This is a genomic window from Rhodococcus sp. 14-2483-1-1 (assembly GCF_002259335.1).
Taxonomy (GTDB): Bacteria; Actinomycetota; Actinomycetes; order Mycobacteriales; family Mycobacteriaceae; genus Rhodococcoides.
Genome location: NZ_NPFX01000020.1, coordinates 173,015 through 215,316, shown reverse-complemented (window position 1 = coordinate 215,316; position 42,302 = coordinate 173,015). Strand labels below are relative to the sequence as shown.

35 protein-coding genes (1 of these 35 cut by a window edge) are annotated in these 42,302 nt (G+C 63.5%); 20 read left to right on the top strand and 15 right to left on the bottom strand.

Annotated features, from left to right (window positions below):
* Positions 1-351: 351 nt before the first annotated feature.
* Genes CH294_RS18545 through CH294_RS18535 form a run of 3 tightly spaced genes read right to left on the bottom strand, consistent with a single transcriptional unit; the run spans position 352 to position 2,566 of the window.
* Positions 352-753 (bottom strand): RidA family protein, encoded by a 402-nt coding sequence (locus tag CH294_RS18545; protein WP_032379662.1) that lies wholly within the window; start codon positions 751-753, stop codon positions 352-354.
* Entirely contained in the window at positions 750-1,547 is a 798-nt protein-coding gene (locus tag CH294_RS18540; RefSeq protein WP_094738776.1) for an IclR family transcriptional regulator, read from the bottom strand. Before CH294_RS18540 ends, CH294_RS18545 begins: the two co-directional genes overlap by 4 nt.
* Positions 1,544-2,566 carry a sugar kinase gene (locus tag CH294_RS18535; RefSeq protein ID WP_249305378.1) on the bottom strand — a complete coding sequence of 341 codons (1,023 nt, stop codon included), beginning with the start codon at positions 2,564-2,566 and terminating at the stop codon, positions 1,544-1,546. The genes CH294_RS18540 and CH294_RS18535 overlap by 4 nt, the downstream gene beginning before the upstream one ends.
* Positions 2,567-2,651: 85 nt before the next feature.
* Between CH294_RS18535 and CH294_RS18530 the strand changes: the two genes are divergently transcribed.
* Genes CH294_RS18530 through CH294_RS18515 form a run of 4 tightly spaced genes read left to right on the top strand, consistent with a single transcriptional unit; the run spans position 2,652 to position 7,673 of the window.
* The gene (locus CH294_RS18530) at positions 2,652-3,974 is read left to right on the top strand and encodes an alanine racemase (RefSeq protein ID WP_094738774.1); all 1,323 of its coding nucleotides are present in this window, start codon (positions 2,652-2,654) and stop codon (positions 3,972-3,974) included.
* Positions 3,975-3,988: 14 nt separating this feature from the next.
* Positions 3,989-5,602: a D-aminoacylase gene (locus tag CH294_RS18525; protein WP_094738773.1), complete on the top strand. Its 1,614-nt coding sequence runs from the start codon at positions 3,989-3,991 to the stop codon at positions 5,600-5,602.
* Positions 5,599-6,237 (top strand): bifunctional 4-hydroxy-2-oxoglutarate aldolase/2-dehydro-3-deoxy-phosphogluconate aldolase, encoded by a 639-nt coding sequence (locus tag CH294_RS18520; protein WP_094738772.1) that lies wholly within the window; start codon positions 5,599-5,601, stop codon positions 6,235-6,237. The genes CH294_RS18525 and CH294_RS18520 overlap by 4 nt, the downstream gene beginning before the upstream one ends.
* Positions 6,234-7,673 (top strand): gluconate:H+ symporter, encoded by a 1,440-nt coding sequence (locus CH294_RS18515; protein WP_032379666.1) that lies wholly within the window; start codon positions 6,234-6,236, stop codon positions 7,671-7,673. The genes CH294_RS18520 and CH294_RS18515 overlap by 4 nt, the downstream gene beginning before the upstream one ends.
* Before the next feature lie 34 nt (positions 7,674-7,707).
* Here CH294_RS18515 and CH294_RS18510 read toward each other — a convergent pair whose 3' ends face one another.
* Positions 7,708-8,817: a hypothetical protein gene (locus CH294_RS18510; RefSeq protein WP_037148313.1), complete on the bottom strand. Its 1,110-nt coding sequence runs from the start codon at positions 8,815-8,817 to the stop codon at positions 7,708-7,710.
* A gap of 61 nt (positions 8,818-8,878) precedes the next feature.
* Positions 8,879-10,060, bottom strand: coding sequence for an FAD-dependent oxidoreductase (locus CH294_RS18505; protein ID WP_094738771.1), 1,182 nt, complete (start codon positions 10,058-10,060; stop codon positions 8,879-8,881).
* 269 nt (positions 10,061-10,329) lie between these two features.
* Between CH294_RS18505 and CH294_RS18500 the strand changes: the two genes are divergently transcribed.
* Positions 10,330-10,599 (top strand): hypothetical protein, encoded by a 270-nt coding sequence (locus tag CH294_RS18500; RefSeq protein WP_032379669.1) that lies wholly within the window; start codon positions 10,330-10,332, stop codon positions 10,597-10,599.
* Between the two features lie 176 nt (positions 10,600-10,775).
* Positions 10,776-11,183: a VOC family protein gene (locus CH294_RS18495; protein WP_094738770.1), complete on the top strand. Its 408-nt coding sequence runs from the start codon at positions 10,776-10,778 to the stop codon at positions 11,181-11,183.
* 11 nt (positions 11,184-11,194) lie between these two features.
* Here CH294_RS18495 and CH294_RS18490 read toward each other — a convergent pair whose 3' ends face one another.
* Entirely contained in the window at positions 11,195-12,169 is a 975-nt protein-coding gene (locus tag CH294_RS18490) for a sigma-70 family RNA polymerase sigma factor (protein ID WP_037148318.1), read from the bottom strand.
* A gap of 91 nt (positions 12,170-12,260) precedes the next feature.
* Between CH294_RS18490 and CH294_RS18485 the strand changes: the two genes are divergently transcribed.
* From CH294_RS18485 to CH294_RS18470, 4 genes are all read left to right on the top strand, one after another.
* A complete protein-coding gene (locus tag CH294_RS18485) occupies positions 12,261-13,241 on the top strand; it encodes a RelA/SpoT domain-containing protein (RefSeq protein WP_094610005.1) in 981 nt (326 codons plus the stop codon).
* Between the two features lie 50 nt (positions 13,242-13,291).
* Positions 13,292-14,755 (top strand): DUF2079 domain-containing protein, encoded by a 1,464-nt coding sequence (locus tag CH294_RS18480; protein ID WP_094738769.1) that lies wholly within the window; start codon positions 13,292-13,294, stop codon positions 14,753-14,755.
* Positions 14,652-15,998: a sulfite reductase subunit alpha gene (locus tag CH294_RS18475; RefSeq protein ID WP_268988301.1), complete on the top strand. Its 1,347-nt coding sequence runs from the start codon at positions 14,652-14,654 to the stop codon at positions 15,996-15,998. The genes CH294_RS18480 and CH294_RS18475 overlap by 104 nt, the downstream gene beginning before the upstream one ends.
* Positions 15,999-16,077: 79 nt before the next feature.
* On the top strand, positions 16,078-16,899 hold the full coding sequence (locus tag CH294_RS18470; protein ID WP_094738768.1) for a hypothetical protein: 822 nt from the start codon (positions 16,078-16,080) through the stop codon (positions 16,897-16,899).
* A 6-nt stretch (positions 16,900-16,905) separates the two neighbouring features.
* Here the strand turns inward: CH294_RS18470 and recD are convergent, their stop codons facing one another.
* Genes recD through recC form a run of 3 tightly spaced genes read right to left on the bottom strand, consistent with a single transcriptional unit; the run spans position 16,906 to position 25,378 of the window.
* Entirely contained in the window at positions 16,906-18,768 is a 1,863-nt protein-coding gene (gene recD / locus CH294_RS18465) for an exodeoxyribonuclease V subunit alpha (protein WP_094738767.1), read from the bottom strand.
* Positions 18,765-22,100, bottom strand: coding sequence for a UvrD-helicase domain-containing protein (locus CH294_RS18460; protein ID WP_094738766.1), 3,336 nt, complete (start codon positions 22,098-22,100; stop codon positions 18,765-18,767). Before CH294_RS18460 ends, recD begins: the two co-directional genes overlap by 4 nt.
* On the bottom strand, positions 22,097-25,378 hold the full coding sequence (gene recC / locus CH294_RS18455) for an exodeoxyribonuclease V subunit gamma (RefSeq protein ID WP_094738765.1): 3,282 nt from the start codon (positions 25,376-25,378) through the stop codon (positions 22,097-22,099). The genes CH294_RS18460 and recC overlap by 4 nt, the downstream gene beginning before the upstream one ends.
* Positions 25,379-25,529: 151 nt before the next feature.
* Between recC and CH294_RS18450 the strand changes: the two genes are divergently transcribed.
* The 9 genes from CH294_RS18450 (at position 25,530) to CH294_RS18410 (ending at position 36,192) form a co-directional block, all read left to right on the top strand.
* Entirely contained in the window at positions 25,530-25,880 is a 351-nt protein-coding gene (locus CH294_RS18450; RefSeq protein ID WP_094738764.1) for a VOC family protein, read from the top strand.
* Positions 25,881-26,048: 168 nt separating this feature from the next.
* On the top strand, positions 26,049-26,741 hold the full coding sequence (locus CH294_RS27285) for an excalibur calcium-binding domain-containing protein (protein ID WP_141216526.1): 693 nt from the start codon (positions 26,049-26,051) through the stop codon (positions 26,739-26,741).
* Positions 26,742-26,828: 87 nt separating this feature from the next.
* Positions 26,829-27,998, top strand: a complete 1,170-nt coding sequence (locus CH294_RS18440; RefSeq protein ID WP_094609995.1) for a hypothetical protein — start codon at positions 26,829-26,831, stop codon at positions 27,996-27,998.
* A gap of 91 nt (positions 27,999-28,089) precedes the next feature.
* A complete protein-coding gene (locus CH294_RS18435) occupies positions 28,090-29,394 on the top strand; it encodes a hypothetical protein (RefSeq protein ID WP_094738763.1) in 1,305 nt (434 codons plus the stop codon).
* A 92-nt stretch (positions 29,395-29,486) separates the two neighbouring features.
* Complete coding sequence (locus CH294_RS18430) at positions 29,487-30,506, top strand: diiron oxygenase (protein ID WP_037148333.1); 1,020 nt, start codon at positions 29,487-29,489, stop codon at positions 30,504-30,506.
* A 37-nt stretch (positions 30,507-30,543) separates the two neighbouring features.
* A complete protein-coding gene (locus CH294_RS18425) occupies positions 30,544-32,142 on the top strand; it encodes an FAD-dependent oxidoreductase (RefSeq protein WP_094738762.1) in 1,599 nt (532 codons plus the stop codon).
* A gap of 211 nt (positions 32,143-32,353) precedes the next feature.
* A complete protein-coding gene (locus CH294_RS18420) occupies positions 32,354-33,163 on the top strand; it encodes a hypothetical protein (protein WP_094738761.1) in 810 nt (269 codons plus the stop codon).
* A gap of 90 nt (positions 33,164-33,253) precedes the next feature.
* Positions 33,254-34,555 carry a DUF2786 domain-containing protein gene (locus CH294_RS18415; protein ID WP_141216525.1) on the top strand — a complete coding sequence of 434 codons (1,302 nt, stop codon included), beginning with the start codon at positions 33,254-33,256 and terminating at the stop codon, positions 34,553-34,555.
* 20 nt (positions 34,556-34,575) lie between these two features.
* A complete protein-coding gene (locus tag CH294_RS18410; protein ID WP_094738759.1) occupies positions 34,576-36,192 on the top strand; it encodes an AMP-binding protein in 1,617 nt (538 codons plus the stop codon).
* Between the two features lie 9 nt (positions 36,193-36,201).
* Here the strand turns inward: CH294_RS18410 and CH294_RS18405 are convergent, their stop codons facing one another.
* The 3 genes from CH294_RS18405 to CH294_RS18395 all read right to left on the bottom strand — a co-directional run bounded on the left by CH294_RS18405 (position 36,202) and on the right by CH294_RS18395 (position 39,262).
* Positions 36,202-37,797: an ABC-F family ATP-binding cassette domain-containing protein gene (locus CH294_RS18405; RefSeq protein ID WP_037171326.1), complete on the bottom strand. Its 1,596-nt coding sequence runs from the start codon at positions 37,795-37,797 to the stop codon at positions 36,202-36,204.
* 89 nt (positions 37,798-37,886) lie between these two features.
* Positions 37,887-38,588 carry an aminoglycoside 3'-phosphotransferase gene (locus tag CH294_RS18400; RefSeq protein WP_094738758.1) on the bottom strand — a complete coding sequence of 234 codons (702 nt, stop codon included), beginning with the start codon at positions 38,586-38,588 and terminating at the stop codon, positions 37,887-37,889.
* Entirely contained in the window at positions 38,585-39,262 is a 678-nt protein-coding gene (locus tag CH294_RS18395; RefSeq protein ID WP_094738793.1) for an ElyC/SanA/YdcF family protein, read from the bottom strand. Before CH294_RS18395 ends, CH294_RS18400 begins: the two co-directional genes overlap by 4 nt.
* 316 nt (positions 39,263-39,578) lie before the next feature.
* Here CH294_RS18395 and CH294_RS18390 point away from each other — a divergent pair, with 316 nt between their 5' ends.
* A complete protein-coding gene (locus tag CH294_RS18390; protein WP_032402673.1) occupies positions 39,579-40,952 on the top strand; it encodes a dicarboxylate/amino acid:cation symporter in 1,374 nt (457 codons plus the stop codon).
* A 60-nt stretch (positions 40,953-41,012) separates the two neighbouring features.
* On the opposite strand, the gene CH294_RS27280 is transcribed toward CH294_RS18390, so the two are convergent.
* From CH294_RS27280 to CH294_RS18375, 3 genes are all read right to left on the bottom strand, one after another.
* The gene (locus CH294_RS27280; RefSeq protein ID WP_141216524.1) at positions 41,013-41,408 is read right to left on the bottom strand and encodes a hypothetical protein; all 396 of its coding nucleotides are present in this window, start codon (positions 41,406-41,408) and stop codon (positions 41,013-41,015) included.
* A 15-nt stretch (positions 41,409-41,423) separates the two neighbouring features.
* Entirely contained in the window at positions 41,424-41,993 is a 570-nt protein-coding gene (locus CH294_RS18380) for a DUF3558 domain-containing protein (protein WP_094738756.1), read from the bottom strand.
* Positions 41,994-42,057: 64 nt separating this feature from the next.
* A protein-coding gene (locus CH294_RS18375) for a DUF998 domain-containing protein (protein ID WP_249305376.1) crosses the window boundary here: on the bottom strand, positions 42,058-42,302 show its 3' portion. Its footprint extends 478 nt past the window's final position; only the last 245 of its 723 coding nucleotides appear in the window; the start codon falls outside the window, past its right edge; it ends in the stop codon at positions 42,058-42,060.

The following is a 42,302-nucleotide window of genomic DNA, read 5'->3' as shown; positions in this document are numbered from 1 at the left end:
GCGGATGGCTGATACATCGAATGCTTTCACCAAACAAAAATTCGGCACTGACATTCATCGACACACTGTTGAGTTCTCAAAGAACACGCACACACCATTGCAACCGTTCACACGGTAACGCCGGGGCTTACACGCTCGAACCCCAGACATGGCTCATTACTTTCGAGCCTTGCCTGGGTTGTTCAGTGCATACTCCGTACAACCTCGTTGTCCCTGTCCGTGAAGACCGGGTCGGTGTCCGTGTCGCTCTGACTCGACAAAAGTTACGCGAAGACCAACACATACGCAAATCGCCTGGTCAGATGTAATTTCTGCGTGAACATCTGACCAGGCGACCCGGTACGAGGTCCGTCAGACGATCGCAACGGCATCGATCTCGACCAACATCTCTTCCCTCGGCAGTCCCGTGAACACCGTGGTGCGGCTCGGCAGTACGTCGCCGGAGGTGTGTGCGGAGACAAAAGCGCCGTATGCGTCGTTCATGATCGAGAAGTCCTCACGCTTGGTCAGGTACACGCGCAGCATCACGACGTCGTCGAACGTCGCACCGCCGGCCTCGACGATGGCTTTGACGTTTTCGAGAGTGCGAGTGGTCTGCGCAGCGACATCGCCTGGGTACAGGTATTCGCTGGTAGCAGGATCCACCGGGCCCTGTCCGGATACCTGCACGAACGGGCCCTTCCGTACTCCCTGGGAGAACGTGTGGGCGGGTGCCGGGGCACCTGTGGTGCGGATTTCGATCTTCTCGCTCATTTTTTTCCTTCCATCGGGCTCTTGTCGGTTGTCATACAGTCCTGGAGTTCCTGCGGCCGCCAGCCCAGCCCCTCGGAGATCGCAGCCGCGGTCCGTTGCACCTCGGGCAGCGTCTTCAGTACTTGTTCGTGGTCGAGCAGCATGTCGGGTACCGAAATCGAGACTGCGGCCACGACGTCACCGGTTCCGTTGCGCACAGCGGAGCCGACGCAGTTGACGAACGACTCGTGCTCCTCGCGGTCCTCGGCAAATCCTTGCGAGAGGACGAGGTCCAGCTCACGCAGATATTGCTCAGCCGTTGTGATGGTTCGTTCGGTGAACGGCGTGTAGGTGATGCGGTGCGCAATCTGCTCACGCTCTGCCCGTGGGCGCGCAGCGATCAAGATCTTCCCGACGGCTGTGCAGTGCAACGGCGCAGGCTTGCCGACCCGCGAATACATCCGCACGCTCTGTTTGGCGTCGAATTTGTCGATGTAGATCACCTCACCCGCTTCGTACGTCGCCAAGTGGATGGTCTGACCGGTGATCGTGTTGAGTTCCGCCAGGTGTTGCCGGGCGACGCTCCGTATGTCGCGCTGTTCCAATGCGTGGTTGGCCAACTCGAAGAGTCTCGATCCGAGTTGATACCGGTGATCGGCATCGTGCTGAACGAATCGGTCGCTTTCCATGGTGCGAAGCAGCCGCAGCACGGTGGTCTTGTGCACGTCGAGAACCGTCGCCAGCTCGTCCAGCGATTTCGATCCGTCACCGAGCAAGCCGAGGATCGTCAGCGCCCGCGAGAGGCTTTGACTCACTTCGACACCTCCGCACAACGGGCGGCAGTGGCCGCGTAGTCCAGTGTCGCCCATTCGGCGTCGTCGAGTTCGGCCAGCCGGATCAGCACGGCGAGAGGCAGTACAGACGCGATATCGCCATGCCCGGTGAGCGCACCCGCCGCACACAGGTGACCGAACCGAACACGCTCGACAGCACTCCTTCCCAGCAGCAATGCCGTCAAGTAGCCACCCCCGAAAGCATCTCCCGCACCGATCTTTTCGACGACATCCAGATTCAGTGCCGGTACATCGACTCGAGCTGCGCCCTCGAACGCCGTCACTGTGTGCGCGTCGTTCTTGATCACCAAGTGCTGCGGTTGGGGGAACATCCGACGCAACTCGGCCGGATCCGACGTCCCGAACACCAGCGCAGCTTCGTCGGACCCCATCGAGACCACATCGCTTCCGCGGACGTGCTCGCCGAGTACGTCCGCGGCTTTGCCCGATCGCGACTTCCACAGCGCCGGCCGATAGTTCAAGTCGAAGCTCACGGTGGTGGATCGGTCCATCAGTGCTCTGGTCAGTTCGGCCGCACTGTCCGAGATGGCCACTGTAATTCCCGTGAAATGAATCAGGTCGGCTCGGGATACCAGTTCAGAAGCCACCTCGGTGATGTCGCTGGGCGACAGTGCGCTCGCGGCCGATCCGGCCCGAAAATAGGTCATCGCGCTGTCTCCGGACGCGAGGTCGTATCGGTCACCGGAACCCGAGCCGCGCTCTTTGATGTACATACCCGTGGGGCGCTCGTCGTCGATCGCCACGCCCGAAGTATCGACGCCTGCGTCCGCCAATTGCCGGACCAGGTACCGGCCGAAGCCGTCGTCACCCACCCGAGAGACCCACGCAGCATCGACACCCAACTGACCGAACACCCTGGCGACGTTCGCTTCGGCGCCGCCGGACGTGCGATGAAACGTTTTCGAGTTCTCCAGCGGACCCGCTTCGGCAACCAGAACGACGAGGCCTTCACCTACACACACCGCTCGGGGTGTTTTCACGTCGATCTCCTCGAAGTCTTGCGGGAACGCTGCATGTCGTTGCAGACTACAAAGCATAAACATATTGCGCAACCATCGTTGCACAATGCGCAACGCACGGAGATCTTTCAATGGAGGAACGAACGTGATCGACACGGATGCCGTCGAAGAACTGAGTCGACGAACCCTCGGGCCCGAGCACAAATCGCTTCCACCACGGTCGTGGGGGCATACCGTCGAGAGCTTTCTCGCCACGTCTCCCCGGCTTTCCGAATTCACGACCCCGGTGCTCACCCTCGATCGTGCGCGCATGGCGTCGAACATCTCGGTCATGGCCGACTGGACGGCACGCGCGGGGGTGCTGCTCGCGCCCCACGGCAAGACGTCGATGGCCCCTCAGCTGTGGAAACAACAGCTCGATGCCGGAAGCTGGGCGATCACCCTCGCAACCGGGTGGCAAGTTCAGGTGGCACGCGCATTCGGGGTCGGACGCATCGTCCTCGCCAACGCCGAGATCGACCCCGTCGCGTTGCCGTGGGTTGCAGCCGAACTGGATTCGCATCCCACGTTCGAGTTCTACTGCTGGGCAGACAGTGTCGCAACGGTGCACGAGATGGACCGCATTCTGGCGACACAGGGGCAGCGCCCCATTCCGGTGATCGTCGAACTCGGTGGCCCACACGGCCGAACCGGCGCACGCACGATCGAGGAAGCAGTGTCCGTTGCCCGTGCGATCGCGGCGTCGTCACGCCTGACCTTGGCCGGCGTCGGCGGTTACGAGGGAGCACTGAGCCACGACCGCTCCGAGGACGGCCTCGAGGCAGTCCGAAAGTATCTCGACCAGGTCGCCGATCTCCATCGCGCACTCGACGCCGAGGGGCTGTACGGCGAGCACGCGGTGGTGACCGCGGGCGGCAGCGCCTATCAAGATCTCGTTGTCGAGCGACTGCATTCGCTCACCACGGAAGATGGCGTACGCACCGACGTGGTGCTTCGCTCGGGTGCCTACGTGGTGCACGACGACGGCTTCTACTCACAGATTTCTCCGCTCACTCCCGCCCGCACCGACGCGCCCCTGACGTCGGCGATGCACGGATGGGCGCGCGCTGTCTCCCGCCCCGAGCCCGGTCTCGCATTACTCGACGCAGGCAAAAGGGACTTTCCGTTCGATGAGGGAATGCCCGTGCCGCAACACATCAGAGGGAACGAGTTGCTCGACCCGGGAGCCGAGGTAACCGCTCTGAACGACCAACATGCGTTCCTACGACTACCGGCCGAGGACGCGGCGGCGCTGCCGGTGGGATCGGTGGTTCGACTGGGTCTGTCACATCCCTGCACCGCATTCGACAAATGGCGTCTCGTTCCCGTGATCGACGACGCGGACAGCGACGATCCACGAGTGGTCGATCTCGTTCACACATTCTTCTAGAGAGCCGAACTCCTATGCCCAGTACCCTCTTTCGAGGTGCCGACGTCATCGACGGCACCGGATCGCCACGACAGCGGCGCGACGTCCTCGTACGCGACGGTGTCATCACGTCGATCGTCGAGCCCGGAGCTGTGCCCGGGGCCGACAGAATCGTCGACGCCTCGCCCGGCCAGGTCCTCTCCCCCGGGTTCATCGATATGCACGCTCATTCCGACCTTCGACTCCTGACCGACCCCGATCATTTCCCGAAGATCAGTCAGGGCGTCACAACCGAGGTCATCGGGCAGGACGGCATCGCCTACGCGCCGATCGACGACGCCACACTCGACGTGGTGCGACGTCAGATCGCCGGATGGAACGGCAATCCCGTCGACCTCGACTTCTCGTGGCGGTCGGTCTCGGAGTACCTCGCGCGACTGGACCAGGGCATCACCCCGAACGCTGCGTATCTCGTCCCTCAGGGCACATTGCGCTACCTCGCGGTGGGTGCGGACCAGCGACCGGCGACGCCGTCCGAGATCGCCCACATGCAGGAATTGTTGGCGCAGGGCCTGCAGGAGGGCGCTGTCGGGATGTCGAGCGGTTTGACCTACACGCCCGGAATGTATGCGGACACAAGCGAATTACGCGCACTGTGCGAGGTCGTCGCCGAGTTCGGTGGGTTCTACGCGCCCCATACCCGGTCGTACGGTGCCGGCGCGCTCGACGCTTACCAGGAAATGCTCGATCTCTCCCGGGATACGGGATGCGCGCTGCATCTGACGCACGCCACGATGAACTTCGGAGTCAATCGTGGAAGAGCACGTGAGTTCCTCGACCGCGTCGACTCCGCAATCGCCGACGGATGCGACGTCACCCTCGACACGTACCCGTATCTGCCTGGAGCCACCACACTGTCTGCGTTACTGCCGAGCTGGGCGATGTCCGGTGGCCCGGACCGAGCCCTGGAACGGCTCGACGACCCGGACATGCGACAGCGCATCGAGCGGGATGTCGACGTGAACGGGTCCGACGGTTGCCATGGAGTCACGGTCGAGTGGGACACCATCCAACTCAGTGGTGTAGCCAATCCCGAACTCGATCGCTACGTCGGCCGCACGATGTCCGACATCGCGTCCGACGAAGGACGCTCACCGGTGAACGTGTTCTTCGACTTCCTTCGCCGCGATGCGCTGGCCACGACGATTCTGCAGCACGTCGGGCACGAGGAGAACGTGCGCGAGATCATGGCGCATCCGCACCACATGGGTGGCAGCGACGCGATTCTGGTTGGCGAGAAACCGCACCCTCGGGCTTGGGGCACTTTCCCTCGCTACCTCGGGCACTACGTGCGCGACGAGCAGCTTCTTTCATTGGAGGATTGCATCAATCACTTGACCGGACGCCCGGCTGCTCGGCTACGGCTGCACGGACGCGGCACGATTGCCGAAGGCCATGCAGCCGATCTCGTCCTGTTCGACCCGGCGACCGTGCGCGATACAGCCACCTTCGAGAACCCGAAACAACAAGCCGAGGGAATCAGCCACGTCATGGTGAACGGCGCATTCGCCGTCGACGATCGCCGCTCCACCCACGCACTGGCGGGCCACGCCCTGCGCATGGATCCCACCCGAAAGCAGACGTCATGAACGCAATGTCGACAATTCTCGAGGACCGCGCACTGTCGGTGGTCCGTGCCCCGCACATCTCCGATCCCGCGGCGTTGGCAGATGCGCTCGCGCGCGGGGGAATTCGCGCACTCGAGCTGACCTTCACCACTCCCGGAGTTCTCGAACTGATCCGAGCCGCGTCCGATGCTGGTGCCGTCGTGGGGGCCGGTACCGTACTTACCGCCGATCAGGCGCGGTCCGCGGTCGACGCCGGCGCACGGTTCGTCGTCACGCCAGGCTTGCGACCCGAGGTCGCCGCAGTGGTCACCGATGCCGGTATCCCGCTGATGATGGGCGCACTCACCCCGTCCGAGGTGATGACCGCCCTCGATCTCGGGGCGAACGTGGTCAAAGTCTTTCCAGCACGGACTGTCGGGCCGGCGTATTTCAAGGATCTACTCGGTCCGTTTCCTGACGCCAAACTCGTTCCGTCCGGCGGCGTGAACGCAGGCAATGCCGCCCAGTTCCTCGCGGCCGGTGCCGTGGCCGTGACCGCAGGCACCGATGTGGTTCCACCGGCATCGGTCGCCGATGCCCAGTGGGACGACATCACTGCTCGAGCCCAAGCGTTCGTGGCAGCTATCAGCGCAGACATCAAGGAAGGCTCGTCATGAATTCTGTGGTCGACTGGCTCAGAACCTCCACACCAGGTCTACTCGTACTGTGCGGCATCGCAATTGCCGTGCTACTGGTAGTCATCATCAAGGTCAAGCTCGAACCGTTCATCGCGCTCCTCATCGTCGGTCTCGGGCTGGCCCTCGCCGCTGGTCTGCCCGTCAACGAGATAGTCGGCACCGCGATCAAGAGCAACGAGTCCTTGCTCGAAACCGGCTTCGGTGGAATCCTCGGACACATTGCAGTCATCATCGGATTGGGTACCGTGCTCGGCGCGATCCTCGAAAAGTCCGGTGGCGCACAGGCATTGACCGCAAAGCTCCTGGGGGTGTTCGGAGAACGCGGAGCACCCATAGCAATGGGCCTGCTGGGCTTGATCTTCGGCATTCCGGTCTTCTTCGACATCGGCATCTTCGTGCTGGCTCCGCTGGTCTACGTGGCGGCACGCCAGGGCGGAAAGTCGCTGGTCCTCTACGCGCTGCCGATGCTGGCAGGTCTGTCCATGACGCACGCATTCCTACCGCCGCATCCCGGGCCGGTTGCCCTCGGTGGCTTGCTCGAAGTCAACTTGGGATGGCTCATCCTGTTCGGGTTCATCTGCGGCATTCCCGGTTTCATCGCTGCGGGCCTGGTGTGGGGTAATTGGATCGGCAAGCGAATCATCGTCGACGTTCCCGAGGACTTCATCAACGACGGAGACGACACGACCGCAGATGGCGGTGGCGCCGGCACGGTAGCAACGAAGCGTCCGGTGATCACGACGCCGCCGTCGGTGGGAACCATCGGTGCAATTATCGCCGTTCCTCTGGTCTTGATCCTCGGTGCCACATTCGGCAGCATCCTGCTCGATCCCGGCAACCTACTCGAAGTACTGACGTTCTTCGGCACCCCGGCCGTCGCGCTTCTCATCGCAGTCCTGATCGCGTTCTACGTGCTGGGCATTCGACGCGGGTCCACGGTCCAGGAACTCAGCAAGCTGACCGGAGAGTCCCTTCGTCCGGTGGGCATGCTGCTCCTGGTGGTCGGCGCAGGCGCGTTCTTCGGAAAGGTCATCTCCGCCACGGGTATCGGCACGGCCCTGGCCGACACCATGGCGGCCGCAGGTCTTCCCATCATCGTGTTGGCGTACATCATCAGCTGTGCGCTCAGGGTCGCGCAAGGGTCGGCAACCGTGGCCATCGTGACTACCGGCGGCATCGTCGGACCACTGGTGGCAGCCCAGGATTACTCCGCTCCGGCCGTTGCGCTGATCGCCATGTCCATCGCGGCGGGCTCGATCATCGCCAGCCACGTCAACGACGGCGGTTTCTGGATCATCTCGAAATTCTTCAATCTCACCGTCAAGCAGACACTGCAGACGTGGACGGTCCTCGAGACGATCCTGTCCGTGGTCAGCTTCGCCGTCGCGGGAATCCTCTTCGCGATCATCGCCTAGAGCCAGTGGCGCGGTTGTGTGCCTCGGGCGGCACCTAATCGCGCCACTGCGTCCGCACCTGATCACCGACGAAATGTGTGTTCTCGGCAGACATTTCCCGGCTACCCGATCGGCCCACCAGATCGTCGATACGATCGTCCAGACTGTGGGCACGGGTCATCGCGTCGGAAGTTCGAGCCTCGCTTTCGGACGACTCGACCAGATTTGCCAGGCGGACCAACGCGGCTACCCGACCGGTCAGCTGCGTCCACACCACTTCCAATGCGCCACGCCGTGATTCGACCTGAGCGGCGGTCTCCTCGTCGACCATCGTCTCACCGATCCGGTTCAACTCGGTCGCTACCGTGCGCAGGGAGGTGGCGTCGACCGAGATCTCGGTGAGCTCGACGAACAGGTCGAGTTGATTACGCTGAATCTCGAAGTACGTGGACTGCCATGCCGGCGAACGGCGCACTCGGTCGAACGATGTTCCCGCCAGAAAGAGCAGAGTGTCGTATCGATCGACGAACCGATCGTCCTTGCGATCGACGAACTGATCGACCACGCCGGTTGCCCACTCGACCCGGTCACCCACAGGAGTTCGGCGCGCAAGCATGCTCACCCGATCCGTGGCCGCGTCCACCAACGACAGGCCGCGCTCCGCAACCGGACCGAACCGGCGTGGTGCAGGCGTCCTCATCAGTGCGTCGAAGACCGAATCCCGTTGATCGAGATCGAGATGCAGACCTTCCCGACGCTCCTTCCGTGCCGCACGCACCCCGGTGGCGTAGTGCCGATTCGACATCACCACCGTGGTGCGCTGATGGTTGATGCGCTTGGTCAACTCGGCAACCCGCACTCGGTACACCAGCGCCGACCCTGGCTTACTCGTCGTGTCCTTCGCGAGCCACCGATCGCGCTCGTCCACCAGGTTTCGCAGCGTGCCGAATCCCCCGATCGACGGCAGCGAGCGTCCCGCGTGCCATCGGTTGATCAGTACTACACGCGTAGGCTCGTCCACCCGCCCGGCCGCGACAGCGATGGCGGCCGCGTCGGACAGCGGCTCGGAATGTCCGGGCAACCGGCAGTCGGCACAGCGGCTGTGAACTTCGTCGTCGAATCGGGCGCGCTGCTCGGCCGACCCACTGCCATCGAACTCGGACATCGTCTCTCCTAGGTCACGCCCAACCGTCGCTGGTCCGCTCGCTTTCGAGTGTTCCAGAAATTCAGATCAGCCCGCGGAGCGATTGCTCGGTCTGCGGCTTCTTGTCGGCGAGAAGCGTGCGCGCCACATCGAGACCTTCCCAGACGTTCCACATCAGCACACCGCGAACGACGGCCTCGTCGTCGAGGTAGTACACAACGCCTTCCTTGCCGACCGACTTCCAATCCTCGACGGTGCTCAACAACGTGGACAGCGTGCCGATGGCCTGGTACCCGTCGTCGTAGATATCGGAGTAGAAGTACGGGGTGTAGGAGTAGGGCTCGGCTGCGCCGGCCATGTTGCGTCCGGCGGCCTTGCCCATCTCCGTGGCGTTGTCCACGTGCTCGACGCGTCGACGGCCGAGAATGGCGTCGGGATATTTCGCCACATCACCGGCCGCGTAGACATGGTTGTCCTCGGTCCTCAAGAATTCGTCGACCACGATGCCGTCGTCCACCGACAGTCCGGCAGCGTCGGCCAGTTCGGTGCTGGGCCGCACACCGAGACCGAACACGACCCCGTCTGCCTCGAGTGCGGAACCGTCGTCGAGTTGCAGTAGGACGCGGGCCGACGCCTCGGCACCGGAGGTCACTTTCGTTCCTCGGCGCACGGTGACTCCGTGATCGGCGAATCCCTTGTCGAAAACGGCAGCCAGGCTCGGCGGGAACATGTGCGCGCCGACTACGGCGTCGGATGTCACGAGAGTGACCTTCACGCCCTGGAGAGAAAGGGCAGAAGCGATCTCGGTGCCGATGTATCCGCCACCGACCACGGCGATGTGATCGGCGGTCTTCGTCAATTCACGCAGGGCCCGGTAGTCGGCGAAGGTGCGGAAGTACACCACCCGCGGACTGGGCGCGAGCTCGATTCGCGTCGGTTCGGCTCCCGTTGCCACGAGCAGAGTCCCGTACTCGTAACGTTCTCCCTGGTCCGTCGTCACCGAGGAATTCGACCGGTCGATCGACGCCACCCGCGTTCCGGTGTGCACCTGTGCGTCGGTGTCGGAAGCAGTGTCGAGCGGAACCTGATCGCGACCGAAGTCCGAGTCGGTCCACAGCTTCTTCGAAAGCGCGGGCCGGGTGTACGGCTCGTCGGAATCGGCCCCGAGAATGCCGATGGAGCCGGTGGTGTCGCGCTCGCGGATCCCGCGAGCTGCACTGTCGGCAACCATTCCCCCGCCGATGATCAGGTAGTCGTACTGCATCGTTCACTCCTCGATGTCGACGTGATTCGTCAACGGGGCTACCCGGAACGGCGTCGTCACAATCCCGCTGACGAACCCGCAGGAATACCTGCAGGTCGGGGGAACCGACCGGACTGTATCGAGCATCACACCCTCGAGAGGTTGGCCCAGGCCGGTCGAGTGGGCATCTTGGACTGGGCGACGAAACATCGTTTTAACTCGAGTCGGGCTGTAACGGTTCCGTTCGGCAGAACGACTCACACCTCAGGACGCGAACAAAAGGAGACGATGTGACTGTTCAGATCGATTCGCTGGCAATTGGCACCGACACCGCCGACATTGCGACAACCGACGTCGACCAGCTCTTCGACGAAGTGTCAACGCTCGACGCCACCATCCTCGACGCCATCGAGCGTCGCACGCGCATGGCGCGCACCCTCGCTGCGGCAACTTCCGACACCACCACGTCGGATTCCGTTGCCGATGCTTACCTCGATCTCGGCAACGACGGCCACGTGTTCTCACGGATGCTGTCCCGTCTTGCACAGATGACGCGGTAGTTCTTCACACTCCCCCTTTCAGCTTCGCAGTCCGCGACCCCGTCGAGCATCGCTCGGCGGGGTCGCGTCGTGTCTGCAGGTGTGTGCCGGTGACTTTCGACACCGACTGCTGTCAGTAGAAGCAAGACCGTTGTTCGACGGTCGCACGCAGCTGTTCCCACAGAGAAGGTGTACCCATGTCCCGTATGCTGTTCGCCAACATGCCCGTTCGCGACGTCGTCGCCACCCGTTCGTTCTTCGAGGGACTCGGGTTCGCTTTCAACGACGTCTTCAGCGACGAGAACACCGCCTCCATGATCGTCAGCGACCAAGCGACGGTGATGTTTCTGGCCACATCTCGTTTCGGGGACTTCATCTCCGATTCGATCTGCGACACGAGCTCGGCTCGTGAGGTCCTGATGTGCATCTCCGCCGACAGCCGCGACGAAGTGGATTCGCTCACCGACTCAGCGATCGCTGCGGGCGGGTCCAAGTGGATGGAGCCCCAGGATCACGGATTCATGTACGGCCGAGCGTTCCGGGATCTCGACAACCACGTCTGGGAAGTGATGTGGATGGATCCTTCGGCGGTTCCCCAGAGCTGAGCGGCAGGCGTTCAGAGGCGGTCGGGCAGGCCGAATCGATCGAACAGAGTCAGATCGAAGAAGCAGGCCACGTGCCCGACCCCTCTGGCGTCGACGTCGAGAACGTGCAGCTGGAACGGCCGATGGACACCATCCTCACCCAGCATGTACAGCCCGTACGCGGGTTGGCCGTTGGCACGGGTAGGCCTCATCCGCATGTCGCCCGCGCCGTTGGCCGGGCAATTGTTTCGGATGAGCGATCCGATCGTCTCGGCACCCTGGTACCACCCGACGAACGGCGGCATCTCCCACACCGCGTCCGAGGTGAACAGCGTGACCAAGCGGTCGATGTCGTAGTTCTCGAAACACTCCACATACTGCGTCAGCAGTTCCTGCAGCTCGTCGGATCCGATGGGCTCGACATCGTCGAGTTCGGGCGCAATCTCGTCGAGTCGCTCCCTGGCTCGCTGCAGCAAGCTGTTGACCGCGGTCGTCGTCGTGGCGAGAACCTCGGCGACTTCCGACGCCTTCCACTGCAACACTTCGCGCATCAACAAGACCGCTCGCTGCCGGGGAGACAGGTGTTGCAGGGACGCCACCAAGGCGAGGCGCACCGATTCACGCGCCACCACGATGGAGGCGGGATCACTCGAGTCGGCCAGATCCGAATCGGCGATCGGTTCGAGCCATGGAACCTCGTTGTTCTGTACGAGTTCGTCGGTAGGGCCGGAACTCGGTGCCCCCAAGCCGGTGGGGAGCGGACGCTTCGACCGACCGTCGAGAGCAGTGAGACAGGTATTGGTGGCGATTCGATACAGCCAGGTGCGCAGCGACGAGCGCCCTTCGTATTTCTCGTAGCCACGCCACGCCCGAATGTACGTTTCCTGCAACAGATCCTCGGCATCGTGAATCGATCCGGTCATGCGGTAGCAGTGCGCGAGCAGCTCTCGACGGAACGGATCGAACTGCGCGAGGAAGTCGTCCTGCTGCACGGAGGCCACGGTCATGCGGCACAGCCTAGACCGGAGGCAGACGCCTCACAGCTCGAATGCGCGCCACGTAGAGGTTTGCCCACATATCTGGGTTAACCTCGGCATCGTGACATCGGCAACGAGCATCGACGACTTGGTCGAGGAGCTGTACCTGCAGCGCCGCCGGGCGTGGGAAGCCGCTCTCGTCACCGCGCAGAATTTCCTCGAGACCATCGCCGACGAGATACTCGAAGACGTCGATCGAGATCGACTGAACGCACAGACGGCGCGCATCAAGGACCCGGGACGATCCGCAGACAAATTGCGCCGTTACGTCTCCGAGGGCCGGATCACCGAACCGACCGACGCGGACGCCGTTGCCGAAGCCCTACCCGATCTGGTCGGCGTCAAGGTGTTGTGCAAGACCCCGCGCGATCAACTGACGTTCGTCGCAGCGCTCGAGCGTGCATGCAACGACCCGGAATGCTCGGTGCGGTTTGCGCAACCACCCACCGATTACGTTGCCTTTCCCAAGCCCAGTGGCTACCGCGCCTACCACGCAGTGCTGGTCGTTCGAGTTGCCACGCATCAGGGCGACCTCGATGTGAAAGTAGAAGTACAGGTCAAGACACGCCTGCAGGACGCGTGGGGCGAGCTGACTCACGAAGACATGTACAAGCCGGGCGAGGCTCTCAAGCCCACCAAGAAGCACACCGACTACGCCGCGCACATGGCCCACCTGCTCGACCAGGTGGATGCAATGGCCGACGATCTCGCGGCACAGCTCGATTCACTGACCGCCGCATCGAAGGACGGCAACGTCCTCGCGGCCGACCCCATCCCGAAGGATCCGGATTTCATTCGTGCCCGGGTCACCCGCACCGGTCCCCGGTACGCCCTCGCAGTCGGTCCGGACGGACGTCGAGGGCTGGTACCCGCTCGTTCGGTGAAAGCCGTCATCGGCTCGACCGACAGAATTGCCGTCGACGATTATCTGGAGGTGGGCGACTACATCGATGTGGTCGTCGAGGATTCCGAGGACGCTCTCTACTACCACCTCACCTCACAGCCGCCGCGTCGCAAACCCGCGAAGAAGCGTAAGCGCTGACCTGCGGTTCTCAGGAACATCTCACGTCCGTGCTGTAGACATCGGTCCTCGTGACCACTATCGAGAAATCCACGGTTGTCACCGACATCGACACCGCACCCCTCGACTGGCGTACGAGGATCCGTACTGCAGAGACGACGATCGTGCCGGCTCTCGCGTTCGTCGTCCTGGCACCGCTGTACGCGACGATGTCCGTGCTCGGCCATCGGCAACTTCGCACGTCCGGATTCGACCTGGGGATATTCGTCCAACAGGTCGCGTCGTACTCGCAGTTTCGTGCACCGACCTCCGATCTTCTGGGTACCGGCTACAACACGCTCGGTGATCACTTCTCGCCTATCACCGCGCTGCTGGGACCCGTGTACCGGGTGTTTCCACACGCCGAGACGTTGCTGATCGCCCAAGCCGTGTTGTTCGCGTTGGCCGTGATCCCCATCAGCAGGCTGGCAACACAGAAGTTCGGGGCGGTTACCGGTGCCGTGATCGCGGCGGCGTTCGGACTGTCCTGGGGCGTTCAAGCGGCGCTGAATTTCGACTTCCACGAAGTGGCGTTCGCGATGCCTCTGCTGGCGATGTCGATGGTCGCCCTCGTTCGTCAGCGTTGGCTGCCCGCCCTGGCCTGGGCTCTGCCGCTGGTCTTCGTCAAAGAGGACATGGGTCTGACGGTCGTCGTGATCGGCGCACTGGTGGCGCTGTGGGCCGGTGGTCGAACCCGAATCCTCGGGATACTGACTGCCGTATGGGGCCTGACCTGGGTGATTCTCGCCGTCAAGATGATCATCCCGATGCTCAGCTCCGACAACTCGTACGACCAGGGCTCGAAGCTGCCCCCGCTGGGTGAAGGCATCGCGGACACCGCACACGGCCTGGTTGCCGGCGATTCTCGGGCGGCCACAGCCTTTCTGCTGCTCGCGGTCACCGGATTCTTCGCCCTGCGCTCGCCGCTCCTGCTGATCGCCGTCCCGACAGTCGCATGGCGCTTTCTCAGCGACAACACCAACTTCTGGAAGCCGATCTACCACTACAACGCGATCCTGATGGTGATCGTGTTCATCGCTCTGCTCGACGCGTTCGCACGCAGTCACCGACACGGTCAGCTCACCGAACGCGGTCGTCATTACATCGTCGCGTTCGTGGCCGTCTTCGCAGTCGTGGCGTTGCCGTTCCTACCGATGGCGCGCATGGTGCACGCACAGGAATGGACGATCGATCCGCAGGCCGCGACCGCCCGGGAGATCTCGGAGTGGATTCCCGCCGATGACCAGGTTGCAGCGTCGAACAATCTCGTGGCCCAACTCGTCGCCGACCACGACGTCTCGGTCTTTCCCCAACGCGCCACCGATTCGACCGTCCCGGACTGGATCGTCGTCAATCGCGCGCGGCCTGCCGGCTGGCCGACCGACGAGGCCGGTGACCGTCAGGCGATCGACCGGGCGCTGTCCGACGGGTACGAGGTCGCCTACTCGGCCGACGGTATCGAGGTCCTGCACCGCAGTTCGAGCGGTCCCCACTAGGGTTTCAGAAGGTTCGACCCTCCACCCGTCACAGACCGTGACGACGGCAATTGCAAGGCAGGTACAGGACATCGACGCTGCAACCGGCGATCTCGGCACCACCAAGGCCGCACCCAAGCGATCACCGTGGAATCGGAAGAATCCCTATCGCGCACAGATTCTGAGTAATCGACGCCTGTCCGGTCCCACGTCGGCAAAGGAAGTTCGGCACTTCGCGATCGCGCTGGGCGACAGCGGTATCGCATACCAAGCCGGGGATGGTTTCGCCGTCAAACCCGTCAACGACGCAGCACTCGTCTCGGCCGTCGTCGACCGGCTCGGTGTGCCCGCCGACACCGCCGTGCACACCAAGTCCGGAGAAATCACGCTCGCACAGGCGCTGACGACGGAATACGAAATCGGTATCCCGTCGATGGACCTGATCGAGGCCGTGGCCGAACACGCCGGCGACGCAGAACTCGATCACGTCCTGCAGAACGGCGACCGAGCATCGTTCGACGCCTGGACGTGGGGACGCGACGTCGTGGACGTTCTCGATCTCGACCGGTCGCCTGCCTTCGATCCCGCCGAATTCCTCGGCTTGCTGCGTCCACTGCAGCATCGCGTCTACTCGATCTCGTCGTCACCGATCGCCCACGAAGGCACCGTGCATCTGACGGTGTCCACCGTCCGATACCGGTCGGCCGAGCGCGACCGCGGCGGCGTCTGTTCGACGTACCTCGCCGATCGAGTCGGCGACGGGAACGAGGCAGGTGTGTTCCTGTCGGCCAACAAGTCCTTCCGCCTGCCCGATGACGACACCCCGATCATCATGATCGGGCCCGGAACCGGAGTGGCACCGTTTCGAGCATTTCTGCACGAGCGGCGTGCGCGAGGTGCCGCGGGAGACAACTGGCTGTTCTTCGGGGATCAGCATCGGTCGAGTGATTTCCTCTACGAGGACGAGCTCGTCGAGTTCGAGCGCGACGGTCTGCTGAATCGACTCGATGTGGCGTTCTCACGCGATCAGCACGAGAAGATCTACGTGCAGCACCGCATGATCGAAGCAGGCAAGCAGCTGTACGGCTGGCTCGAGGCAGGTGCGCATCTCTACGTGTGCGGCGACGCGGCCCGTATGTCGAAGGGCGTCGACGAAGCACTGCACGAGATCGTCGCCGAGCACGGCGGCCGCTCCCCCGACGCCGCCGAGGACTACGTCAACGAGCTCAAGCAGACCAAGCGCTATCTGCGGGACGTCTACTGACACCCGCGTTCTTGTCGGACCCCCTCGCTACCGTCTGACCCACAGGCATCAGTTCTCGTCCGAGAAGAGGGTTTGCACCGTGAACGCACTGCAGAACGGCCATTTCGACTCCACCACCGCGCTCGCGTGGGCCACGTTCACCGAGAATCTGCACGCGTGCCTTCGGTCCCTGCCCAGACGTGACTACGTCACGGTCACGGCCGCCCAGGCCAGCCCCGGCGAACGTGGATTGCGGCCGTACATCGATGTGGCAGCGACGGACACCGGAGTCCTGGTCACCGTTGCGGCGATTCCTTCGCTGCTCTACCCGGACGCCCCGGAGACGTCGGCCATGGACGTGCAGTTGGTCGAGTTCGGATGGCTGAACCGCGGCAAGCCGATCGCCGACGGATCGGTCATCGATCTCACGCGAACCGACTCCCGAGCCGATGCCGCGCTCGCTGCCGAGATGATCACACTTGCGTTCCGCGAGATCTGGAACGTTCCGCACCCCTCGTTCCTCAGTGTCTGGGGCGTCGCAGCCGATGGCGTGTCATCTGGGCCGAGGGACCTGCAGCGGGGGCTCGTCGCCTCTGCGGCCGAGACCGCCACGTCGGCCGACTCTTCCGAGACGCCCTCCGAGGTTCCTGCCGAGCTGGGCTCGCTGCAGGCGCTGTGTCAGTTGACAGGTCGCCGAGTCGACCCACACACCGTTCGATCCGTCTGCATCGACAGTGACCTCGACGATCTGACGGCTCGTGCCGTGGCCCTCCATCGCTCGGCCGCCAGACAGGCCCGGCGGTCGGCCGGCGCGGGTCGAGACGACTCGGTGGCTGTGTGGTCCAATCTGGCCCGCACCTGGCTTTCGGTCGCACGAAGCATCGACGCCGCGACGAACGAGGCCCGGCACGCGTGCCGCTGACCGAAGCTACAAGATCGTTCGTCGCAGACCGCTCGCCCGTAACACCTGACGCTCGACGCCCGCGCGAATGGCATCCTCGGTACCGATCACCCGCACGTGCGATCGTGCGCGAGTGATCGCGGTGTAGAGCAATTCTCGGGTCAGCAGTGTCGATGCCTCGGCGGGGAGAAGAACCGAGACGGTGTCGTACTGACTGCCCTGACTGCGGTGGATCGTCATCGCGTACACCGTGTGAACCGACGAGAGCACGTTCGGGTGGATCAGCACATGGCCGCGCCCGCGGGCGAACGCTGCCATCGCGGTTCCGTTGTCTCCCAACACCACAACGCCGGTGTCGCCGTTGTATATCCGCGCTTCGTGATCGTTTGCCGTCACCAACAGTGGCTGACCGGGGTACCACAGTGACGGATCGAGAAAAGTTCCGCTGTGCTCCCCCACCCACTCCATCGCCTGCCGATCCCATCGCGCGACACCCCATCGGCCCTCGCGGTGCGCGCACAGCAGGCGATGCTTCTCCAGACCCAGAAGCGCCGCGGAGGCATCTCCGGCTGCTGCGGCGGCGGTGACTTCGGCTGCGGTCTCGATCACGTCGGAACGCAGCGCATCCACGTCGTCGGGGCCATGAAAGGAAATTTCTTCTGCGCCGGACTCGAGCAGCGCCATCACGTCGTCGCCCCGGCCGTCGCGCACGGCCACAGCCAACTGGGCGATTGCCCCGCCGAACCGTCTGCCTCGACTGAGCCGCACGACGCCGCCGCGCAATCGGTCCCGCTCGAACGGGCTCAGGGCTGCCTCGGCCGGATCCTCGGCCGCGGCGAAATCGTCATCGACGAGCTGCGCCAGCACCGGGTTCTCGGTGCCGGTGACCGGCCGGGCCACGAGGTCCGCCAGCACCGCGCCTGCGTCGACGGACGTCAACTGGTCCGGGTCACCGACCAGGATCAAGCGTGATTCGGGGCGGACGGCTTCGAGCAGCCGGCACATCATCGTCAGTGACACCATCGATGTTTCGTCCACGACGATGACGTCGTAGGGCAGGCGGTTCTCCCCGTCGTGGCGAAACCTCGTCTTGCTGCCGGGCTTCCAGCCCAGAAGCCGGTGCAGTGTCATCGCCTTCAGGTCTACCGGCAGTCCGAGGAGCTCCGCTTGTTCGGACACCGACTCCTGCAATCGGGCTGCGGCCTTGCCTGTGGGTGCCGCCAACCCGATGCGCAGATCGCTTCCGTGTTCCCGGACGAGCAACGCCAGAATCCGAGCCACCGTGTGGGTCTTACCGGTTCCCGGCCCGCCTGCGATGACCGTGGTCCATTGGGTCGCTGCCAGGGCTGCCGCTATCCGCTGACGATCGGGAGCAACAGTGGGCGCACCCGATTCGTCGACGAACAGCTCGGTGAGAGCACGGCTGATCTCGGCGGCATCTGACCGCGGGTGAGACTGCGATCGCTGCTCGAGAACATCACGAACTATGCTCTCCTGCAGGTGATACCGATCCAAATACAGGAGTTCACCCTCATCGGTGTGAACGAGTTTCAGCGGCGTCAACGGTCCGTTTGCACTGCCGACGACAAGGGGACTGGCCGACAGTGCGCCGAGGACCTCGACGAGATCGGGCCACGGAAGCGCGCCTGGATCGACGTCGGATTCCTCGTCGACCGTCACATCTCGCAGTCGGCGCAGATCGAGGCACACCGATCCCGATCGCACGGCACGCACCGTCAGTGCAGCGGCCAAGAGCACATGCTCCGACGACTCCCCGGCAAGCGCGCCCAGACGTAATGCCACGTGCACATCGGCGGCGGTGAGTACACCTGCATCGTTGAACGTACGCAGAAGGCCGCTGCCGCGCAGTGCGGTGGTCACGCTCGTCATCTATTCGCCTTCCCGGCAAGCAGATCCGAGAGCTCGACCACCAGCGCCGCGGACGGATTCCAGTCGAACACCCCACACCCGGCAGGAGTGTGCGGCCCCACCATGCCCCGCACGAACAGGTACCGAACTCCGCCGAGGTGTTCCTGGGGGTCGTAGCCCGGTTGACGCCACCGCAGATATCGATGCAGCGCAACGGCATACAGAATTGCCTGCAGCGGATAGTGCGAGCGCATCATCTCTTGAGCCATCTTCTCCCGGGTGAAGTTGCCTGTCGTCAGATCACCTCGGGCGAGCCGGTTGGTCTTGTAGTCCACCACCACGTAGCGCGGCCCGGGCACTCGTAGAACCGAGTCGATACTTCCGGTGAGAAAGCCGCGCAGGGGTGTTTCTTCGATACCGTCGAGCAGATCGGGGTAGGACGCGAGCGGGTCGGCAACATCGAGGTGCCGACGCATCAGCCGCGCAACGGATTTCAGGGTGACCGTCGCTGCCACCGGATCATCACCGCCGGCCAACGGGAGCTCGAAGTCCAGCTCTGCCAAGTGGTCCGAAGGCGCGATGTCGGCAAGCGTCCCGAAGCCCAACGGCGTGTGCATCACCGGCAGAAGGGCTGCGGCCAACGCCACTGGATCGACCTCGGCCATGCGCGACGCGACCGCTGCACTGCAGCGAAGTTCGAGCTCGGCAAGCAAGTCGGGAGCGGAGGTGTCCACGTGTTCGAGCGCCTCGTGCACGAGCGTTCCGAATGCGGCGCCGGCGGGCATGCCGTTCATCGGCGACTCGATTCCCTCCAACCTGGAATCTTCTGTGTAGTCACTGTTCGACTGAGGTTCGGCCGGCTCGTCGGTCTTCTCGGGATGCTCGGCTTCGCTTGTCACCCCCACCTCCAGCTGAACGTGCGCCGCGTCATGGGCATGAGCTGTCAACGCGGAGTACGACGTTCGACGCCACAACATGTCCAGAGTTCGGTCGAACCGCGCGGCGGCAATGTCGAGCAACGGTTCGCCGGGTCTGACCCAATGCCGAGTGGACGGTGCACCCGGCCCCACCGGTTCGATGGAGATGATGTCGGCAGCGGACCCGACCCAGGATTGAAGCCGGTTCGCGGTGGTTGCATCGTCGAGGACCTTGTACGACGGCTCCGGTTGGGGAATCCCAGGGATGCGGCCGAACAGCATGCGATGCAGCGACGACGTGGCGGTATTGCGGCCCGGTGCCCACCACAGCACTATCTGGCTCTCCGCCCGGGTCAGGCCGACGTAGAGCAGCCGCAGTTCCTCGCCTGCTTCCTCCTGGTCGTTGATCATCTTTCTGGCCGCGTAGCCCACTCCCGACGGTCCACCGACGTCTCGAATCCGGTCGCCGTTCTCGTGCAGCAGCAGCGTCGACGGCTTGCTGAAGAACAATGTGTCCCAGGCGTACGGCAGGTAGACGACGGGGAATTCGAGCCCCTTACTGCCGTGTGTCGTCATGATTTGCACTGCGGCAGAATCGCTGTCGAGTCGTCGGCTGCGGTCGCTGGATCCACCGGCTGCCGGTTCCTTGATGCGGTCGGTCAGCCAGCGAGTGAGTGCGGTGATTCCGAACGACTCGGATACTGCTGCGCGATTGAGCAGTTGGGCGATATGCCGCAGATCGGTCATGGTCCGTTCGCCCGCGTCGACTGCGAGCAAACGGGCGTCGAGTCCGGACTGGGCCGACACTCGTTCGAATACTGCAGCGAACCCCGCCTCGTCGAAGAGTATCGAATATTCACGCAGTCGACTGCTGACCTGGGACAGAGCATCCTCGGCTCCGGAGTCGAGCTGAGCGGCAGTCCACCCGAGCAGAGGGGTAAGGGCGGCAAGTCGAACGCGGTCGGTGCGATGCGGTTGCTCGATCGCCTGCAGCAGCCACAACCAGTGTCGGGCACTCTCGGTGCCGAACACGCTGGTGCTGCTCGACACCACCGACGGGACGCCGACTGCATCCAGCGCGTCGCGAATCAGCGCCACCTGCTTGGTAGTTCGGGTCAGCACGGCGACGTCTCGCGGTTCGATCGCCCGGGGTCCGTCCGGTCGGTCGATCGTGGCTCGGCTGGACAGCAGCTCGACGATGTCCGCCGCGACGTCGGCCGCGACCTTGGAGCGGAGTCGATCGACTGCTGGAAACCCCTGCCGCAGGGGACCTGCACCGGTTCTCGGAAGATAGCGCAGCCGCAGCGGGGTGTGTCCGAACATCCGCGACGGTGGGTTTCGGGCTTCGACACGGTGAACCACGATGTCGTCGTGTCCAAGGGCTGCGCCGCCGTACAGATGGTGCAGCGCATCGAGTAGCCCGGAATCGCTGCGCCAGTTGGCAGTGAGCTCATACAGGTGATCTGCCGATTTCACCGCATCGAGGTAGCTAAGTACCTCTGCCCCGCGGAATGCGTAGATCGCCTGCTTCGGATCGCCGACGAGAATCAGCGTCGTCGATCCGTGAAACGCCCGTCGTAGAATGTCCCACTGCATCGGGTCCGTGTCCTGAAACTCGTCGATCAGCACCACTCGAAACCGGTCTCGCACTCGCGCACAGGCGGCCTCACCGTGCACGGGATCGGACAACACCGAATGCAGGAGTCCGAGTAGATCGTTGTAGTCACGCACCCCGAGCAGCCGTTTGCGACGTTCCAGTTCCCGCCGCGCTTCTCGGGCGAACTGCACGCGGAGCGCCGGCTCGCGGTTACCGTCGACCCCGTCGAGATTTTCTGTGTCGGGGTACAGAATCGACTGCTGGTCGCCCACGGCAGCCAAGGCCAATTGGTGCGCATCCCGCCTACTGAATGCCGGTGCTTCGTCGTCGCCACTGAACATTTGCAGGTACAGGTCGTCCACGACCTGCTCGAGTAGATCGGACACGGATTCGACGAACGTCGATTCCGGTTCGCGCTCCCCCGCGATTCCGAGCCCGTCGAGCATGCGCTGACAGAAGCTGTGGGTGGTGACGATGGTCCCGGCATCGAAGTCCGACAGTGCCTTTCGCAGTCTTCTACGACGGCGTTCCACCTCGGCGTCCTCGGCCGATGCCAGGAACGACACCAATGGATCTCGTTCTGCACGAGCAGCTTCCGGATCTGCAAGCTGCTGCGCGATCGAGGCGAATCTGCTGCGAGTGCGATCGCGGAGTTCCTGGGTTGCCGCCCGGCTGAACGTCACCAGAAGCAGATCGGAAATCTCGGCGATACCCTCGGCGACGTAGCGCGCGGCCAGTCCGACGATCGCGTAGGTCTTGCCGGTACCGGCGCTGGCTTCGAGCACGGTGGTTCCGGTAGGCATTGGACCGAGCAGATCGAATCCGTGCGGGGTGGTCATGCGTTCCCCATGTTCTCGGCCGTCAACAACGGGTCCCACAGTGTGCGAGCGAGGACGCCGAAGCGGCTCGTCTCGTTGGACGGGTCGGTTTCATCGGCGAGCGGGGTCGCGGCCAGCAGTGTCTGGAACGACAGGGTCGGACCGTGCACGTACCGCAACGAGCGATCGTTTCCGTCGCCGAAATCTCCCCGCCATGCCCAGCTGGCGGAGTCGTAACCGTCCTCGATGGATCCGCCGCCGAACCGCTTCTCCGCGTACGCCGATGCAGTGCCGGTCGATATCGGCAGCGGCGACGCCAATCCGCGATCACGCAGATCCACCAGTTCGCGCAGGGTGGCAATGGGATCGCGCGGTGCCGTCAGTCGCGATCGACGAGGTGGCCTCATGCCGCTCGCCCGTCCGATGGTGACGGCGCTCCATTCCCCCGGCTCGGATGCGGCCACCGCCAGCAACCGCACCCAGGCGGCCAGTCGATGCTTCGCGGCGAGGCGAGAATAGGACGAACGCGCCAGAACACGGCCATGAATTCCGGTGACGGTTCCGGTCAGGCGTCGTCCGTCTCCGAGATCGACCGAAACATCTGTGGTGTCGGCCGGGCCTTCGTGGAACGGCGCGGCCGCGTCGGCGATGATTCCGACGATCTGTCGGATGTCGGACATCTCGCGTCGGCCCTGATGAAACGGCGGAAGGGTTCCGCGGCGCCATTCGGCGTCGGCGAATTCTCCGATGTCTCCGCCCGCGAGCACCGCGGCAAGCATCCGATCACCGATGTTCCACCGGGACAACGGGTCCAACTCGATGTCGAGACTGTCTGCCAGGTCGTCCTCGAGCTCGGGAACGCGAAAGCCGAGCCGCTGGCGGAGAAACGCCTGCACCGGGTTCTCGACGAAGGCGATCACGTCGGCGAGTTCCACATCGCCTCGATCGGCAGGCGGGAGCGCTGCGGGCAGGAACGGAGGCGCGGGCTGGGGCGCACGTTGCTGCGAGACCGCTCCGGCCAACGCGACGGTGTCGAAACTGAACGGACGTTCGGCCTCGAAGTTGTGAGGATCGAACGGCTGCAGCGGATGCCGATGTTCGACGCTTCGACCCGCGGTCACCTCGAGCACGTCCATGAGCTCGCGCAGCGGAATCGCGGGCGGCTTGACCGAACCGTCGACCGGGTCTGCACCGGTGTAGAACAGCAGGAGCTTCTCCTCGGCCGACATCACCGCGTCGAGCAGCAGTTGCCGATCCTCACTGCGAATGTCTCGTTCACCGAGTGCCGGGTCGCGGGCCAGGATGTCATCTCCGTCGATGCTTCCCACTCGCGGGAACACCTCGTCGTCGAGCCCGAGGAGCACCACCACTCGGTGCGGTACCGATCGCATCGGAACCATGGTGCACACGGTCAGCTCGCCGGTGCGGAAGTTCGCTCTCGTGGGTCGTCCGGCCAGTCTCCTGGCCAGCATGGCGCGCACGTCCGCCAGTCGCAGCTCCACCGACCCGCCGTGTTCGGTGGCGTCGGCGATCTCGCGATGTGCTTGTGCCAGTTGCCATTCGTCGGCAGTAGGCACGTCGGCGAGCAGATCGAGTGCGCGGCCCAGTTGCCGCGTCCACTCGGTCACCGACGCCGGACCGGCAAGCGCTCGCAGTACCGAGGCGAGCCGATCGACCAGCTCGGCGAAACGGCCGGCGAGGGCGATGTCGTTGCTGTCGACGTCGTCGAGAGGCAGCGCAAGGTCGAGATACTCATTGTGGGTCTCGTCGGCCGCCACGCCCAGGAGGATCCGGTCGAGGGCAGATTTGAACGTGTTCTGCCGAAAACCGTTCAGACCGAACGCTTCTCGTTGTCTCACGGTCAAACCCCAGCGCGCACCGGAGGTCGTCATCCATTCGCGGAGTCGCTCGAGATCGTCGTCGGTGAGCGAGAACTTCTCTCGGACCGGACCGCTGGCAGCGAAGTCGAGCAGCTCGCTCGCCGTCACCCGGCCTTCGGCGAAGTCCAGAACAGTCGCGATGACATCGAGCACGGGGTTGGTGCGGCGCAAGCCCCGGTCGGCGAGTCGCACACGCAGGCGGTGTCCTGGATGCACCAGCGCAGCCTGCCCGAAGTTGGCGCGAATCAACGGCGCGTAGGTCTCGACGTCCGGGCACATCACCAGCACGTCCCGCGGTTCGAGTGTGGGGTCGCCGGCGAAGAGATGCAGCAGCGACTCACGCAGAACTTCGACCTGCCGGGCGGGTCCGTGACATGCGTGAATCTGCACCGTGTCATCCGTCGTCGTCACGTGGTCGTCGGATTCCATTGCGGCAGTGGGTGAGACGTCGGCAGCGATGTCCGATTGGATCCGCCCGAGCAGGGTGTTCGCGATCTCGGGGCCCTCGTGGTGGACGGAGTGCGCCGCGACCGATCCGGTGGTGGCCTGCAGTTCCCGGACGTCACGAGACAGACTGGCCAACAGCGGATGCTCGACGGCAAGGGCCGTCGCATCGTCTCGTCGCCGCGTCACCGCAGGAATGTTCTCCAGGGCGTTCCACATGGACGGGCTGGGATGCGGAACCCAGATGTGTACGTCTCGGTGCTCCGAGAGCGCGCCCAGTATGTCGAGCTGATCGGTCGTCAATCGGGTGGGCCCGAAGACCGACAACCGACTCGGTAGGTCCACCGAGTCCGGCTCATCCCGTAGCCGAGCGCACGTCTCGGGCAGCCGCTCGGCGGGGCTGGGACTGCCGATCCGTTCCCGCACCAGTTTCCACACTCGCGGTTGCCACTGCAGGTCGTCGTCGAGATCGCCGCCGAGGCCGTCGGTGAATCGTCCGGCGAACCAATCACGAATCATCTGGGGTCGTTGAGAACCGTACGCACGGAACAGCTCTGCCACATGAGACGCCGTCGACCAGCGACGTCCTACACGGTGGTCCTCGGACCCCGCACCCAGATGCTCGAACAGCACCGCCGCCCACGGTTCGGTGCGGCACTCGTCGATGACGCTCAGAGCAGTCCAGAGCACTCGGCCCATTGCCCACGGATCGTCGTCCGGGTCGATGTCGTCGACCGCGCCGACCGCGCGTGAGACCAGCCTTGCCGGGCTCGGAAAATCGATGTTCGCGGCGATGCCGTCACCGTGCGGACTGCCCAAGGTGCTCGACAGACGTTGAGTGAGCCACCGCTCGACACCCTTGGCCGGAACCGACACGGTCTCGGGGGTGAAGCAGTCGTCCAACGGCACGGACAGGACATCGGCGAGCGCGTCGGCGAGGGTTCCTGCGCGCTCGGCGCGGTGGAGCGTCAGCACCGTTGCGATCCCCTGCCTGCTCGTAGCGGAGAGCCCGATTCCGGACTCGTGACGACCCTACTCGAGCCTGGCGACAGGTTCTGCGCGATGAGTCCGGCCGCCGAACCCGGTCAGTATCCGTGACCTCTTTGCCGACACGAAGGAGAACGACATGTTCGAGCATGTCTTTGCAGTGATCGCGGTACGCGACATCGATTCGGCCGACGCCTGGTATCGCCGGCTGTTCGATCGGCCCGCAGACAACAACCCGATGCCGAGTTTGGTGGAGTGGCAGGCCGCCCCCGCTGCATGGGTGCAGGTGACGGTCGACCCCGAGCGAGCCGGGTCGTCGCAGTTCAACGTTGCCGTCGACGATCTCGAATCGTTCGTCGCTTCGGCGCGCTCCCGTGGGGTCGAGTTCGGCGACATCGTGGACGCGAACAAAGGCGTTCGACTGAGCACCGTTGTCGATCCCGACGGTAATTCCATCACCGCGATCGGTGGCTTTCGCGAACGCTATTGACGACGTGGTTGTCGTTACCTGGCCGGGTGTAACGACAACCACCGTGAATGCGACATGGTGAACGGAAATGCGACCGACCGGTTCGGACTGAATCGAGTGGTTGCTTCCGGTCTCGCGGCACATCGTTTCCGCGGTATCGACACCATTCGCGACCCGAGGACGAACCCCATGACCAGCGCCTACCCGCCACCCTTCCAGCGCCCCGCACCCGAGCCCGAGACTCCACGCCGCCCCCTTTACGGGAAGGTGTTCGCTTGGGTTGCAATCGTTTTCGGCGCTATCTTCTCGATCGGCGCACTCGTGTCGTTCGAGTTCGGCGCGCTGCTCGTGGGCGCACTGATGGTCGGAGCAGGCGTCGCATATCTCTACTTGTCGCCCAGTCGCGGTCGTCGAGGGTGGGCCGTACCGGCCATCGCAGTGCTCCCCGCCCTGATCTTCATGGGACTGACCACCACCACAGAACCCGAGACCCCCGCCGTCGCCCCGGTCGCGGCCGTGCCCGCCCTGCCGACCGTCACGACGACATCCGCGCCGCCGTCGACGACCACCCCGACGACCACCGTGGCCCCGACGACCGAAGCAGTGGCCGCCATCGTCGAGGTGCCGACGACATCGGAGTACATCCCGCTGCCCGATCCTGAGCCGGTGTACATCCCCGAGCCGGTCTACACACCGGAGCCCGTCTACACACCGGAGCCCGTCTATACCGCTCCCGCGCCTTTGGTCGAGGTGCCCGAGAGCGTGTACTACGAGAATTGCAAGGCTGCGAAAGCGGCGGGAGCCACCAATATCCGAATCGGTGAGCCCGGATACCGACCGAAGCTCGACGGCAACGGCGACGGCGTCGCCTGCGAAAGTTGAGCTTCGGTGGCGTGATCGGGCCCTTCCTGCTCGACTGAGAGGCATGGACCGACGAAACCGGACATCCCAGCAGATAAGCTGCCACCCATGGGATCGAAGCGGCCTGCCAACCGCGGACAGAAACGTGCAGAAAAGACCAAGGCCCGGCAACGGCGTCATCAGCAGTCCCGACCGGCTCCGTCCGGTGTCGACAGCGAACGGATCGCCGATCTGATCGACGGGTTCGTGGAGTGGCTGGACGAGAGCGAGATGTCGGAACAGTCGGAGGCGATCTCACGGCTCGTCTCGTCGACGCTGACCCAGCTTTCCGGAGCCCGTCAGGGCTTCTCCCCCAGCGCCTGGATGCCGGCCGATGCGCACCTGCTGGTGGACGCAGCGGAACGCATCCTCCAGGAGGAGTCCGACACGGCCGAGGACACCGCGGTCAATCTTGTGCTCACGTCTCTGCAGTACCTGACCTTCCTCGACGAAACCGATCTCTGGGACGGCACGCCCGAGGACTACGCGCACTGCATGGAAGATCTCTCGGACTTCCTCGAAGGCGACGAGCCCGACATGCTCGACGCCGACGACATCGACCTTCCCGACGTGTCTCTCGCACAGGAACTGGCGGCCATCTCGGCGCTGCCACTGTTGCCGGCATTGGACGACATCGTCGCTCGGGTCGCCGATGGGCTGGCAGTGTCCGACGATGCTCATCTGCAGCGCGCAGTCGGTGCGGCTCCGTTCGATCCCACCGAAGTGGGCGCGGGCGTCGCCACGGTCGATTACTGGTCGACGGCCATCGCGACCGAATTGATTCGCATCGACGGTGACACTGCGAGGCCGGGCGACAATGCGCATTCACTGGCCGTCCGCGGCGCGGAGACTGTGCACGAACTGGTTGCCGAGCATGTGCGGGTGCAGCTGTCGGGAGATGCCGACGACCCCGACGTGTCGCGGTCACTGGCCAACACGTTTGCGGTGCAGACGTTGCTCGCCGCCATGACCGAAGAGCTACCCGTCAACAACGAGGGCGAGGACTACGCCGATCTGGAAGGCGAAGATCTGCGTACGGCCCAGTTGATCGATCACCGTGTTCGATCGCTGATCGAACAGGGCATTCTCGTCAGGATCGAGGAAGTACTGGCCGTTCCGCACGCTCTACGTCCGGCGGTGTTGGACGGCGTGGCCGAGGCACAGCCCTTCGGTGCGCTCGACGACGATTCTCTCGATGACCCGCTGACACGATCGCCCGAGGATTCGGCGTCGTCGTGATCGCCCCCGCGAGCGCCGAGATCGTGTCGGTGGTCGCCGCTAGCGTGATCGAGTCCGCGTTACGTCAGCGCGATCTGGGTAAGGAGCCGACATGAGCGATTCACTCGAGTTCGACTTCGACGTCGATGCCGCCTGGATGCAGTTCCAGCGCACGCTCGGCGACTACGTCAGCGCCATGCGCGACGGCGATGCGTTGGTGATCGAATCGCGATACGACACCACCGACGGCGTCCCCGACACCGCCGCCTGCGTGCAGTTCTATGCCTGGGATCTCGATATGGTCCGCTGCGAGATACCGGCGAACGAACACCTGCACAGCAGCCGAGCCATCACCAGTGACCAGCGAGATGCGTTGATTGCGTTGGGATTTCGCACTTCGCACGATGGCGAGCCGACGGCACCACACGTGGATCGCAATCGTTCGTGGTCCGATGATCTGGCGAAGAAGACCGTCGCGGTGTTCCGTGACATCTGGGGCCTGCCACACCCGTCGTTCCTGAGCGCACGCGCCACCGGGCGCTACGACGTACCGAGCTTCGACATCGCCATCACGGAGCCCGACACCTCCGTGGTTCCGCTGTGCGTTCAGCCCAAGGGGAAAGAGCATCTGCAGCAGCTCGTCGATCGCGCTCTCGAGCCGTGGTTCGGCTTCCCACCGGATCATGACCCCGACGGCGACATTCCGCTGCGGTTCGTAGGCGGCACCGCGTACGTATCGGTCAAACCCACCGAACCGGTGGTCGAGATCAATTCGACGCTCGTCCATGCCGTATCCGGCCGCACTCGCGCGGCGGAATTGTTGGTCGACCTGAACCTGCAACTGCCGGATGTGATGCTGCACCTGGTTCAGGACTGCATCGTCGCTCAGGTACGAGTCAGCGGGTCACCCTTCGTCGCGGATCACCTGTTGTGGGCGGTACGCATGCTCAGTCACGTGTGGGAGCAGGTCGACGACAAGTTCGCCGAGGATTTCGGAGGCGTGCTCGGGGAGCCGACGCCGCCCACGGTCGACGCGGACGACTTTCCCGACGGTTTGCTCGAATTGGTCGATCTGCTCGCCGCGTCCGAAGAGGAACCGCTCGACCCGCATGTGATTCTCGAGTGCTGCTCGTCCGATCGCGATGTCGTCGTCTCGTATCTGCGGATCAGCGCCGGACAAGAAGCGTCGTGGCGTGGGATGGCGGTTGCCGCGGATCTGGGCGACGAGCACTGCGACGTCGACGAGGCAGATCGGGAATCGGCCAACTGGGGCCGTGCCGTCTCTGCCCTCCGTGAGGTGCTGCGCAGCACTCCCGACCAGGTCACGCCCGTGGTCGATCCTTCCGCGATCCAGCTGCAACTATTCGAGACCGACGAAGTAGCCGAGGTGTCCGAAGAGCGTTCGGACGACCAGTAGACGACCGCCGATCAGAGTCTCCCCAACACGCTTCCCTTTTGTGTTAACTCGGGTTACATTAACCCTATGTTCGCACTTCGTTTGGAGAAGCCATGACACTGACGACAAGCAATACGTCCGTTTCGGTCGACGCCGACACTGCGGACGAGCAGCAGTACATCGAGACGCTCACATTGCTGTCCGAGGGCTCGGTGCACAAGCACTTCGACCCCTACGTGGACATCGACTGGGAGTCCGAGAAGTTCGCAGTACCCGCGAACGATCCTCGATGGGTCCTGCCTGCCAAAACCGATCCGATCGGCGGCCACGCCTGGTATCAGGCGCTTCCACTCGACAGGCAGATCGAGATCGGCATGTGGCGTCAGGCCAATGTCGCAAAGGTCGGTCTGCAATTCGAGAACATCCTGATCCGCGGCATGATGCAGTACGTCTTTTCACTGCCCAACGGCTCCGCCGAGGCGCGCTACTGCACCCACGAATCGATCGAAGAGTGCAACCACACCCTGATGTTCCAGGAGATGGTCAACCGCGTCGGTTCCGATGCGCCCGGCATGAGCCGGCCCATGAAAATGCTGTCTCCGTTCGTTCCACTGTTCGCCACGCTGCTGCCAGAACTGTTCTTCGTCGGCGTTCTCGCAGGCGAAGAGCCCATCGACCACATTCAGAAATCGGTCCTGCGGTCCGGTGACGACATTCACCCGATCATGCAGAGCGTCATGGCCATTCACGTTGCCGAGGAAGCGCGACACATCTCGTTCGCGCACCAACTGCTACGTCGCCGAGTCCCCAAGATGTCCAAGGTCGGACGGTTCTTGCTTTCACTGGCCTTCCCGATCACGATGCGCATCCTGTGCGACGTCATCGTCATTCCGCCGAAGAAGTTCTGGACGAAATTCGACATCCCGAAGCAGGTGAAGAAGGACCTGTTCTGGGGTACCCCGGAATCGCAGCACGCGCTGCAGGACTACTTCGGCGACGTCCGCATGCTGGCCACCGATACCGGCATGATGAATCGTGCGGCTCGCCTGATGTGGAAGATGTGCGGAATCGACGGCAAGGCCTCACGTTTCCGTAGCGAGCCCGATCGCAGCTCGAGCCAGTTCGCCGCATAGCCCTCTCGCCTCTTGCCACTGCCGTCAGGAACCCCTCATGCCCCACGTCGTCACCCAATCATGTTGTAGCGACGCGTCATGCGTCTACGCGTGCCCCGTCAACTGCATTCATCCCACCCCCGACGAGCCTGACTTCCTGACGGCAGAGATGCTGCACATCGATCCGCAATCATGTGTGGACTGCGGCGCATGTGTCTCGGCCTGCCCGGTCGATGCAATTGTGCCGCAAGCAAAACTGACCGAGGCTCAACTGCCGTTCCTGACGATCAACGCGGACTTCTACAAGCAGGAACGCCCGCCTCGGCCGATCTTGGCACCGGTCACGCCGGCGGCATCGGTCTCGCGTGATCGTCAACCCCTTCGAGTCGCGATCGTCGGATCCGGACCGTCGGCGATGTACGCGGCGGACGAGCTGCTCACGCAACCGGGTGTGAAAGTCGATGTCTACGAAAGACTCCCGCAACCACACGGCCTCGCTCGCCTCGGCGTCGCGCCCGACCACCAGAAGACGCGTCAGGTGTCGCGCCTGTTCGAAACCATCTCTGCGCAGGAGGGATTCACCTTCCACCTCGGTGTCGAGGTCGGCAAGGACATCACCCACGACGAGTTGATGGACACCCACCACGCCGTGATCTATGCAGTCGGGGCGTCGTCGGACCGGGAACTCCGCATTCCCGGTGCAGAATTGCCGGGCCGCAGTTCGGCAACCGACTTCGTCGCCTGGTACAACGGCCACCCCGATCACGCACACCGCACGTTCGATCTCTCGCACGAGCGCGCCGTGATCATCGGAAACGGCAACGTGGCACTGGACGTCGCCCGCATCCTGACCATGGATCCGGACGCGCTCGCCCAGACCGACGTCGCACCCCACGCCCTGGACGCCCTGCGCCACAGCTCTATTCGTGAGGTGGTCGTCGTCGGCCGCCGAGGCGTCGCCCAGTCTGCATTCACCGTTCCCGAGTTCGCCGGATTGCTCACCGTCCCCGATATCGATCTGGCCATCGACCGCAGCGAACTCGCGCTCGACCCGGTAACGGTCCGCCTCGCCGCTACCGATGACCTACCTCACGCCGTGGCACAGAAACTTCAACTTCTTCGCCACGTCGACGAATCCCCCGAGCACAGCGACGGCCGTAAACGCATCACGCTGCGATACCTGCTCTCCCCCACCCGCATCCTGGGCACCGATCGAGTGACGGGCATCGAGTTCGAGCGGATGGGTCTGACCGCCGACGGTGACGACGTGGTGCGCGGCACTCCCACCGGTGAAGTCGACACCCTCGATGCCGGACTCGTCCTCACATCCATCGGCTACCGCGGAGTTGCGCTGCCCGGGGTTCCCTTCGACGATCGCCGCGGCATCATTCCCAACACCGGCGGCCGTGTATTGCAGGAATCCGGTGGGCAGACTTCGGTCGGCAGCTATGTCACCGGTTGGATCAAGCGCGGCCCCTCGGGATTCATCGGCACCAACAAATCCTGCGCCCAGGAAACCGTCGGACATCTGGTCGACGACTTCAATGCCGGTCGCCTGACGGACCCGATCGAGTTGCCCAACACCTGGCCCGCTGAGTCGAGTCGGGGACCACTGCGACGCTCGAGAGAGATGCTGTCAACGCTGCGCCGGTCCTGACTGCCCGCCCCACTTTTGCCCGGCGGTGTCGCGGCCGCTGACTGGATCAATGCGCCCGCCAGTCAGTCCAACTGCAACAAAGCCGCATTCATCCAGGTGACGAAGGCCGCAGAACCAGGGAAAGCAGCGTGAGGTTGAACCGTCTACCATCGGGGTAACTACAGTCATCGGTCACCGATTCACGGCGGGCCAACACCTCGAGGAGCACGAGATGCCGGCCCTGCGACGCATCTTCATTAGGACTGCTGTCCCAATTGTCGGCATCGCGTTGGCGCTGACCTGCGCTGCGCCTGCACAGGCTTTGCCGACACCCGCTGACTTCGCCGATGTGCCATCCCGCACCTCGATCTCGTACGAACACGTGCCGACGGGCACATACGTGGGCAGCGCGGAGGATAATTCCGCACGTCCCGGACTGTCGACGGTCAAGCTCTATATGGCCGACTACGTCGTTCGCTACGGAGACGGTTCTGCGCGTGATCGTGACCTGGCCGCTCGAATGGTCCAGGTCAGCGACGACGGTGCCGCGTCCGTCCTCGACAACAAATATCCCCAGGCCATCGATGCGACTGCGGCGGAGTTCGGGCTCACCTCGACCTCGCGTGGTGGTTTCTGGGGCAGTTCTTACACCAGCACAGCTGACACCGTGCGATTCCTGGCGGCGAAGAAGCGCACCGATCCGGCCAGCCCGGTACTGGCCTGGATGACCACGGCGGCACCTGTGGCACGCGACGGAATGGTTCAGGACTGGGGCACTGAGCAGTTGCCCGGCGTGATAGGGACCAAGTGGGGATGGGCCGACGACCGATCGAGTGTGGTCGCATCGGCGTCGATCGGCGATGATTTCGTCATTGCATCCAATACATACGGATCGACCCGGTCCAATACCGACGACGTGTTGACAACGCTCGGCGGCGTCGAGTTGACGGCGCCGCCCGCCGCCGCTCCTGTTCCGAACCTTCCCGTGATTCCCGGCCTGCCCTCGGTCGAAGAACTGCTGCAGATGCTGGCTCCTCGCTGAGATGTTCGAATAACTTGTCGGACCCCTCCCCTACTCTGCGGTTCACCGAAAAGTTCGGGAACCACACCGGGGGACGTGGAGGGGACGACGATGAGTCGTATCGATCTGGACAGTTTCTTCAAGTACTCGCGCGCAACCACTGCTCGGGACAGTGCTGACCCGAACGAATTGCTCGACAGCGGAATCGGTTTCGCCCAGTTGGGGGCCTCCGCGAAGGACATGACCCAACTGATCGCGGAACGCCTGTCGGCTGCGGAAGACATCAGCCAAGCACATTCAGTGCACGACCGAGCGGCAGGAATACTGGACCAAGCTCTCGACACGGCTTTCGAGAACGGTTGGCAGCCTGCCGAACTGGTGCACGTCACCCGTCAGAGCGCCGGAGGCGACGGTGCTGTGGTCATGATCGAGGCTATCGGCGCTCACGCGGCGAGAAGTTCCGCCGACAGCATTGCTCCGGAATCCTGGCGAGATCAGTTGTCCGAGCTGAACGTCGAATCTGCAGGCGGCACCTCTGCCGACCGTTTTCGGCGGTGGCGTTCGTACAACCGGCGATCGTCGGCGCAGTCGTGGTACACCCTTCTGCTCGTACTCGGTTGCGCAACATGGTTGTTGCCCCTCGAGACACTACTGCCCCCTCCTACTCGATGGACATCACGCACCACGCCTGCCGGTCCGCGGCAGGCGGCGGACTCGAAGATGCTCGGCAAGATACGGGGATTACTGGCCAAGGCCGAGTCGACGCAATTCCCCGCTGAAGCCGAGGCATTATCGGCCAAGGCCCAGGACCTGATGACGCGCTATGCGATCGACAGCGCGCTTCTCGATGCGGAGAACCCCCGCAGCTTGATCGACGATGTCATCAGTCGTCGCATCATGGTGAGCAATCCGTACTCGAAGGCCAAGTTGCTTCTGCTGCACAGCGTGTGCACGGCCAACGGTGCCAGAACAGTGTGGAAAAAGAAGTACTTGTTGGCCACCATGATCGGTCTGCCCGTCGATCTCGACCTGTGCGAGCTGCTGTACACCTCGTTGCTGGTCCAATCGGCCCGCGCGCTCGACGAGGCCGGCGAATCGGCGACCTCGCGGACTCGCAGCTTCCGTCACGCATTCTTGATCGCCTACGCCCACCGAGTCGGCGAACGATTGCACGACGCACGCACGCGAGCGACTGCAGCGGCGACCCACCAACACGGATCGGCTCTGGTGCCGATCATGGCGGAGCGATCCGATGCCGTCGACCGCGCGTACGCTGCCCGCTACCCGTCGACGAAAACGATCAGGTTCGGCAGCGACAATGCACAGGGGTGGCTTGCTGGCCGGGCCGCCGCCGAACGCGCCGACCTTACCGGTGGGCGCGAACGTATCGACAAAACCGATCTGGCTTCGTAGTGCGCGCTACATTGGCTGACATGACCGGTCTGGATACTCCGCTGACGCCACTTCGCTTCCTCGAACGCGCTGCGGAGGTCCATCCCCACAAGACCGCCGTGGAGGATGGCCCGCGCACCTTCACCTACGAACAGTTCGCCGCCGCCGTCACCCGGCTCGCGCATGCACTGCGCGCGTCGGGGGTCGGCCACGGAGACCGGGTGGCCTACATTGCCTCGAACTCGGCGGAGCTGTTGTTCGCGCACTACGCGGTGCCACTGGCCGGTGCCGTTCTGGTCGCGATCAACACCAGGCTCTCACCGGACGAAGTTCGCTACATCTGCGATCACTCCGGTTCGGTTCTGTTGGTGGGTGATTCGGCACTGCTGGCCGGCCTCGGAACAGATCCCATCGCAGATTCGGTCACCGAGATCGTCGAGACTCCCTCGGTGGACGGCACGTACGAGAAGCTGCCGCACACCACTCGATACGACGCATTCCTCGAACGGGGCACGGACGAACCGATGGAGTGGGAGGTCGACGACGAGACGTCGACCATCACGATCAACTACACCTCGGGCACCACCGGTCGCCCCAAGGGCGTGATGTACACCCACCGCGGGGCGTACCTCAATTCTCTGGGAGAACTGCACCACCAGGGTTTCGGCGTCGACACCCGCTATCTGTGGACTCTGCCGATGTTCCACTGCAACGGGTGGTGCACCACGTGGGCGGTCACGGCCGCGTCCGGCACACACGTATGCCTTCGCGGAGTGCGCGGCGACGCCATCTGGTCGGCCATCGACAACGGTGTCGATCACCTTGCCGGTGCGCCGACCGTGCTGACCACTCTCGCCACTGCCGCAGAGGCCCATTCACTCGATCGACCTCTGACCATCGTTACAGCTGGAGCTCCTCCGAGCCCCACGATCATCGCCAAGATTCGAGCATTGGGAGCAACGCTCGTACACGTCTACGGCCTCACCGAAACCTACGGTCCCTATTCGGTGTGCGAGGCAAAGCAGGAGTGGCTCGAACTGGACGCCGACGAACAGGCTCGTCGTTTGGCCAGACAGGGAGTCGGCATGCTCACTGCAGACCGTCTGCGCGTGGTACGCGACAAGCCCGGTCCCGGTGGAGTGTTGATCGACGTCGAACCCGACGGCGGCGAGATGGGCGAGATCGTCATGCGCGGCAACAACGTCATGAAGGGGTATTACAACGACGCCGCCGGAACGACACAGGCTTTCGCGGGCGGCTGGTTCCATTCCGGTGACCTCGGGGTGATGCATCCCGACGGCTACGTTCAGCTACTCGATCGCGCCAAGGACGTCGTTATTTCCGGCGGCGAGAACATCTCGACCATCGAGGTGGAGCAGGCGCTGGCGAGCCATCCTGCCGTCGCCGATGTTGCGGTCATCGGGGTGCCCGACGACAAGTGGGGAGAGCGACCGAAGGCGTTCGTGGTGTTGGTGCCCGGCGCGGACGCCTCGGAAGCCGAGCTCGTGGCGCACGTGAAATCGGCCATCGCGTCGTACAAGGCCCCGCGCAACGTCGAATTCATCGTCGAGCTGCCGAAGACATCGACCGGCAAGATCAGGAAGAAGGAGCTGCGCGACGCCGAGTGGGGCACGTCCGCGTCGAAGATCAACGGGTAGCCAACAAGGTCACGCCATCTGCACACCGGCGATTTCAGTGACGCCGCCCTTGCCGTCGAACGACAACTGCCGAAATGCCACCTTCTCGACGAAGAACCTGTCGTGGCTCACCAGGATCACCGCGCCGGGAAACGCCATCAGTGCGCGTTCGAGCACCTGCGTGCTCTGCAGGTCGAGGTGGTTGGTGGGCTCGTCGAGCACGATGACGCCTGCGCCGAACAACAGGCACTGCGCCAATGCAACTCGTGCCTTCTGCCCTCCGGACAGCACGCCGATCTTCGACTTGAGATCCATCTCGGAGAACTGCAACAACGTGAGAAAGCGGTGGACTTCCTTCTTCGTCGCCGTCAGAGCGAGACTGCCCGGCATCGCGTTCACCGAATGCGACACCGTGTCGTCGAGATCGAGATCGGCCAGCACCTGGTTGTAGTAGATGAACGACGGCGCTTTGGTCTTCCATTTGATCTTGCCGCTGTCCGGCTGCTCGGCACCGACGAGAATGTCGACGAGAGTGGTCTTTCCACATCCATTGGGTCCGGTGATGGCGATGCGGTCACCGCGGTGCACGGTGAAGGAGATGTTCTCGAAGAGTCGTTGCTCCCCATAGCTTTTGGCGATCCCGTTGATCTCCGCCAGGTTGTCGTGCACATGCAGACCGCCGTAGATAGCGGTGACCACCGTGTCGACCGGCCGTGGGCTCTTGCTCTTCTTGATGTTCGCCAGTCGACGTTTGAGCACCCCGCTGGGGTTCTTCACTGCTTCCTTGCGATCACTGATCGCTTCTTGCTCGTAGGCCAGCAGCTGTTGTTCGTTGCTGAACTCACGTTCGAGGTTCTTGAGTCGAAACTGCTTCTGCTGAACGTATTCCGAGTAGCTACCGTCGTAGGTCTGCAGGTGATGGTTCTCGATTTCGACGATGCTGGTGACGACCTGCTCGAGGAATGCGCGGTCGTGCGAGACAACGAGAAGCGCGCCGCGGAAATCTCGTAGCCAACGTTCGAGCCACGCGATTCCGGCAACATCGAGGAAGTTCGTCGGCTCGTCGAGGAGCAGGACGTCCGGGGCCTCGATGAGGATCTTGGCCAGCGCTGCGCGGTTGCGCCACCCACCGGACAGTCGATCGACAGGAAGCTCACGTCGTTCGGCGTTGAATCCGAGCATCGACAGCACCGTGTCGATCTGCTGGTGGTAGGTCCAACCGCCGCTGTTCTCCATGGCGTCGAGCAGTTCGGCTTGGCGGTCGACGAGCTTGTACATCTGCTTCTCGTCCAGGTCACCGCCCAATGCGGCCTCGACCTCGGCCAATTCGGTCTCGATCGCGTGGACAGCGCCGAACAGCGATTCGAGCTCCGCTTGAATGCTGCGATCGCCGTCCAGTTCGGAGAACTGCGAGAAGTATCCGATTCGTGCGCCCTCGGTGACGTCGACGGTTCCGGAATCGGGTGTCTCACGTCCGAGAAGAAGCTGCAGCAGGGTGGTCTTGCCCGTTCCGTTGCGGCCGATCAGCCCGATGCGATCACCGTCGGCGAGACGAAAGAACACCTCGCGCAGCATCACCTTCTGGTCGTATCCCTTGGCAACGTCGTTCAAGCGGATCCAGCTCAAGCGTTCACTTCTCCTGAAACACGGGTCCGCTGAGTCGTCGAACCGGGCTCGCTCACTCTAGCCGCGCGCAGCGCCGTCCGATTTGCTGCTCATGTGGACTCCCACAACCACAGGTAGTAGTCGAGTCGTTCACGGTCGAGTTCGATGCCGTACGCGTCCAAGAATGCCTTGCAGTAGCTCCGGCCGTAGTTGTACTCGGTGCTCCAGATTGCCGGTGCCAGGTCTGCCCAACGATCGGCGACACCCATGCTGCCCATGTCGACGTGTGCTGCCCAGGATCCGTCGTCGGCGATCAGGGTGTTCGGCATGCAGGCGTCGCCGTGGCACACCACGAGTCGATCGACCGACGGCGATTCCACCGGCAACTCGCGGTCACCGATACGAGTGGCCACCGACCAATCGAACGGGCACTGCGCGACGGGGAGTGCATCGTGAAAGGCACGAAGGCCGGTTGCCGCCGCTCGGACCGCGGTGGCCGGGTCCCCCATCCAGCGATCGGCGACGGCGTTCTCCCACGGCAGGGCCGCCGTGACCATCCAGGAACCTGACGCGTCCGAACCGGTGTCGATTACCTTCGGAACCGGGCTGTACCGAATCGCCCAGTCCAGACGACGCCGCTCGTCTTCCAGGTCGACCGAGCTCTCGACCGGTGTCCACTTGACGTAGCGTGCCTCGCCGATACGAAAAGTCAAGCCGCCCAGTTCATTCGACCACACAGGTTCGGTGTCGTCAGGTCCCGCCAACTCTCGCACCACGGCCGGGACGGCGATATCGCCATCGGGCACGCTCATTTGCCGGTGATGGTCGCAAGCGAATCGACGGGCGGGGACACGACGACGGGATCACGTCCGGACCACAGATCGAGCACCGCTTTGGGTCGCGCCAACAACTCTCGCGCGTAGTTCCGCACCACAGCCAGCGTGTTGCAGTCGATGCAATCGGCAGTCACGCCGTCGACCTCCAGATCCATGTCCTCGCAGAGCGCCACGGCGCGCGAGACGTGAAGGGGCTGACTGATGATGAGTCCACGTTCGACGCCGAACGTCTCTTTCGCTCGAGCGCACGTGTCGTAGGTGTCGATGCCGTGGTCGTCGCCGATGATCACGGCGGGGTCGATGCCGTGCTCGATCAGATAGTCGGTCATGGCCTGTATTTCGTTGCCCGAGTTGCCGTCTGCATCACCGGAGACCAGGATCGCTTCGATCTTTCCGGCTTGCATCAGCGCGATCGCGGCGTCGAGGCGGCCGGCGAGAAATCGCATCGGCTTACCGTCGCGCACCTGCGCGCCGAGAACGATGGCCACGGGCGCGTCCGGTGCATCGTCGACGTCGTAGACCTTGCCAGCCGTCGCATACGCAACCCAACCGGCCGATGCCAGAACAACTGCCACCAGTGCTGCGACGAGGGCAGACACCGCCTGCAGGAGTCGCCGAACCAGTCCTCGGGGTTTTGCTTTCGTACTCATGGTCTCGTTTCGTCGGCGGCAGAGAACCCAACGTAGCCGATGAAAACGGCGCATCATCGACACCGCGGCGCACCCACATCGATTCCACAGTGAACCCTCAGAAGAACCCTGCCCCGCTGCCCCGGATGTCCGACGAGTACCGTCTTACCAGTGAATCCGCTGCTGACCTCTCGACGCTACGTCGACTTGCGTCTGCAAGCCAGCGCTACCTGTTGACGGTCCTCTAGACCTCAACCTCTCCGTCGGGCACGTCGGCCCGATGAGCATTCTGTCGCACACCTCTGTGGACACTTCTTCGTTTTCGAAAGGCATAACCATGTCTGCGCCCAGCGCTACCCGTACGCGCCGTGTCCCCACCTGGGCCACCGCGTTCGGTCCACAAATCGTTGCCGGTCTCGTGCTCGGTGTCGTATTCGGGCTGATCGCCCGATCCATGCCCGACGCGGCCGACGGCAACGAGAACTGGTTGGTCGGCACCCTCTCGACCATCGGTTCGAGCTACGTCAAGCTACTCACCGTCGCGGTCATTCCGCTGGTCTTCACGGCAATCGTCAGCTCCATCGCCAACCTCCGTGAAGTCACGAATGCCGCCCGCCTCGCCATTCAGACACTGTGGTGGTTCGCCATCACTGCCTTCATCGCCGTCATCATCGGCATCGTCATCGGACTGGTCGCGCAGCCGGGGTCCCGCACCAGCGCGGGAGCGGATGCGGCCGAGGCTCCGTCCAGCGTCGGGTCATGGTGGTCGTTCCTGACCGGATTGGTGCCGAACAACTTCTTCGCTCTCGGTGCCAAAACCACGGTCGCCGAGAGCGGTACCGCAACCACATCGTTGAGCTTCAACATCTTGCAGTTGCTGGTGATCGCCGCTGCTATCGGCATCGCGGCACTCAAGGTCGGCAAGAAGGCCGAGCCCTTCCTCGCGTTCAACGCCTCGTTGCTGGCGATCGTGCAGAAGGTGCTGTGGTGGATCATTCGCCTGGCACCGATCGGCACCGCCGCCCTCATCGGCAACGCTGTCGCAACCTATGGCTGGGACGCGATCGGTTCGCTGGGCGTGTTCACCGTGTCGATCTACATCGGCCTGGCTGTGGTGTTCTTCGTCGTGTACCCGTTGATCGTTCGCGCCCATGGCCTTTCGGTGCGCAACTTCTATTCGGGGGTGTGGCCGGCCACGCAGCTGGGCTTCGTGTCGCGCTCGTCGATCGGAACTCTGCCGCTCACCGAGCGTGTGACCGAACGCAACCTCGGCGTGCCCCGTGAGTACGCATCGTTCGCGGTGCCACTCGGGGCGACGACGAAGATGGATGGTTGCGCGGCAATCTATCCCGCAATCGCGGCCCTCTTCGTGGCTCAGTTCTACGGCATCGACCTCACCATCACCGACTACCTGCTGATCATCGTGGTGTCCGTGATCGGTTCTGCTGCAACAGCAGGAACGACAGGCGCGACGGTGATGCTCACCCTCACGCTGTCGACACTCGGGTTGCCTCTCGCCGGTGTCGGTCTCCTGCTCGCGGTGGAGCCGATAGTCGACATGGGCCGCACCGCGGTCAACGTGACCGGTCAGGCGCTGGTGCCGACCATCGTGGCCAAGCGCGAGGGAATCCTCGACCTGGAGCGCTACAACGCTCCGCGAAACGGCGATCCCTTCGTCGACGAGGAAGCAGAAGTGGAACTGGCTCGTTAGCAGCACGTTTCGAGCGATCGATCCCGACGACCGAGCAACTGGGTCGTCGGGATTTTTCGTCTATCGCGGTGGCGACAGTGCTTCGACTGCAGCCGCGGTATCGGCATCCGTAGCCTCGACACTCGCGAAGTACTGTTGAAAAAACTCGCGCATCGTCTTGATGATCTCGATCTGCTGCTTGATCGCGAAACGAGCGGAGCCTTCTTCGCCGACTGCAAGACGATGAAATTTAGCACCGAGCATCTGGGCTGACGGCAAGTCGCCGAACGATTCAGGCGACGACAGGGTCTGCGTTAACTCGAGCTGGCCGCTCAGATTGACTAGGTAGTCAGCGCAAACTCTGTCACATTGACGAGCAACGTCAGGCTCAACGTGGAGCTGACCTGCTGACGCCTGCGCACGCAGCGACTGCCAATACTCCAAGTTGTCAGTGATCCCTCGCACGCCATCAGTCATTGATGTCCACCCCAGTCAGTTCGGAAAGTACGGTTCCAGATTGGTGGCGAGTACGTTGACCTCTTCGCACGTGTCGCCCAGTGTTTCCTCAGATCCGATTGTGTCCAGCTTGAAGATGATCAGGTTGCCACCAACGTCAAGAGCGATGTCGCACCCGTCAGGCAAGTCGTTCTGGTACGGGGCGTGGTACTGAACAGCGTCACGCGAACCGACGCGAACGGCAACTTGTCGGTCGTTCTCTGGGTTGCGTAAATACTCATCGATCGAGTTGGTGGACGACATGATCGCCAGGTAGTACCACGGCTTCGCTGTCGGCCCGTCCCACGTGCAGTTCTTCCAACCTGGATATTTGCTGATGCCAGCAAAATCGGGCCTTTCAGAGCTCAAGTCCAACCCACTTGCCGTCACCGCGGACTTCGGGATCGTGCATGGATCGAACGGTTCCCCGGGGACCGCCGCCACCGTTGGCTCAGTCGAAGAATCCCCACTCGCGACAGGGCTCCCCTGCGTCGAGGCGGCGCAGCCCGTCAGCAACAGCGCCGAAGCGCAGGCTGCCGCAAGCAGATGCCTACCCGTTGACCGCATACGTTCGCCCTCTCGCCACCGACGTCACTCGATGGTTGGACGCGACAACGGCCCGATCGGTTCCCTAGACCGGCTGCGAGGCCCTGACCTCCGGTGACTCGGCAGAAGCAAGACTCCTACGTTCCGCTGCCCACACCCACAGGGCCAGCGAGATCAACGCGATCACTTCGGCGACGACGAGCACTCGCTCCACGTATCCGAGGGTGACCACGCGATACCAGGGTCGCGATCCGGTGGCACCGACCGCGAGTGCGTACACGATGGGCAGCAGCGTCACGACCGACAGCATGCTCAGACCCAGAGTGATTC

Bases quoted from the DNA above. Each gene is read 5' to 3' on its own strand.
- CH294_RS18505 (WP_094738771.1), bottom strand. From the start codon at position 10,060: ATGCAGTACGACTACCTGATCATCGGCGGGGGAATGGTTGCCGACAGT.
- CH294_RS18490 (WP_037148318.1), bottom strand. From the start codon at position 12,169: ATGACCGTGGCCTCCGTGCAGCAGGACGACTTCCTCGCGCAGTTCGAT.
- recD (WP_094738767.1), bottom strand. From the start codon at position 18,768: ATGACGAGCGTGACCACCGCACTGCGCGGCAGCGGCCTTCTGCGTACG.
- CH294_RS18410 (WP_094738759.1), top strand. From the start codon at position 34,576: ATGACCGGTCTGGATACTCCGCTGACGCCACTTCGCTTCCTCGAACGC.
- CH294_RS27285 (WP_141216526.1), top strand. From the start codon at position 26,049: ATGACCAGCGCCTACCCGCCACCCTTCCAGCGCCCCGCACCCGAGCCC.
- CH294_RS18380 (WP_094738756.1), bottom strand. From the start codon at position 41,993: ATGCGGTCAACGGGTAGGCATCTGCTTGCGGCAGCCTGCGCTTCGGCG.
- CH294_RS18450 (WP_094738764.1), top strand. From the start codon at position 25,530: ATGTTCGAGCATGTCTTTGCAGTGATCGCGGTACGCGACATCGATTCG.
- CH294_RS18460 (WP_094738766.1), bottom strand. From the start codon at position 22,100: ATGACCACCCCGCACGGATTCGATCTGCTCGGTCCAATGCCTACCGGA.
- CH294_RS18545 (WP_032379662.1), bottom strand. From the start codon at position 753: ATGAGCGAGAAGATCGAAATCCGCACCACAGGTGCCCCGGCACCCGCC.
- CH294_RS18425 (WP_094738762.1), top strand. From the start codon at position 30,544: ATGCCCCACGTCGTCACCCAATCATGTTGTAGCGACGCGTCATGCGTC.
- CH294_RS18435 (WP_094738763.1), top strand. From the start codon at position 28,090: ATGAGCGATTCACTCGAGTTCGACTTCGACGTCGATGCCGCCTGGATG.
- CH294_RS18515 (WP_032379666.1), top strand. From the start codon at position 6,234: ATGAATTCTGTGGTCGACTGGCTCAGAACCTCCACACCAGGTCTACTC.
- CH294_RS18420 (WP_094738761.1), top strand. From the start codon at position 32,354: ATGCCGGCCCTGCGACGCATCTTCATTAGGACTGCTGTCCCAATTGTC.
- CH294_RS18390 (WP_032402673.1), top strand. From the start codon at position 39,579: ATGTCTGCGCCCAGCGCTACCCGTACGCGCCGTGTCCCCACCTGGGCC.
- CH294_RS18430 (WP_037148333.1), top strand. From the start codon at position 29,487: ATGACACTGACGACAAGCAATACGTCCGTTTCGGTCGACGCCGACACT.
- CH294_RS18530 (WP_094738774.1), top strand. From the start codon at position 2,652: ATGCGCAACGCACGGAGATCTTTCAATGGAGGAACGAACGTGATCGAC.
- CH294_RS27280 (WP_141216524.1), bottom strand. From the start codon at position 41,408: ATGACTGATGGCGTGCGAGGGATCACTGACAACTTGGAGTATTGGCAG.
- CH294_RS18510 (WP_037148313.1), bottom strand. From the start codon at position 8,817: ATGTCCGAGTTCGATGGCAGTGGGTCGGCCGAGCAGCGCGCCCGATTC.
- CH294_RS18520 (WP_094738772.1), top strand. From the start codon at position 5,599: ATGAACGCAATGTCGACAATTCTCGAGGACCGCGCACTGTCGGTGGTC.
- CH294_RS18400 (WP_094738758.1), bottom strand. From the start codon at position 38,588: ATGAGCGTGCCCGATGGCGATATCGCCGTCCCGGCCGTGGTGCGAGAG.
- CH294_RS18415 (WP_141216525.1), top strand. From the start codon at position 33,254: ATGAGTCGTATCGATCTGGACAGTTTCTTCAAGTACTCGCGCGCAACC.
- CH294_RS18440 (WP_094609995.1), top strand. From the start codon at position 26,829: ATGGGATCGAAGCGGCCTGCCAACCGCGGACAGAAACGTGCAGAAAAG.
- CH294_RS18525 (WP_094738773.1), top strand. From the start codon at position 3,989: ATGCCCAGTACCCTCTTTCGAGGTGCCGACGTCATCGACGGCACCGGA.
- CH294_RS18495 (WP_094738770.1), top strand. From the start codon at position 10,776: ATGTCCCGTATGCTGTTCGCCAACATGCCCGTTCGCGACGTCGTCGCC.
- CH294_RS18395 (WP_094738793.1), bottom strand. From the start codon at position 39,262: ATGAGTACGAAAGCAAAACCCCGAGGACTGGTTCGGCGACTCCTGCAG.